Below are 57,671 nucleotides of genomic sequence, written 5' to 3' on the forward strand. Positions count from 1 at the left end.
TAGAATTAAACGTTGACGCTTGTATTATGTTTAGTTTTCAAAGAACTTGTCTATCGCCCCGAAGCGACTTTATTAATATATCACATTATCATTATTAAAGTCAATTACTTTTTTAAAATAATAATGTTGAATGGATAAGACTTTTAAAAGTATATATGCAAAAGTCCTTTTAATCAAGTGTTTAATTAAAAAATGTTTTTCTACTTCACTTTTAGCAAAAAAATAAACCTCCAAATTCGGAGGTGATCAGATAATCTCTTCAATGTAGACTTCACGGTCAGCTTTTAAATCCAAGAATTCATTTTCATTCATTTTTAGCAATGGCCTAGTGGGCTGTGATTTATCAATAAACACAATTTCTCCAGATTGCCCATTTGAGAGTTTTACTCTTGTTCCAATGGATATAATTCCAACACTATTTGTTAAGGCTTCGACTACTTTTATATCGAGTTTTCCGAACGATTCGCTCCTAATCTCTTCAAGGACTTCGAAGGGAGACTGGCGGTTACTGTATGGTCTTTCTGAGGTCATCGCCGAGTACACGTCGGCTACTGCAACAATCTTTCCAAATGGATGCAGTCTCTCCCCGGTAACCCCGAGTAGGTAACCTGTTCCATCAATTCGTTCATGATGCTGGAGAACTGCTAATTTTACACTGTCCTTTATAAGGGGAATCTTTTCAATGATTCGGTAGCTGTATAATGGGTGTTTTTTTACTTCTTTATACTCTCCATAGGTAAGTGATGTATCCTTTGTTAGAATTTTTGGGTCTATTTTAGACATTCCACAGTCACTAAGTAATCCAGCTATGGCTAGATGATTGCAATCTCCCTCGTTGAACTCCAGCTTTTTTCCTAGGAATCCTGAAAGTAACCCTACTGTGACAGAATGATGGTACATATAGTCATCTCGGTTTATATATTTATATAATGAGAATATTTCCTTTGGTTGTTCTAGTATTCTTTTTAGGAGGGGAAGTATTATTTGGCGTACTTTAGTGATATCTAAGAGAGCTCCTGCTTGCCAGCTTTGGAACAGTTGTTTATATTCTCCTACAGATTTGAGATAAGCCTCCGCAATCGAGCTTTCTTCTTTTACAACTTCTACTTCCTCTACTATTTCAGTAGGAGTGAAAGACTCACCGTTGATTAAAAATGCTTCTACTTGTACATCTTGTACCAAAAATACGTGAAGAACTTGTATATGTTCCTTTGTTAATACTGTGTTTTTAGGAATAATTGGTGAATTTGTTAAGGAAAAGATGTCATCTGAGATAATGCATCCTTCTTGTAACTGGCTTGTCCTTACACGCATTTTTAATTCGCCCTCATCTTTCGTTAAATACTAGTACCATTTTACCAAAAAAAGAGAAATACTGCACTTGCAGCATTTCTCTTATCATAAAGTTTATTCAGTCTCTTCTTCGTTATTTGGTTGTTCATCAGTGACTGTCTCTTCTACAGCCTCTACTGATTCATCCTCAAGTTCCTCTACTTCTTCCTTTTCTACAACTGCAACTGTTGCTACATGCTCATTTTCGTCTAGTCGAATGAGCTTAACACCTTGGGTTGTACGGCCAATTTGTGAAATATCATTAATTGACATTCTAATTAAGACACCTGCAGCTGTAATAAGCATAAGGTCATTTTCTTCTGTTACAGCTTTAACTGCAATTACTTTACCGTTCTTTTCGGTAATATTAACAGTTTTGAGTCCCTTACCACCACGGCTTTGAATGCGGTACTCACCTGCTGGGGTACGCTTGCCATAACCATGTTCAGTAACAATTAAGACATCTAGATTGTCTTCGAGTATTTCCATTCCTACTACATCGTCACCTTCAGAAAGGTTAATGCCTTTAACTCCCGCAGCCGTACGACCCATAGATCTTACATCTGACTCAGGGAAGCGAATAAGCATACCGTCCTTTGTTCCAATGATAATGTCTTTCGATCCGTCGGTTAGTCGAACAGAAATAAGTTCGTCACCTTCATGCAATCCAACAGCTATTAATCCACCTTTACGAATATTCGCAAATGATGATAACGGAGTTCGTTTTGAAATACCCTTTCTTGTTGTGAAGAACAAGAACCAATCATCAACTAGTTCAGATACAGGAATAATGGCATTGATCCATTCTTCTTTATCAATTTCTAGTAGGTTAATAATTGGGATTCCTTTTGCTGTCCTACTGAATTCAGGGATTTCATAGCCTTTTAAACGATAGACCTTTCCTTTATTTGTGAAGAAAAGGATTGTATCATGGGTTGAGGTTGATAGAAGATGTTCGACGAAGTCATCTTCATTTGTTCCCATTCCTTGAATGCCTCGGCCACCACGTTTTTGGCTACGGTATGTTGAAACTGGAAGACGCTTAATATACCCTTTGTTTGTGAGAGTAATGATGATATTCTCTCTAGGAATTAAATCTTCATCTTCAATCATTTCAAGCCCACCTGCTAGAATTTCAGTACGTCTTGTATCATTAAAACGTTCTTTAACTTCTAATAGCTCTTCACGAATAATTTCTAGAACTTTTTCCTCATCTGCTAAAATTGCCTTTAATTCTGCAATTAATGCAACAAGCTCTTGATATTCCGCTTCAATTTTATCACGTTCTAGACCTGTTAAACGCTGTAAACGCATATCTAAAATCGCTTGTGCTTGTTTTTCAGATAAGTTGAATCTTGTCATTAAGCCTTCGCGAGCGATATCCGTATTTTGTGAGCCACGAATTAACGTAATAATTTCATCAATATGATCCAACGCAATACGTAAACCTTCTAAAATATGAGCTCTTGCTTCAGCTTTTCGAAGCTCGAATGCTGTTCTGCGTTTAATTACAACAACTTGATGATCTAAGTAATATTGTAAGCATTGCTTTAAATTTAGGACTCTTGGATGCCCATTTACTAGAGCTAGCATGTTGATTCCAAAAGTTGTTTGCAATGCAGTATGTTTATATAAATTGTTTAAAAGAACATTCGCGTTTGCATCTCTTCTTACTTCCATCACGATTCTCATACCATTTCGGTCTGATTCATCACGAAGGTCTGTTATGCCGTCAATCTTTTTATCACGAACTAATTCTGCAATTTTTTCAATTAATTTAGCTTTATTTACTTGGTAAGGAAGTTCTGTTACAAGGATAACTTCCTTGCCATTTTTCATCTCTTCTATTTCTACTTTTGCACGTAGGGTAATGGAGCCCTTTCCAGTTTCATAAGCTTTTCTAATTCCACTTCTACCAAGAATATGTCCAGATGTAGGGAAGTCTGGTCCAGGTATGATATCCATTAACTCAGCAATGGTTATCTCAGGATCCTTACTTACTGCTAGTACGCCATCAATAACCTCACCTAATTGATGCGGTGGAACATTCGTTGCCATACCTACTGCGATTCCCGCTGCACCATTTACTAAAAGATTAGGGAAACGAGCAGGGAGAACAGCCGGTTCTTTTTCCGAACCATCGTAGTTATCTTGGTAATCAATTGTATCCTTGTTAATATCACGCAGAAGTTCCATTGATATTTTGGACATACGCGCTTCCGTGTAACGCATGGCTGCTGCCGCATCACCATCTACTGAACCAAAGTTTCCGTGGCCATCAATAAGCATATAGCGGTAGTTAAAGTCCTGTGCCATACGAACCATCGTATCGTAAACTGCAGAGTCACCGTGTGGGTGGTATTTACCAATTACTTCACCTACGATACGAGCAGATTTCTTATAGGCTTTATCAGATGTCATCCCTAAGTCGTTCATAGCATATAAAATCCTGCGGTGAACTGGCTTTAGACCATCACGAACATCTGGTAGGGCACGTGACACAATAACACTCATCGCATAATCTAGAAATGATGTTCTCATTTCATGGCTAATATTTATCTCGTGAATATGCGAGTTTTGATTTTCAGACATAAAAAGAAACCTCCCTTTATCAGGGGTATAAAATAAATGTGGATTCTTATTTTAACCCATTCAAATATATAACTAAAACACAGGATAGTAACGAAAGGCGCAAGGCACCCACTTATCGAAAACAAGCATAAGCAATGGGCTTAAGACTCGGAACGATAACGCCTAGAGCTAGATTTCAAAACTATCCTGTAAAATATCGTTAGACATCCAAGTTTTTCACGTACTGTGCATTCTCTTCAATGAAATTACGTCTAGGTTCAACCTTATCACCCATCAGCATTTCGAATGTTTCGTCTGCCTCAATTGCATCCTGAAGGGTAACCTGGAGCATTGTTCGGTTGTTAGGATCCATTGTGGTTTCCCAAAGCTGTTCTGGATTCATTTCACCAAGACCTTTATATCGTTGAATACCAGGCTTTGGATTACTTGGCATTTCCGCTAAGTATTTCTCTAGTTCGCGGTCATTATATGCGTATTCAACACGTTTACCTTGTTGAATTTTATATAATGGCGGTTGTGCTATATAGATAAATCCATGTTCGATAATCTTGCGCATAAATCGATAAAAGAACGTTAATAATAAAGTCCGAATATGTGCACCGTCAACATCAGCATCTGTCATGATGACGATTTTATGATAACGCGCCTTTGCGATATCAAAATCTTCTCCAATACCCGTTCCTAATGCAGTAATCATAGAACGTACCTCATTATTGGATAAAATTCGATCAAGTCTTGCTTTCTCAACGTTTAGGATTTTTCCCCTAAGTGGCAGAATCGCTTGGAAATGACGATCGCGACCTTGTTTTGCAGAACCACCCGCTGAATCACCCTCAACAATATAAAGCTCACTAATGGAAGGGTCCTTTGATGAACAATCAGCAAGCTTTCCTGGTAAGCTTGAAACCTCTAATGCACTTTTTCTTCTTGTTAATTCACGTGCTTTTTTCGCAGCCATTCGTGCTCTAGCTGCCATTGTTCCTTTTTCAACAACTTTACGAGCAACTGACGGATTTTCTAATAGAAAAGCCTCAAATTTCTCTGAGAAGACAGATTCAGTTACTGTCCTTGCTTCACTATTTCCGAGCTTTGTTTTTGTTTGTCCCTCAAATTGTGGATCTGGATGCTTAACAGAGATGATTGCAGTTAGTCCTTCACGAACATCATCACCAGTTAAATTTGCATCATTATCTTTGAATATATTATTTTTACGTGCATAATCATTGATAATCCGTGTTAATGCTGTTTTAAATCCAGATTCATGTGTTCCACCTTCATATGTGTGGATATTATTTGCGAAAGAATAAATATTACTTGTATAGCTATCATTGTATTGAAGGGCAATTTCTATTGAAATTCCTTCTTTTTCACCTTCGACGAAAACTGGCTCTTCATGAATCACTTCTTTAGTACGGTTGAGGTGCTCAACGTATGACTTGATTCCACCCTCATAATGATATTCTTTACGTTTGTTTTCTTCCCGTTTGTCTTCGATTGTGATTTTAACGCCTCTAGTTAAGAACGCAAGCTCACGAAGTCGAGTCGCAAGTATATCAAATTCATACTCAAGGGTCTCCGTGAAGATTTCACCATCCGGCTTAAAATGTGTAATCGTACCAGTATGATCAGTTTCACCAATCACTTTTAGTTCAGAAGCGACGTGACCACGTTCAAATGCAATATGATGAACCTTACCATCACGATGTACATACACCTCTAATTTTGTAGAAAGTGCGTTAACAACAGAAGCACCAACGCCATGCAATCCGCCAGAAACCTTGTAGCCACCACCGTCAAATTTCCCACCTGCGTGGAGAACAGTCATGATTACTTCAACGGCTGGACGACCCATTTTTTCATGGATACCAACCGGAATTCCACGTCCGTTGTCTTTTACAGTGATACTATTATCTTCTTCGATGACGACATTAATCTCGTCACAATAACCCGCTAATGCTTCATCAATACTATTGTCGACAATTTCCCATACTAGATGGTGCAGACCTTTTCCAGAAGTTGAACCAATATACATACCAGGACGCTTTCTTACTGCTTCTAAACCTTCTAAGACCTGTATTTGATTCTCATCATATTCTTGTTGTTGCAATTCTTTTTCTTCCATTGCCACCAATATCACCTACACTTTATATTAACGAAAAAAAGAACAAGTTTTGAGTTTCTTTCATGCTTATATTTCATCTAAAATTGTTTCAAAATCGGAAACATGTTGCGAACGTTTTTTTAATGTACTAGAGGATAAAGGTGAATAATAAACTTTATCAACAGTAACTACCACTGATTTTGTATTTCCATTAGACAATTCTACCACTCTGTCTTTTTGTACATCTAGAAATTCATTAACGATAGAGGAGGATTTTAAAAGCTGTCGATCTAATATCGTAATCACATCTGATGAACGAACCATTACATTGTCTCCCAAATGTATGAACAAACTCATCACCTCATTTAAGCTTTTTTATGAGTCCTGCAGACACCTCATAGGTTGCGGCCTGCTCTAACGTTTCATGATTGATCCCCTCAACGCTCGTTGTTGTAACAAAGGTTTGTACCTTACCTTGAATTGTATTTAATAAATGGGACTGTCTAAAATCATCCAGTTCCGATAGAACATCATCTAATAATAGAATTGGGTATTCCCCAATCTCTGAATGAATTAATTCTATTTCTGCTAGCTTTAAGGATAGGGCGGTCGTACGTTGCTGGCCCTGGGATCCGAATGTTTGAACATCCTTTCCATTCACAAAAAATGCAAGGTCATCCCGATGTGGCCCCGCTAATGTAACACCTCTTTCAATTTCCCTCTCTCTTATTTTAGCAAATTTTTCGTCATATACATCTACCATTTTCGACAAATCCGTTGTTTCTAATACCTCAATTGAAGGTTTATATTCAATTTGAAGCCTTTCTAGACCTCTACTAATTCCATGATGAATTGGTTCAGCCCATTTTTGTAATAAAACAAGGAATTCAAATCGTTTTTTAACAATTTTAACGGCCGCTTGAATTAATTGTGAAGTTAGTACATCAAGCATGGTTTGATCATGTTGTCTTTTAGTTTGAAGCTGCTTTAAATAGTGGTTCCGCTGGTGGAGGATTTTTTGATATTGACTTAGGTCATGTAAATATACTGCAGATACTTGCCCAATTTCCATATCAATAAATCGTCTTCTTATCTGTGGGCTACCCTTTACAAGATTTAAATCTTCTGGGGCAAACATAACCACGTTCATATTTCCTACATATTGGCTCAGCTTTTGCTGTTCCAAATGATTACTTTTTGCTTTTTTACCCTTTTTAGAGATAACGAGCTGCAAGGATAAGGGGCCGTTCCGTTTTTGAACCCTACCCTCTATTTTAGCATATTCTTCATCCCAGCGAATCAATTCTTTATCATTTGAGGTCCGATGTGACTTTGCCATGGCTAAAACATAGATAGATTCCATCACATTTGTCTTTCCCTGTGCATTTTCACCTAAAATGACATTCACTTTATCTTCAAAAAATATGGATAATTTTTCATAATTACGATAATTCGTCAGTTCTATTTCTTCTATGAACAAATGGCTTCACCCTTTGCGCACAAGCGCGAGGGGCAGTCCCCCGCAGCTTAAGCATTTGATATGACAAACGTTCCAAAGCCAGGAATGTCTACTACATCCTTATTTACTAGCTTTTTACCGCGGCGATTCTCTAGCTCTCCATTTACATAGACTTCATGTTCACCAAGAAACCATTTTGCCATTCCACCTGATTGGATGATATCGGCTAGCTTTAAAAACTGTCCCAATGTAATAAAGTCTGTCGAAATTTGTATTTCTTTCGCCATTTTTTCGCCTTCTTTCTATTTATTTTACTAAAGAAAATCCAACTAGAAAAGAAAACTACTAGGTTTTTACGACCTAGTAGTTCATTCTTTGTCTTAATAAGTGCGCACTGGAAGAATCAAATGAAAGACAGTATCGTCATCAAGTGCTTTGATATAGAACGGTCTCATGGCGCCTGTAAAGCTAATACGAATTTCAGAACTTTCCAATGCTTTTAATGCATCCATCATATATTTTGCACTAAAAGAAATCTTTAATTCTTCACCTTCAATGGATTTACTTTGGATTTCTTCATTTACTTTCCCAATTTCAGGAGAAATGGACGAAATTTCGACCACTCCATCAGGTAAAGTTGTAAATTTAACAACATTATTATTTGCTTCTCTTGCAAGTAGAGAGGCACGATCAATCGATTGTAAAAATTCCTTCGTTGCTAATACTACCTCAGTTTTACTATCAGTTGGGATAAGTCTAGTCGTATCTGGATAGCTACCATCTAATAAACGAGAGAAGAATAAAAGATGTTTTGTTTTAAAGAGAACTTGGTTTTCGGTAATGACAATATCAACTAAATCTGTTGTATCATCAAGAATTTTACTTAATTCATTTAAGCTTTTACCTGGAATTACTGCACTATAGGATCCATCATTTTCTGTTTCGATATGTGCCGTTCTCATCGCAAGACGGTGACTATCTGTGGCAATACAATTGAGTGTACTATTTTCAACCTTCCAATTTACACCTGTTAATATAGGGCGAGTTTCAGAAGTGGAAACAGCAAATACCGTTTGTCGAATCATATTTTTTAGTAAATCAGCTGGAATTTTAAATCCTTGGTTTCCTTCAATTTGAGGCAACTGTGGATATTCTTCAGCATCAAGTCCATTTAAGTTAAATTCAGCTTTTCCGGAACGAATTATAGTTAATAAATTGGAATGAACTTCAATTTCTACCGTATCCTTAGGAAGTTTCTTAACAATTTCACTAAAAAAACGAGCTTGTAAAACAATACTTCCAGTTTCTTTAATTTCAACAATTTCATCTCCAGCTTCTTCATTAGGAATAAATGATTCTATGGAGACATCGGAATCACTACCTGTAAGTGTTACTCCTTCATCTGTGGCAACTATTTTAATCCCTGTTAAGATCGGAATGGTTGTTCGTGAAGATACAGCTTTCATTACATCTTGAACACTTTGAACAAGATGGTCTCTTTGAATAATAAATTTCATCAAAAATCCTCCTAAAGATAGTTCTATTTTTGATTTCGTGTGAATACACTTTTAGTTTATATATATTTATTTTTTTAAAAGAAAAATCGTAGAAGTACTAGTAGGGCCTGTGAATATGTGGATAACCGCAACGAAACAAATGAAAACAGTCTATCCACATGTGGACAGACTGTGCGCAACAACAAAGAAGTTATTCACAGTATTCACGTTACAAGTACTTGTCCAAATTAAAAAGATGAAACCATCTATGGGGTTTAACCCTTTAATTGTGTAATGATTTCATTTATTTGTTTTTGTAATTGAGTGTCTGTATTTAATAGTTTTGTGATTTTTTCATGAGCATGAATGACCGTTGTATGGTCACGGCCTCCAAACTCTTCTCCAATTTTAGGCAGTGAGGAATCTGTTAGTTCCCTTGATAAATACATTGCAATTTGACGAGGGAATGCAATGGATTTTGTTCGCTTTTTCGCCTTGAAATCCTCAAGTTTTATACTATAGTGCTGACCAACGACCTTTTGAATCTCAAAAATTGTAATTACTTTTGGTCTAGAACTTGGAATGATATCTTTTAAAGCCTCTGCGGCAAGGTCCGCATTTATATCTTTATTAATTAAAGAAGAATATGCAACGATACGAATAAGCGCACCTTCAAGCTCACGAATGTTCGTGTTGATTTGGTTCGCAATATATAGCATAACTTCATTTGGAATATCAAGTCCTTCTGCCTTGGCTTTTTTGCGTAAAATCGCAATTCTTGTTTCAAGGTCTGGAGGGGTAATATCGGTAATCAATCCCCATTCAAAGCGGGAGCGAAGACGATCCTCTAAAGTAGGAATCTCCTTAGGTGGTCTATCACTAGAAATGACAATTTGCTTACTTTCCTCATGCAAGGTATTGAACGTATGGAAAAATTCTTCTTGAGTTGATTCTTTTCCAGCTAAAAACTGAATATCATCTATAAGTAAGATATCGACATTTCTGTATTTATTTCTAAATTCAACCGCTTTGTTATCCCGTATGGAGTTAATGAATTCATTTGTAAATTTCTCAGATGATAAGTAGACAACCTTTGCATTTGGATTATGCTCTTGAACATAATGACCAATGGAATGCATTAAATGAGTCTTACCTAATCCAACACCACCATATAAAAAGAGTGGGTTATAGGCTTTTGCTGGTGCTTCTGCAACTGCTAAGGATGCAGCATGTGCAAAGCGATTCCCAGAGCCAATTACAAATGTATCAAATGTGTATTTTTGATTGAGCATATTTTGAGAGTTTTCAGCTGGCTCATCGTTTTTCGTAGCCTTTTTCTCAGGTGTTTTCAATTCGAATTCTTCATCTAGCTGATTTTGAGGAATAATAAATTTGATTCCGAGCTCTGCACCGGTTAGATCATATATTGTTTCAGCAATTAGATGCAGATATCTAGATTCTAGCCAATCTCTAGCAAACTCATTGGGAGCAGTAATAATAAGTGTATCGTTCTGTAGTGCATGGGCCTTTGTTGATTTTAGCCAAGTCTCAAAGCTCGGCTTGCTTAATTTTTTCTCTATCTCTTGGAGCGCTTTTGCCCATAAATCTGCAATATTCTCCAACAATCTCCCTCCTTTGTTAGCTATTTTGTACTTACCAAGGTAAGTAGACGATGTTACGTCTGAAATTTCTTCTACTAATTATGATTAATCAAATGTATAAAAATAAGTCTTTATGCAGCTATTTTTCAGTAAATGAATATAAGTTTATAAATATACATACTTGGCAATTTGTGAATAACTATATAATATAGTAGAAAAACATCTTTTCGACATAATCCACTGATTGTGGACAAGTTGTAATTCACAGTGTGCAAAAATCTGTCCACATGATATCCACATTCTGTGGATAAAAGAAAATTGTTAATAACTTATAACGAGTGAAAACAAAACTATAATATCAAATAATGACTAGATAATCAATGGTTTTTGAAAACTTATCCACAATATCTATACCTTGTGGAAAATGTTTATCCACAACACAAGATGATGTGTAAAAGTTGTCGATAAATGTTGTGGATTAAAAAAAGTGTCGAAAAAAGTTGTCCACAATTAGAAAAGTGGAAGTGGCTTGCCCAGAAACGAAAAAATTGGAGGCTCTGACTCAGTGGTGTTTTTTACCTCTGAAGGAGGAGGTGAAGCTTCCCGAATTTCTAGGCGTTTTAGCTGGACAATTAGAATAGGAGAAAAAATTTAACGAGTGAGGAAATTTGCAAGCAGCAGTACAAGATCATAATTCCCTTTTTCTAAACAAAAAATCCTTATCCAAAATATAGTATTTCAAATAAGGTTGACATTTTTTATAGGTTTTCAATATAATTAGTAAGACTGTCTGATGTATAAGATGAGAGTTAATTCCTCAGGGAGGTGTCATATAAATGAAAAGAACATATCAACCAAGCAAACGTAAGCACAGCAAAGTTCACGGTTTCCGTAGTCGCATGAGTTCTAAAAACGGACGTAAAATTCTTGCTCGTCGTCGTCAAAAAGGAAGAAAAGTATTATCAGCATAGGCCACTGAAAGCTCAGTGGTCTTTTTTTCAATAAAAAGGTTTATTTCAATTTTTCTATTGCCCATACTAGGAAAAGTGGAACAAAGGGTAGTAGATCATAGAAATTGAACGTTGTTTCGTCATACGGGAGTTGTAAAGGATGAAAAAAGAATACCGTATAAAAAAAAATCAAGATTTTCAAACGGTGTTTAAGTCAGGAAAATCTTCAGCTAATCGGCAATTTATTGTTTATGTTTATGAACGGGATGAGCTCGAACATTTTCGCATTGGCTTATCTGTGAGCAAAAAAATTGGAAACGCTGTTACTAGAAACAGAATCAAAAGGCTAATTCGCCAATTCTTTCTTGAACACAAAGATCAAGTCCAAATCAAGGATTATGTGATCATTGCCAGGAAGCCGGTTGCCGAGATGACCTATGCTGAAGTGGAGAAAAGCCTACTTCATGTTTTAAAGGTGGCAAAAGTGTTAAAAAAAGTGCAAAAGTAGAAGATTTTTTCGAAGGAAAGAAAGAAATTTTCATACAAAGATGGTAGAATACAAGGGGACATATTGATTTTTTCTTGGATGAGTATGTTTTTTTAATAAATGGATAAATATTTACCTTTAGGATATTTAGAACTAGGAGGAAATGTAGTTGAAAAGGCGAATATTATTAATAAGTGCGCTAATTGGGTTAACGCTACTATTATCAGGGTGTACTGAAATCAATGATCCGATTACCGCAGAAAGTGAAGGATTTTGGAACAAATATTTTGTATATCCATTATCTTGGTTGATTACATATTTTGCTGAACTTACAAGTAATAGCTATGGGTTAGCCATTATTATTGTAACACTTTTAATTCGTTTTGCATTATTACCATTAATGATTAAACAAACGAAAAGTTCGAAGGCAATGCAGGCCATACAACCTGAGCTTAAAGAACTTCGTGAAAAGTACAGCTCAAAGGACCAAGCTACTCAACAAAAGCTACAACAGGAAACAATGCAGTTATTCCAAAAGCATGGTGTCAATCCATTAGCTGGATGTTTCCCATTATTGATTCAAATGCCAATTTTAATTGGTTTTTACCATGCGATCATGAGAACGAGAGAAATTGCTGAACATAATTTCTTATGGTTTGATCTTGGAGAATCAGATCCATATTATATTCTTCCTTTAGTTGCTGGTGTAACGACATTTATCCAGCAAAAGATTACAATGATGGGGATGGAAAACAATCCGCAAATGGCGATGATGTTATGGTTGATGCCAATCATGATTGTTGTCTTTGCAATTAGCTTCCCAGCTGCCTTATCATTATACTGGGTTGTAGGTAATATCTTTATGATTGTTCAAACGATTTTAATAAAAGGTCCAGATATTAGAGCTGCTAAATCTGGAAATGCGGGAGGAGCCAAAAAGTGAAACAAGTAACTGCTACAGGGCAAACCGTCGATGAAGCAGTAGAATCAGCTTTAGCTCAACTTAACACAACAAGAGACCGCACCGATATACAAATCATCGATGAGGGTAAAAAAGGGATATTTGGGATTTTTGGAACGAAGCCAGCTGTTGTTAAAGTAACAGTAAAAGTTGATCCAGTAGAAAAGACACAGGAGTTTTTAGAAAATGTCATTTTAACTATGGGGATACCGGCAAAATTGGATGTTACGCGGAATGGAAAGAATGTTACATTCCAACTATCGGGTGAAAAGATGGCCGTTCTTATCGGAAAAAGGGGACAAACCTTAAATTCGCTTCAATATTTAACACAATTGGTAGCAAATCGATATTCCGATCAATACTTAAATATTATGGTGGATGCTGAGAACTATCGAGGCCGTCGTGAAGAAACCTTGATTCAATTAGCGGAGAGACTTGCCGATAAAGTTAGCCGGACGAAGCAAGATGTAAAGTTGGAACCAATGCCTTCTTATGAGAGAAAAGTCATTCACACAACTCTTGCAACTCATAAAAAGGTTAAAACATCATCAAGTGGATCTGATCCAAATCGACATATCGTTATTTCACCAGCAGATTAAAATAAAAGAAGCCTAGGCGATTGCCTAGGTTTTTTTGTGCATTTTTTAAGAGGAAGTAGAAAATCAAAATGTTATATACAGGCTGTTATATAACAATAATGATGGTAATTTATTGCGTTTATGAGCATTCTCTATTATTGTTATTCACATGTGGATAAGATAAAATGGAGTATAGTTTTTGTTTTGGGAAAACTAGGAGTTGTTATCCTTGTGGATAATTAGGTAATACTAGTAAAAAATGAATGTTAATAGTTATTCACAGGTTTTAAAAAGCCAAATTACAAAGAAACATTTGGAATGTTGATATAAAGAAGGTGAAGAAATGGAGTTTGATACAATAGCAGCAATTTCAACTCCAATGGGAGAAGGAGCAATTGCAATTGTTCGGTTAAGCGGGGATGAAGCAATTGAAATTGCAAATCAAGTATTTAAAGGGAAGAATTTAAAAGAGGTTGACTCACATACCATCCATTATGGACATATCGTTGATCCAGATACAGACCAGGTCGTTGAGGAAGTAATGCTAACCTTGATGAGGGAACCAAAGACTTTCACAAGAGAGGATGTAATTGAAATCAACTGCCATGGGGGACTTGTATCGGTTAATCGGGTCCTGCAGCTTGTACTTACGAATGGAGCAAGACTAGCTGAACCAGGAGAGTTCACAAAGCGTGCGTTTTTAAATGGACGTATTGACCTCTCTCAAGCAGAGGCAGTCATGGATTTAATCCGAGCAAAGACTGACCGAGCAATGAGTGTTGCGATTGGTCAAATGGAAGGGAGATTATCGACCCTCATTAACCAATTACGTCAGGAATTACTTGAAACATTAGCCCATATTGAAGTAAATATTGATTACCCCGAATATGATGATGTCGAGGAAATGACGCATCATGTATTGCTTGAGAAAGCGAGACATGTACGCGATGAGATAATAAAGTTATTAGAAACTTCTAACCAAGGAAAAATTTTACGAGAAGGCTTATCTACTGTTATTATAGGTAGGCCGAATGTGGGGAAATCATCATTATTAAATAGCCTTGTTCATGAAAATAAGGCCATTGTTACCGACATTCCCGGTACAACTCGTGATGTAATTGAGGAATACGTAAATGTACGAGGTGTTCCATTACGTCTTGTTGATACAGCAGGAATCCGTGAAACAGAGGATATTGTTGAACGGATTGGAGTAGAACGTTCCCGAGAAGTTTTGAAAAAAGCGGATCTAATTTTATTGGTTTTAAACTATGGAGATGAGCTAACAGAAGAGGACGAGCGCTTATTTGAAGCTATTTCAGGTATGGAAACAATTGTGATTATCAATAAAACAGATCTTATGCAAAGAATTAATATGGAGAAGGTTAAGGAACTTGCTAAAGACAGTCCAGTCGTTACAACCTCTTTACTCGAAGAAAAAGGGGTAGATGCTTTAGAAAAAGCTATTTCATCATTGTTTTTTACTGGAACTGTTGAAGCAAATGATTTAACATATGTATCTAACTCTCGCCATATTGCTTTGTTAACACAAGCGAAAAAGTCAATTGAGGATGCCATATCAGGCACAGAATCGGACCTACCAATTGATATGGTTCAAATTGATTTAACAAGAACCTGGGAGCTATTAGGGGAAATTATCGGAGATGCTGTTCATGAAAGTTTAATTAATCAGCTATTCTCTCAATTTTGTTTAGGTAAATAGAAAGAATTAATTAGATGAGGAGGAAGTTAAATTGAGCTATGATGCCGGATATTACGATGTAGTCGTCATCGGTGCTGGGCATGCAGGCTGTGAAGCGGGCTTAGCCTCAGCGCGACTAGGTGCAAAAACACTCGTTTTAACAATCAACCTAGATATGGTGGCGTTTATGCCATGTAACCCATCAGTAGGTGGACCTGCAAAAGGCACAGTCGTTCGTGAAATTGATGCCTTGGGCGGAGAAATGGCAAAAAATATTGATAAAACTCATATTCAAATGCGAATGCTTAACACAGGAAAAGGTCCTGCAGTACGTGCGTTACGAGCTCAGGCAGACAAGTTTTCCTATCAGCATGAAATGAAGAAAACATTAGAAAATGAACAGAATTTAACCCTCGTTCAAGGGATGGTTGAGCGCTTAATTGTTGAGGATGACGTGTGTAAAGGTGTCATTACAAATACGGGTGCAGAATATCGTGCAAATACAGTTGTCATTACAACAGGTACTTTTTTACGCGGTGAAATCATTCTTGGTGAATTAAAGTACTCAAGTGGACCAAATAACCAGCAACCGTCTATTAAGTTATCAGAGCATCTCGAGGAGTTAGGTTTTAATCTAGTTCGTTTTAAAACTGGAACACCTCCACGGGTGAATAGTCATACGATTGACTATAGTAAAACAGAAATTCAACCTGGTGATGAAACACCGAGAGCATTTTCGTATGAAACGACAAAATACATTACCGATCAGCTTCCATGCTGGTTAACATATACAAGCGAAGAAACACATCAAATTATTGATGCAAACCTACATCGTTCACCGATGTATTCTGGCATGATTAAAGGGACTGGACCACGTTACTGTCCTTCTATTGAGGATAAAGTTGTTCGTTTCCATGATAAGCCTAGACATCAAATCTTCCTTGAACCAGAAGGTAGAAATACTCAGGAGGTATATGTACAGGGACTTTCTACAAGCTTACCTGAGGATGTTCAACATCGATTGATTGCATCTGTCCCAGGACTTGAAAATGCACAAATGATGAGACCAGGATATGCAATTGAATACGATGCAATTGTACCTACACAGCTTTGGCCAACACTTGAAACAAAAAAAATAAAAAACCTCTATACAGCGGGACAAATCAATGGAACGTCTGGGTATGAGGAAGCTGCAGCGCAAGGGATTATGGCAGGTATTAATGCAGGACGCCGTGCCCTTGATAAAGAAGAAGTTATTTTGAGTCGTTCAGATGCATATATTGGCGTACTTATTGATGACTTAGTAACAAAAGGTACAGCTGAGCCTTATCGTTTATTAACATCTCGAGCTGAATATCGTTTACTCCTTCGTCATGACAATGCAGATTTACGTTTAACAGAGCTTGGTCATGAAATTGGCTTAATTCCAGAAGAAAGATACCAAATGTTCCTGAATAAAAAGACAGCCATTCAACAAGAAATGGAGCGTCTCCAAGGGACTAGAATCAAACCAACCAACGAAGTACAAGAATTAATCCGCTCTGTTGGTGGAAGTGAGCTGAAGGATGGAATTTTAGCAAGTGATCTGCTGAAACGCCCAGAAATGACATATGATCATATACGGCAATTGGCTCCAAGCGAGCAAGAGGTCCACCCTGATGTTGCGGAACAAATTGAAATTCAAATCAAGTATGAAGGGTATATTCAAAAATCCTTGCAGCAAGTTGACAAACTAAAACGAATGGAAGATAAGAAAATCCCAGAAAACATTGATTATGATGCAATCTCTGGCTTGGCTAATGAAGCGAGAGCGAATTTAAAGGAAGTACATCCTCTATCTATTGCTCAAGCTTCAAGGATTTCAGGGGTAAATCCAGCTGATATTTCCATTTTACTCGTATATCTAGAGCAAGGAAAAATTGCTCGCGTAAATTAACTAGGAGAGAATGAAATGGACACTTCATTATTTAAAACTATGTTGGAAGAGAAGGGGATTTCCCTTTCTCCAACCCAACTTAATCAGTTTGAAACGTATTACAAATTATTAGTGGAATGGAATGAAAAAATGAACCTTACGGCGATTACAGAAAAGCCAGAGGTATATTTAAAACACTTTTTTGATTCTGTTTCGGCTGCATTCTATTTTGATTTTTCCAAAGAAGCCTCAATTTGTGATGTCGGAGCAGGTGCTGGATTTCCAAGTATCCCACTTAAAATTTGCTTTCCTCATTTAAAAATCTCGATAGTGGACTCACTACAAAAGCGAATTACGTTTCTTGAGGAGCTTTCAAGCGCATTACAGCTGGAGAATATGACATTCTATCACGATCGTGCTGAAACCTTTGGTCAAAAGGTAGATATTAGAGAGTCTTTTGATATTGTGATGGCAAGAGCTGTAGCTAGAATGTCTGTGTTAAGTGAATTATGCCTGCCTCTTGTTAAAGTAGATGGAGCATTTATTGCGATGAAGGCAGCTTCTGTTGCAGAGGAACTTGAGGATGGCAAGAAAGCCATCACAACACTAGGTGGTCAAGTGAGAGCTGTACATCACTTTTTATTACCGATTGAAAAAAGTGACCGAAATATCGTGATAATCGACAAGATAAAACCAACACCAAAAAAATACCCACGTAAACCGGGAACACCAAATCGTTCACCAATTAAATAATCTATTGGTGAACCTTTTTTTACATTGTACATTTGATTCATCATGAATTAGTAGAAAGATAGTAAGATTTTTATGAAATCCGTGTTATAATAGAAGGAATGAGAGAGAAAATAGAGAATTATTAACTTTATTCAGCAGAATTTTCTACTTATCTAAGTAGTGGGATGTATGTACGGTGTAACGATTTACGTGAGGCGTTCAATCGTTGGCTAAATAAAGTTAAGCCTCCGGCGGATGCCACGATTTTTCAATGGAAATTTTTCGAGCAGGCTCGAAAAAAATCGGGCGCAAATACGCCAAGGCGCATTTGATTAGTGGGAGTTCTAAGGGGTGGTGGAATTATGAGGCATCCATTTTCACGATTATTTAGTATCGGTGAAAAAGATGACAAACAACAAACGAATCAAGAACAGGTGGTAGAAACACAATTACAAGATTCAATAGAAGATGAAGAAACACACCTGAATGAAGAAGTTCGACAAATTCCGATAAATGAGATTGTTCCAAACCGATATCAACCAAGAACTGTTTTTGCAGAGGATAAGATTAGAGAACTAGCATTAACCATACGTACTCATGGAATTATTCAACCAATTGTTGTTCGACAATTCGCTGATAACCAGTATGAAATAATAGCTGGTGAACGACGTTGGAGAGCCGTTCAAACTCTTGAATGGGAGACAATTCCAGCCATTATAAAAGAATTCAATGATGCAGAAACTGCATCTGTTGCATTGATCGAGAACCTGCAACGTGAGGAACTGTCAGCCATTGAAGAAGCGTATGCTTATGCTAGATTACTAGAATTACATAGTCTTACACAGGAAGCGCTAGCTCAACGATTGGGTAAAGGTCAATCAACAATCGCTAATAAGTTACGTTTATTAAAGTTGCCTGAAGAAATTCAACAAGTACTCATGCAGAAAAAGCTTACAGAGCGACATGCGAGAGCTTTAATCCCTCTCAAGGATCCAGAGAAGCAAATTAAGCTTATGCATGACATTATTGAAAAAGAGCTGAATGTAAAGCAAACGGAGGATCGCGTTGTTAAAATCCTTGAACTAGAAAAGGAGAAAAAACGGCCAAAACCTAAATTTAAAGCAGTTAGCCGCGATATGAGAATTGCGATGAACACGATTCGTCAATCATTAACCATGGTTGAAGAAAGTGGTGTCTCTTTAAATACTGAAGAAGAAGAATTCGATGAGTTTTATCAATTTACAATCCGAATTCCCAAAAATAAATAGATTGAATTCCTTCCTTACCTAATTAGGGTGAGGAATTTTTTTAGTTCAATAATACTATTTAAAGTGGAAACTAGTAAAATTCATTCTATTTGTCATAGGAAATGTTTCACGTGAAACATTTTTGCCTGTTAATTTAGTAAAAAAAGATAAACCATATCATTTTTTCATGATAGAATAGAAAAAGTGATAGAATTAACTTATTCAATCGGGCTCACAAACCCCGTTTGAAAAGTTAAAGCCTCCGGCGGATGCCACAGATTTTCAAAGGTAATTTTTCGATCAAGCTCGAAAAAATCTGGGCGCAAATACGCCAAGGCGCATTTGATAAGGACCTCACTTTGTAAAAAATAAGTAGGAATAGTAGAAAGTAGGTGACATCGTGGGGAAAATCATCTCAATTGCTAATCAAAAGGGTGGAGTAGGTAAAACGACTACTTCTGTTAACCTTAGTGCTTGCTTAGCCTATGTTGGTAAGCGGGTTCTACTTGTTGATATTGACCCTCAAGGGAATGCAACAAGCGGCTGCGGCATAGAAAAGGCGAATATAGATCAGTGCATTTATGATGTGCTTGTTGATGATGTAGAGGCGAAAAACGTAACCGTTCCAACGACAGTTGAAAACTTATATATGATTCCAGCAACGATCCAATTGGCTGGTGCTGAAATTGAGCTAGTGCCAACGATTTCTCGCGAAGTTCGTCTAAAAAGGGCTTTAGAAGAAGTACAAGATCAATACGACTATATTATTATAGACTGTCCGCCATCATTAGGGTTGTTAACATTAAATGCATTAACAGCTTCTGATACTGTGATCATTCCAGTTCAATGTGAGTATTACGCACTTGAAGGACTTAGTCAGCTATTAAATACGATCCGCTTGGTTCAGAAACACCTCAATAAAGAGTTAATGATTGATGGGGTTCTTTTGACCATGCTAGATGCAAGAACAAACTTAGGTATTCAGGTCATTGAAGAAGTGAAAAAATATTTTCAAGATAAAGTATATAAAACGATTATTCCTAGAAATATCCGTTTAAGTGAAGCTCCGAGTCATGGGGAACCAATTATCATCTATGATCCAAAATCTAGAGGTGCCGAAGTATACTTAGAACTTGCAAAGGAAGTGATTGTGAATGGCTAAAGGGTTAGGTAAAGGTATCAATGCTTTATTTTCCACATCGATGGAAGTGGGGAATGAAGAGGTTGTACAAGAAGTTAAAGTAACTCAATTACGTACGAATCCATATCAACCAAGAAAAACATTTGCGCCAGAGGCAATTACTGAACTAAAAGAGTCAATTCTTACACATGGAATTTTACAACCTATTATTGTTCGAAAAACAATTAAAGGGTTTGAAATTGTGGCAGGTGAAAGACGTTTTCGTGCTGCAAAAGAAGCAAAGTTTAGTACAGTTCCAGTTGTTGTTCGTGAACTAAATGAGCAACAAATGATGGAGATTGCATTACTTGAAAATTTACAGCGTGAGGATTTAACACCAATTGAAGAGGCTTTTGCTTACCAATCCTTACTTGACCATTTAAAAATCACCCAAGAGCAGCTTGCGAAAAGATTAGGAAAAAGTAGACCGCATATTGCGAATCACCTTCGTCTTCTATCTCTTCCAAAACATGTCCAAGATTTAATCTCCGAAGGGAAACTATCTATGGGACATGGACGTACATTATTAGGACTGAAAAAGAAAGAAAAGCTAAATGCAGTTGTTGAAAAGGTAATTGCTGAGGAGCTTAATGTACGTCAATTAGAAGCCTTGATTAGCCAAATCAATCAGAATGTTCCACGTGAAACATCGAAACCGCCAAAAAAGGAAAAAGATATCTTTATTAAAGAACAAGAATCATTCCTTCGTGAACGATTTGGTACATCTGTTTCGATTAAACAAAACAAGAAAAAAGGCAAAATTGAAATCGAATTCTTTTCCAATGATGATCTTGAAAGAATTCTTGAACTGCTAGATTCACCAAAAATCTCATAATGCTCTTAGCAAACCTGCACGTCTTGTTTTATTGATAATATAACTGGACTGTGCAGCGTTTTTTATTACATAAAAAAGGGAAATAGGGGAAATGAAAATTGGTTCTATTAGGGACGATAGTAAACGGACTGTGTATAGTAGCTGGAACCTTATTAGGAAAGGTATTACACCGGATTCCAGATAAAATAAAAACAACTGTAATGCAAGCGATCGGACTTGCTGTTTGTTTGTTAGGTATCCAAATGGGACTAAAAAGTGAACAATTTCTAATTGTAATCTTTAGTTTAGTGTTTGGCGGCATTCTTGGCGAATGGTGGGGCCTAGAAGATAAATTAAATCAATTAGGAGCTTGGATTGAAAAGAAGGTAGGTTCATCATCAGACGAAGGTACGATTGCAAAAGGTTTTGTAACAGCTACCTTAATATTTGTCATTGGTGCAATGGCCATCATTGGCGCACTAGATAGTGGATTGCGCCATGACCATCGTGTCCTTTATACAAAGTCGATCATAGATGGATTTACTAGTTTAATATTATCAACAACTTTAGGTATTGGTGTATTATTCTCTGCAGTTCCTGTTATTCTCTATCAAGGTGCAATTGCACTATTTGCTACACAAATTGATAAATTTATTCCGACCGAAGTGATGGACGCGTTTATTGTCGAAATGACGGGTGCGGGTGGCTTGATGATTGTCGCAATTGGTACAAATCTGATCGGAATAACTAATATACGTGTAGCAAATCTGTTACCTGGGATCCTTGTTGTAGCTATCCTCGTAACAGTGGTGTATTATTGGAATTCAATTTTGTTCTTTGCACAAGGTCTTTTTTAAAACCTCTTCATAACAGAAGAGGTTTTTTTATAAGGAAATACGATCTTTTTCAACATTCGCCAGCTCCATTTTTCTCAGAAACTGAAACTCAGCCTTGCAAATACCACTTGTGATGGTATTTGCGATTTTCATTACTAAACTTAATCTTGTGTTTTGAAGGACAAAAAACTCCATAAATCCACTAACATTTACAATCCCAGTAATATGCATGTCGCCAATTGGGGTTAATTCCTTATTTACACCTGCCCCTGGCTTAATAGGACCGTCCCCGATGGTTATGGCCCCGACATTCTTTAATCTGCCTAAACAGGCGTCTATGCCTATAATAAATGGGTTTGAATACTTCATTTTGATTTCCTCAATTTTTTCTTGAAGATTAACTGCATGAATAGGTTCGTCCAATGTGCCATATACATGAAAGTGGGACAATCTTTTTTCGGTAATTTTAGTACCAATCAAAGGTCCAAGGCAGTCGCCAGTAGAACGGTCTGTACCGATGCAAAAAATAATAATTGGTTGATTAGTAGTATGTGGGAGCATAGAAGTGATTTTTAAGGCAATTTGATGGTCAGCTGAGTCTTGATCATGTGGAATTCGAAAAGGTTCATTTTTTAGATGATCGAATAATTTATATCTAAGATTCATAGGCTTTTCACCCCTTTTTAACGGTAGTAACAGTATACGGTGAAATCTAACATTCTATACATCTTGATAAAAAAGAATCTTAGAAATAGCTTTAGGTGCGTTCTTAGTAGAAGAGGAATTATGAGGTGTGGAGGGATTATATGTTTAAGGCGGGGTTTCGGTGGATGTTTCTCATTTTGGGAACTGCAATAGGTGCAGGTTATGCATCGGGAAGGGAGATTTGGCAGTTTTATGGAGAACAAAGTGCCTTAGCTATCATTTTTTTTACGTTTATTTTTATTATTTGCTGCTATATCATTATGAAGATTAGTTATGAAAAAAAAGCCGAGCATTTTGTTCCTGTATTAAAAGAATTAGTAGGAGAAAAAATTTCACATGTGTACGATGTGATTACGATTTTATACTTATTTTCTACTACGGTTGTGATGTTAGCGGGTGGAGGAGCTACTTTAGAGTTATTTGCAATTCCTTTTTGGTGGGGAATTCTGATTTTTGGTTTCCTTCTGGTTCTAGTCTTTTTGTGGAATATTAATGGCTTGATCTCAATAAATATGGCAATTATTCCTGCCCTAATCATCTTTTTGATCACGGTTTTATTCATTTTCTTATCATCCAGTGGGACAGTAATTACCTTTATTATTCAAGAACAGAGTAATTGGCCAGCGGCATTTACATTTACAGCATTAAACATATTACCGCTTGTTGCTGTGTTAGGTGCAATTGGGAAAGAAATGAAGTCAAAAGGAGAAGCCTGGGTTGCAAGCATCGGAAGTGGTTTGTTTTTAGGTGTTATTACCTTTATTTATAATGAGGCACTTATCGAAGTGGCTCAAGAGATTATGCTCTATGAAATTCCGTTATTTATAATTTTAAAGAATTTTCCTTATGTAGCGGTGTTTATCATGTCCATTCTTTTATTTGGAGCAATATTCACTACTGCCGCGTCGGGATTGCTAGGATTATCCACACGTTTTAAAGAAAAGTTAAAAATGCCCTTGTGGATGATTTCCATTCTATTGATTTTGCTGATGGTACCTTTTACGACTTTTGGTTTTTCAAGGCTTGTTTCAATTTTATACCCATTATATGGAATTGCAAATTTATACTTATTGGCCGTCATTTTGTTATATCCAATTGTAAATCGCTACAATTTAAAATGATTTCCTGATACAATACAACATATAAAGATTTCATATAAAAGGAAAAAGGGTGGGTGTCATGGTAGATAAAGACTATGGATTACATGATATTGTAGAAATGAAGAAACCTCATCCATGTGGAACAAATAAATGGAAAATTATTCGATTAGGGATGGATATTCGAATCAAATGTGAAGGCTGCGAACATAGTGTACTCATACCGCGCAAAGAGTTTGGTCGAAAACTAAAAAAGATTCTTGTGAAGCATGAGGATTAAGCCTCGTGCTTTATTTTTTCGGTTTCACACTTAAGCGGAAATATTTTCTATAGAATGTTAGTTGCTGTGAATTATAATAGAGGATACGAAGTTTTGGTAGGTTTTCTACATGTGTAGGGAGATGAGAAGTATGGCCACATTTAAATCTGCATGTCCTTTAAATTGTTGGGACAGTTGTGGTTTTGTTGTTGAAGTGGAAAACGGTAAAGTTGTAAAAATAGATGGAGATAAAGATCATCCAATCACGAAGGGCAAAATTTGTGGCAGAGGACGTATGCTGGAAGCACGAACAAACTCTGATGATCGAATTCTTTACCCATTGAAAAGGGTAGATGGAGAGTTTCAAAGAATTACATGGGAACAAGCATTAACAGAAATCTCAGAGAAGCTTTTAGTGGTAAGACAAAAATATGGTTCTACAGCAGTTTTGCACAGTCATGACTATGCAAACGGTGGACTATTAACTAAAATACCTGATCGATTTTTCAATTGTTATGGTGGTGTCACTGATCTAATCGGTAGCATTTGCTGGGGCTCAGGTATTGAAGCACAAAATTGGGATTTTGGGAATTCAGCCAGTCATGCACCTGATGATATTTATAATAGTAAAAATGTAATCATCTGGGGAAGAAATGTGGCACGCACGAATATGCATCTCTTTGGTTATTTACAGGAGGTAAAGAAGAAGGGTACTAACATCATTGTCATTGATCCCATTTACAATGGAACGGCAAAGATTGCAAATTCCTATATCTCAATTACTCCAGGTATGGATGGTTTTTTAGCGATTGGAATTATGAAAGAATTACTTCGTTTAGATTTACAGGATAAAGAATTCATTGAAAAATATACGGTGGGTTTTAGTGATTTATTGGATGTAATAGAGTCAATTACATTGGAGGAAATTGAGAAAGTAACCAATGTTCCACGTGAAACAATTACAAATTTAGCTCACGTATATAGTGATGGGCCAACAGCAACCTATATGGGATTAGGGATGCAGCGATACGCAAATGGTGGAAATACGATTCGTCTAATTGATGCCTTAGTTGCAGTCAGTGGTAATGTTGGTGTCTCAGGCGGTGGTGCTAATTTTGGAAATACACAAGTTGGCCAAAGTTTTGATAGTGCGGCTTTAACACTTCCAGCTAGAAAGAAACAATCGAGATCTTTCGTTATGAGTGAACAAGCGGAAAAGATTCTAACTGCTTCAGAACCTCCAATAAAAATGATTATAGTATCAAGTGGGAACCCGTTAACTCAGGTTCCAAACACAAATAGAGTGCAGGAAGCCTTTCAGTCCGTAGATACATTAGTTGTACTAGAACAGTTTATGACTGATACTGCGAGGTTAGCTGATTATGTACTTCCTTCAGCTACTGTGTTTGAGGAAGAGGATATTTATTATTCATCCATGTACCATCATTTTGTCAATTATGGACCTAAATTAGTTAAGGCTCGTGGAGAGGCAAAATCAGATGTTTGGATTTGGACTGAATTAGCCAAAAGGTTAGGGTTTGGTGAAGACTTTAATTATTCAAGAGAAGAATTTATAAAAATGGGAGTAGGTTCATTAGAAGACAAGGGTATATCCTTTGAGGAGATTAAAGAAAAAAGTCACGTGCCATTGCCTGTAAAGCTTGTACCGTGGACTGATTTTCACTTTTTAACTCCATCTGGGAAATTTGAATTCACATCATCTTTAGGAGAGATGAGAGGGTATGATGGACGAATAAAAATATCATATCCAAGAGAATCAATATTTTCTAATCAAGGGTTAGGTGAAAAGTATCCATACTCACTATTAACGATTCATCCTTTACGTTCAAACCATTCACAAAACTATCATTTGATTGAAGGCCTACAAACAGTAAAAGTTGAGGTTTCTAAGGATATTGCTGAACAAAAAGGTCTTGAGCCGAATGATAAGGTAAGGGTATTTAATGATCGTGGTGAAATTACAGGGAAAGTACAAATATTAAAAGAGTCATCTCCAAAGATTATTTGTATTGATGAAGGACAATGGCAAATCTTTGGTGGTAGTGTCAATAATCTCACATCACATGAAGTTTCCGATAACGGACTTGGCAGTACTTTATATGATTGCCTTGTTGGAATTGAAAAACTTTAGAATGGTGGATTTATACAAAAGCCGTTTCCAGCCGAAACGGCTTGTATTTTTTATAAGGAAAACCTATAATTGTTGAAGGCTAGTATGTTTCGGATAAGAGGAGTGGAAAAATCAATGGCGTTAACAGCAGGTATCGTTGGTCTTCCTAACGTTGGAAAATCAACTCTTTTTAATGCAATTACACAAGCAGGTGCGGAATCAGCGAACTATCCGTTCTGTACAATTGACCCAAATGTGGGGATTGTAGAGGTTCCAGATGAGCGTTTAAATAAATTAACTGAATTAGTACAACCTAAAAAAACTGTACCAACAACCTTTGAATTTACTGATATTGCAGGTATCGTAAAAGGTGCCAGCAAAGGGGAAGGTCTTGGTAATAAATTTTTATCACATATTCGCCAGGTAGATGCGATTTGTCATGTGGTACGCTGTTTTGCAGATGATAATATCACTCACGTAGCAGGTAAGGTAGATCCAATTGCTGATATTGAAACAATTAATTTAGAGTTGATTTTAGCTGACCTTGAATCAGTAGATAAGCGAATTGACCGTGTTGCAAAGCTTGCTAAGCAAAAGGACAAGGATGCAGTTGCTGAGCATGAGGTGCTTGTACAGTTAAAAGAAGCATTTGAAAATGAGCAGCCAGCTCGTGCAGTTGAATTTACTGAAGAGCAACTGAAATATGTAAAGGGAATGCACTTACTAACAAGTAAACCAGTTTTATATGTTGCGAATGTTAGTGAAGATGAAGTAGCAGATCCTTCTTCGAATGAATATGTTCAATTAGTACGTGAGTTTGCACAAAAGGAAAATGCTGAAGTCATTGTTGTTTGTGCAAAGATTGAGTCTGAAATTGCAGAGCTTGAAGGGGAAGAAAAGGCGATGTTCCTTGAAGAGCTAGAAATAGAAGAGTCTGGTCTTGATCAATTGATTCGTGCTGCGTATCACTTATTAGGACTTGCTACGTATTTTACTGCGGGTGTACAAGAGGTAAGAGCGTGGACGTTTAGAAAAGGCATGAAGGCTCCACAGTGTGCTGGTATAATTCACTCTGATTTTGAGAGAGGATTTATCCGCGCTGAGACGGTATCGTATGAAGACCTTCTTGCAGGCGGTTCTATGAATGCTGCTCGTGAGGCAGGAAAGGTTCGCCTTGAAGGTAAAGAGTATGTTGTACAAGATGGGGATGTCATTCATTTCCGATTTAATGTGTAAGGTAAGTCAAATGTAACCACAGAACGAGTTTCGTTTTGTGGTTTTTAAATTCAAACATTTCTTGCCTAGTAATTATTCATGTGATATAATATTTTTCTGTGAGTAATTGAAATAATTGCTCCTTGCCCTTTTTAGGTAAAAGGGCCGTTAGTCCAAAAGGAGGTGTAACGTGATGAGAAAATACGAAGTAATGTATATCATCCGTCCAAACATTGATGATGAAGCGAAAAAGGCTTTAGTTGAGCGTTTTAGTGGCATTCTAACAGACAATGGTGCGGAGATTACAAACGTAAAAGAGTGGGGTAAGCGCCGTTTAGCTTATGAAATCAATGATTTCCGCGATGGTTATTACATGATTCTTAACGTAATGTCTAATGCTGAAGCAGTTAACGAATTCGATCGTTTAGCGAAGATCAGCGAAGATATTATCCGTCATATCGTTGTTAAAGTAGAAGAATAAGAATTTTTTTAGAGTATAGGCTCTGTTTGAATATCCTGTTAGGAGATGGTTCTGATGATGAATCGCGTAGTTCTTGTAGGGAGACTTACAAAAGACCCTGAATTACGATACACCCCAAGTGGAGTTGCGGTGGCAACCTTCACGCTCGCAGTGAATCGAGCATTTACGAATCAGTCAGGTGAACGTGAAGCTGACTTCATTAATTGCGTTGTATGGCGCCGACCAGCTGAGAATGTTGCAAACTTCTTAAAGAAGGGCAGCTTAGCAGGCGTTGATGGTCGTCTTCAAACAAGAAATTATGAAGGCCAGGATGGCAAACGCGTATATGTTACTGAGGTTGTAGCAGAAAGTGTTCAATTCCTTGAACCAAGAAATGCGAATGACCAACAGCGTAGCGGTGGCGGTAACTTTGGTGGCGGCTATGGCGGCGGTAATCAAGGTAGCTATGGTGGCAATCAAGGTGGTTTTGGCGGTAACCAGGGTGGAAACCAAGGTAACCAAGGCCAAGGCGGCTATTCTCCATTTGGACAGAGTCAGAACCCAAATCAAAACCAAGGACCTACAAGAGTAGACCAAGATCCATTTGCAAATGATGGACAACCTATTGATATTTCAGATGATGATCTTCCATTCTAACTTGTAAGTCAGTCATATAATAAAAACTTAAAAGGAGGGAAAATCAATGGCAGGCGGACGTAAAGGTGGACGTGCAAAGCGTCGTAAAGTGTGTTACTTCACAGCTAATGGAATTACACACATCGATTATAAAGAAGTAGATTTACTTAAAAAATTCGTTTCTGAGCGTGGTAAAATTTTACCTCGTCGTGTAACAGGTACAAGCGCAAAATACCAACGTAAATTAACAGTTGCTATTAAACGTGCTCGTCAAATGGCATTATTACCATATGTATCTGGTGAATAATAAAGTAAAGCGATGATCGCCTAATGCGGTCATCGCTTTTTTGTTATTTATTTGGTTAACTATTAGAGTCGCTTCTGTACTTCCTGTTTTAGTACGAAGAAACGTGGTGAAGAAAGAATTAATAAGGTCATGATAATGGAACAAAAGATGAATGCACCTAAAAAAGTAATGCCGTTAGCTGTCAGTGAAAACCATACTGCTTCAAAGCCTTTTAGTTGTTCAGCGAAGAAGACAAAACCTGATACGAAATGCCAAAAGTAGCGAGCAAGGCTTCCGATAAAAATGGCACTAATGATTAAAGCTAATGACTTACCTTTGTTACCAGTTCTTAAGCTTTCCTGAACGCCATTTTTAAATAAACCAGCAAATCCAATGAAAGAAAAAGCTAAGAAATAGTCGATGGCTCCTTGAACTGGATGGATAATCCAAGGATCAAAAATCACCTGTAGAAGTCCCCATAAAAAACCGGAAAGGAAACCAATTTTAAATCCCCATCTTAATGCGACAATAAATATAGGTATCATTGCGAATGATATAGAGATGGAAGGACCAATTTTTATTGATGGCACAAACATGTCTAATGCTAGCGCTAATACGGCAAAAATCGCCGCTTCAATCATGGCCTGTAACCTAGTATTTCTCATAAAAAAAACCCCCTTGAAGTGTGTAATGAACAAAACGCACCCCAAAGGAGAACAACTTTAATATAAAGTATAAGTTCTCAAAAATCTCCACATTCCTACGCTAGCATTAACTAACAGGTTCGAAGGGTCTGAACTCTTAATGTTCACTCTCAGCAAATTGCTCCCCTTGTGGTTACGTTTATTAATTAATTACTATCATAATAGAAAATAGGGAAAAGTAAAACAAAAAGTTTCGTCACAGTGGAGACTCAACTAAAGACTGACATGTCCCATCTCAAACGCAGAAGTCACCATATCCTATAGAAGTCCAAAAGTTGAAGACTTCCTTGTAAATCTTTAAAATAGAAAGTGGTTGTAAAACAGGCTCCTGTTTTTTGATGTGTTGCAATATAAATTGAGGTGAAAAGGTGAAAAATACAAAATTATTAACAGAAGGTGCCATGCTTTTAGCAGTATACAGTGTACTGTTACTTGTCAGTCTATATCTCCCACTACTTGGAACGGTACTTTCATTCCTTTTGCCCATTCCATTTATTCTGTTTACAGTGAAGTATAAAGTAAAGCAGTCTTTGTTGTTTTTATTCATCGCTTTTTTCCTATCAGGACTATTAGGTTCTGTAATGGGGATTATGCTTACGATCATGTTTGGAGTTACAGGGATTTTATTAGGTGAAATGATCAATAGGGGAAAAAGTGGAATTGAACTTTTCTTAGGTGCATGTTTGTCCTATTTGTTTTCGATTGTGCTACTGTTTGTCACGGTTAACCTCGTTCTACAAGTTAACGTCAATGAAGTATTAAAAGAAAGCACCGAAGAATCTTTTGCATTGACTGAGAGTATAATGAGGGCAACAGGGGGAGAAATGAATACCGAAGCCATTACACGGCTAAAGGAATCGGTTGAAATTATGCAATACATGATGCCAAGTATGTTTGTCTTCCTTGCGATGGTATTGGCTTTCATAACCGTTGTGGCTATTAAGCCTATACTAGTAAGGCTTCAGGTGAAAATGGATCCGTTCCCGCCATTTCGTGAGATTAATTTTCCAAAGAGTATCTTATGGTATTATTTATTGATTTTACTTTTGAGCTTTGTTGAGATGGAAAAGGGTACATTTGGATATACAGCCTTTTTAAATTTCTTTTTTATTTTGCAGTTGTTAATGGTCATTCAAGGTTTGTCATTTATTTATTATTACTGTCATCAAAAAAGAATACCAAAGGCTGTACCGATTGTTCTAACGGTCTTAACACCATTTCTCCTTTATATTATTCGAATCTTAGGTATAATTGACTTAGGATTCCAACTGCGAAATCGAATTAGTAAAAAGAAGTAAAACAAAGCTTTAGGAGCTGAAAATTACATGCCAGACTTTTACAAAAGAAAGTTGTTTCGCTATCCCTTATATGCATTACTTGTTATCACAAGTATTTTTAGTGCAATTCTCGTTTATTTTCAGTGGATGATTGGGTTAGCAAGTTTTCTGCTCCTTGGATTAATTACGTACTATTTGTACAAAGCAAACTCACTTCTTAAAAAAGAAATGGAGCATTATATCTCAACGCTATCCTATCGCTTAAAGAAGGTTGGCGAAGAAGCGTTAATGGAAATGCCGATTGGGATTTTGCTATATAATGATGAGTTTCAAGTTGAATGGGCAAATGCTTACTTATCAAATTGCCTTGACGCTGATACGTTAGTGGGGAGATCTCTATATGATGTTGAGGAATTAATTGTTCCTTTAATTCAGCAAGAGGTCGAAAGTGAGACAATTACGTTAAATGAGCAGAAATTCAAGGTAATTATTAAGCGGGAAGAAAGATTACTTTATTTCTTTGATGTCACTGAACAAATGGAAATTGTGCAATTGTATGAAGCAGAGCGTACAGTGCTAGGGATTATCTTTTTAGACAACTATGATGAAGTTACTCAAGGAATGGATGACCAGCGGAAGAGTTCATTAAATAGTCAGGTTACATCTATCCTCAATGAATGGGCGAATGAACATGGTGTGTTTTTAAAGCGAACCTCATCTGAACGTTTCATTGCAGTGTTAAACGAAGAAATATTATCCAATCTTGAAAAAACAAAGTTTACGATTCTTGATGATGTTAGGGAAACGACAGCAAGGGATAGTGTAGCACTAACCTTAAGTATTGGGATTGGAATTGGAGTCCCAACCCTACCAGAGCTAGGAGTTTCAGCTCAATCGAGCTTGGACCTTGCACTGGGACGTGGTGGAGACCAAGTTGCGATTAAGCTTCCAAATGGTAAGGTTAAGTTCTATGGGGGCAAAACAAACCCAATGGAAAAACGCACTAGAGTCCGCGCACGCGTTATTTCACATGCCCTAAAGGAAATTGTCTCAGATAGCGATAAAGTCATCATTATGGGCCATAAATACCCTGATATGGATGCCGTAGGTGCTTCTATTGGGTTATTAAAAGTAGCACAAATGAATCACAAAGAAGGATATATCGTATTAAATCCGAATGAAATTGATTCAGGTGTTGGGCGATTACTTGAAGAAGTAAAGGAAAATACGGAGCTATGGTCATATTTTATTACACCAGAGCAGGCTCTTGAAATCGCTTCAAACGACACACTACTTGTTGTAGTAGATACCCATAAGCCATCACTTGTGATTGAGGAAAAGCTTGTATCAAAAATCGATAAAGTGGTAGTTATTGACCATCATCGCCGTGGAGAGGAGTTTATTCAATCTCCATTACTCGTTTATATGGAACCATATGCATCTTCAACAGCTGAGTTGGTGACTGAACTTCTTGAATATCAACCTAAGAAGAAAAAAATAAATATGCTTGAGGCGACAGCTTTACTAGCTGGAATCATAGTTGATACAAAGAGTTTTACGCTTCGTACTGGTTCAAGAACATTTGATGCGGCGTCATATCTACGTGCACAAGGGGCCGACACCATTCTTGTGCAGAAATTCCTGAAGGAAAATATGGAGCATTTTAAAAAGCGATCAAGGTTAATTGAATCAGCATTTATTTATAAAAATGGAATTGCGATCGCAAAAGGAAAACAAAATGAGACCTATGACCAGGTGATGATTGCGCAAGCTGCCGATACATTACTTACAATGAATGATGTCGTTGCCTCATTCGTAATCTCTGTCCGACATGACTCAAGAGTGGGAATCAGTGCACGTTCATTGGGTGATGTTAATGTTCAGCTAATTATGGAAGGTTTAGGTGGTGGCGGTCATCTTACAAATGCGGCAACACAGATAGAGGACATAACAATAGAAGAAGCAGAAGAACAGCTACTTTTAGTAATAGATGAGTATTTAGAGGGAGGAACCAAGAAATGAAGGTTATTTTCTTAAAGGATGTAAAAGGTAAAGGGAAAAAAGGGGAAGTGAAAAACGTATCTGATGGATATGCTCACAATTTCTTATTCAAGCAAAATCTTGCAATTGAAGCAACACCAGCAAATATGAAATCGTTAGAAGCGAAGAAAAATAAAGAATCAAAAGAAGCGGCTGAGGAACTTGCTCAGTCAAAACAGCTAAAGGAAAAGATTGAAGCATTGACCGTTGAACTGCAAGCAAAAGCGGGTGATGGTGGTCGTTTATTTGGTTCTGTAACAAGTAAGCAAATTGCAGATGAGCTCGCGAAAAAGCACGGCATTAAAATTGATAAGCGTAAATTTGATCTTCCTGATGGAATAAGAGCATTAGGTTATACGAATGTTTCTGTAAAATTACATCAAGAAGTAACAGCAACTGTTAAGGTACATGTCAAAGAACAGTAATTTCCATTGAAACTGAATAGGGAAAACAGATAGAATGAAGAATGTGGTTTTGTTTAATACAAGATCACATTTTTTATTTACATGATTATTAATAAAGCTTTTACCATTGGAATTAAATAAAAGAGAAGTATAATAGATAGATAGACATAAAAAAAGTATGTAAAGGGAGTGGAGAATAGTTGAGTGACATTTTTGCTGATCGTATTCCTCCGCAAAATATAGAGGCTGAGCAAGCTGTTTTGGGTGCCATTTTTTTAGAACCAAGCTCATTAACGCTTGCTTCAGAAGTATTGATTCCAGAGGACTTTTATCGGACAGCTCACCAGAAGATTTTTGACGCGATGCTTAATCTCTCAGATAAAGGTGAACCAGTTGACCTAGTAACGGTTACTTCCGAGTTAGCGGATGCGAAAATTTTAGATGAAATAGGTGGCGTTTCGTACTTAAGTGAATTGGCGAGTTCCGTCCCAACCGCTGGGAATATTGAATACTACGCGAAGATTATTGAAGAAAAATCAATACTACGCCGCTTGATTCGCACAGCAACAACGATTGCTACGGATGGTTATTCACGAGAAGACGAGGTCGATGCACTTTTAGGTGAGGCCGAAAAAAATATTATGGAAGTCGCGAACCGTAAAAATGCGGGTGCTTTCCAAAATATTAAGGATGTTCTCGTTCAGACCTATGATAATATTGAAACCCTTCATAATCGTGTAGGAGATATTACAGGAATACCTACCGGATTTACAGAGCTTGACAAGATGACTGCCGGATTCCAGCGAAATGATTTAATTATCGTAGCAGCCCGTCCATCTGTTGGTAAAACAGCATTTGCTCTTAATATTGCGCAAAACGTAGCAACTAAGACAGATGAGAATGTCGCTATCTTTAGTCTAGAGATGGGTGCTGAGCAGTTAGTAATGAGGATGCTTTGTGCGGAGGGAAACATTAATGCACAAAATCTACGTACAGGTTCCTTAACACCTGAAGATTGGAGTAAGCTAACAATGGCAATGGGTAGCTTATCCAACTCCGGAATTTATATTGATGATACCCCTGGTATTCGTGTGAATGATATTCGTTCAAAATGCCGTAGACTTAAGCAGGAAAGTGGATTAGGAATGATCCTTATCGATTACCTTCAGTTGATCCAAGGTAATGGAAGAAGCGGCGAAAACCGCCAACAAGAGGTATCTGAAATCTCGCGTTCTTTAAAAGCATTAGCCCGTGAATTAAAGGTTCCTGTTATTGCCTTATCACAGTTATCCCGTGGGGTAGAGCAAAGACAAGACAAGCGTCCAATGATGTCTGATATTCGTGAATCAGGGAGTATTGAGCAGGATGCCGATATTGTTGCGTTCTTATACCGTGATGATTACTATGATAAAGAGTCAGAGAACAAGAATATTATTGAGATTATTATTGCTAAACAACGTAACGGTCCGGTTGGAACTGTTTCGTTGGCATTCGTTAAAGAATATAATAAATTCGTCAATCTGGAACGAAGGTTTGATGATGCCAATATGCCACCAGGTGCGTAAGAAGAATGTTAAAGCGTACCTGAATACAGGAAAAAGACGTATCAAAGTGTGATGATACGTCTTTTTTTGTTTTTCTTACATATTATTGGAGATTAAATCAAATAATAAAGACGAATGTTTATTTTTTATCATAATATAATGTTCGTATTTTGTTGTAATAGAGTAAGAAAACTGTTAAAATATTGACTGGAAATGAACAATATCTTTATATTAACCCTGGGGGTGCATAGTAATGTCAGCAGTCGTAGTTGTAGGAACACAGTGGGGAGATGAAGGAAAGGGTAAAATTACCGACTTTCTTTCTGAAAAGGCTGAAGTAGTAGCAAGATATCAGGGTGGAAACAATGCGGGACATACAATCGTATTTAATGGAGAAACGTACAAACTTCATTTGATTCCATCAGGCATTTTTTATCCAGAGAAAATCTGTGTCATCGGCAATGGTATGGTAGTAGACCCAAAGGCATTAGTCAAAGAACTAGCCTATTTGCATGACAAGGGTGTTCATACAGATAATTTACGTATAAGCAATCGTGCCCATGTGATTCTTCCTTATCATATTAAGTTGGATGAATTAGAAGAAGAATACAAAGGGATAAACAAAATAGGGACTACAAAAAAGGGAATTGGGCCTGCCTATATGGATAAGGCTTCTAGAGTGGGAATTCGTATTGCAGACTTACTTGACCGAGAGGTATTTGAAGAAAAACTTTCTCATAACCTTACTGAGAAGAATCGTCTATTCGAAAAGGTTTATGAAACACAAGGGTTTTCGCTAGAGGATATCGTAGATGAGTATTATGAATATGGACAGCAAATCATTAAATATGTATGTGATACATCCGTTGTGTTAAATGATGCGCTAGATGATGGACGTCGTGTTCTATTTGAAGGTGCCCAAGGTGTTATGTTAGATATTGATCAGGGAACGTATCCATTTGTTACATCCTCAAATCCAGTAGCAGGTGGGGTTACAATTGGTTCTGGAGTTGGTCCTACTAAAATAAATCGTGTAGTAGGGGTTTCAAAAGCCTATACAACACGTGTAGGAGATGGACCTTTTCCAACGGAGTTAAACGATGAGATTGGTCATCAAATTCGAGAGGTTGGTCGCGAGTATGGAACGACTACTGGACGTCCTCGAAGAGTAGGCTGGTTTGATAGTGTAGTCGTACGTCATGCAAGACGGGTAAGCGGAGTTACGGATTTATCTCTTAATTCCATTGATGTTCTAACAGGAATTGAAACGGTAAAAATTTGCGTGGCCTATCGATACAAAGGAGAACTAATTGAGGAATACCCAGCTAGTTTAAAAATTCTCGCAGATTGTGAGCCAGTCTATGAAGAGTTTCCGGGCTGGTCTGAGGATATTACAGGGGTGAAAAAGTTAGAAGAACTACCAGAAAATGCTCGAAACTATGTTGAGCGTATATCCCAGTTAACTGGGATCCCATTATCTGTATTCTCAGTTGGACCGGATCGAACACAAACAAACGTAGTGCGAAATATATATAGCTAATAAAATGAAAAACATAGTTGGAAACAGCTATGTTTTTTTCATGCCAAATTTGTCGAAAATTAACCCCACTCCACTGAAAGCCTAAGTAAACTCTAATACCCTTACTTATGACAATCTCACTATGTAATATTTTGCTAAGGTGTCTTTTGTCGTGCAAAAACGACATAAATCTTAAGAAAATATACGATTTAATGAGAAGAAAGGCTCATTTCAATGTCAAAATCCTACATATTTTGTGTAAAAATTTGTCAGTAATACTACAATTATATTACATATTGGAAACTATTATACTTTTTTTCAAATTCTATGGTAAATTAATAAAGTGTAAATTTGAGAGAATTGTCGAACGATATAATACGTCTTGGCGTATTTTGTAAGACGACGCTTTTCAACTCACAAGGTGAGATGAACGAAAATTTCGGACAAGCAACCTTTGTTCAGGGAGGAAAGACCGTGTCAAACCAAAATAATACAAATAAAACACCAAGAAAATATATGACTTTATTTAAACGAGTTGCAATAACATCAGTTGCGCTTTCAACATTAATGTTTGGAACAGTATCAGCTGATACAAAAATCCAAACAGTGTATCATGTATACATAGATGGCAATAGAGTTGGAACAGTTGATTCTAAGAATGTAGTAGAAAAGGTAGTCGATCAAAAAGTAGATTCCTTACAAGATCAATATAAAGAGCTTTCTTTAGTTGCTGATAATGTTTCAATTATTGAAGAACAGGCTTTTCATCCTACTTTCAATAATGAAAATACTGTAAAGGTGCTAGAATCTGAGATTGAAATTGCTGCACAAGCTAAGGCAATTACGATTGATGGAGAACCAGTTGCCTATCTAAAAGATGAAGAAGAAGCGAATGAGGCTCTTAAACAATTAAAATTACAATATGTAAAAGAAGAGCAATTGCAAGAGCTTGAAGCGAGAGAAAACGCAGAACAACCTTTGCCTACATTGGCTGAAGGACAATCTCGTTTATTAGACGTTTCGTTTGAGGAAAAGGTTTCAATTTCCGATGGAAAAATTTCACCAGAGCAAATCCATAATCCTGCTGATACCGTTACATTGCTTCAAAAGGGTACATTAGAAGAGAAAAAGTACCAAGTTAAAGAAGGAGATGTACTAGGTTCTATCGCGGTAGATCATGATTTAGCAACAGCTGAATTATTAGCGTTAAACCCGGGAATTACAGAGGATACACTCATAAAAGTTGGACAAGAATTAAACGTAACAGCGTATAAGCCATTTTTAACAGTTGTGGTAAAGATGGAGCAAAATATAAAAGAAACGATCAATTTTGAAACAAAGGTTAATGAAAACTCAAATATGTATAAAGGGGACAGAAAGGTCACTCAAGAAGGTAAAGAGGGTGAAAAAGCTGTTCACTATGAATATAAAATGGTTAATGGCGTGAATGTTGAAACAAAGAAACTTAATGAAACAATCGTCAAAGAGCCTGTAACAGAGATTATTGAAAAAGGGACGAAGGTTGTTCCGTCAAGAGGATCAGGTCAGCTAGCATGGCCAGCAGTTGGCGGTTATATCTCAAGTCACGTTGGATATAGATGGGGACAACTCCATAAAGGTATTGATATTGCAAGACCAAGTAATTATGCGATTAAAGCAGCTGACAATGGGACAGTTGTAGAGGCTGGATATTCTGGTGGCTTTGGTAATAAAATTGTGATTAACCATAACAATGGAATGAAAACCATTTATGCTCATATGTCATCCCTTAATGTTCGTGTTGGACAAACTGTAACGAAGGGCCAACAAATTGGTGTAATGGGTTCAACTGGTAACTCAACAGGAACTCACTTGCATTTCGAATTATATATTAATGGAGCTTTGAAAAACCCATTAGATTACTTATAATAATTTCCAATATACGCCTTCAGCATGATGCTGAAGGCTTTTTTCATAAGTATAAAGAACGATAAAATGATAGTAGAGATTGGACGGACGACCTATATCACTGGTTTTTTTTACACTTCTGATGATATACCTCCCTTTTTCTGCTAAAGTTAGAAGTAAAGGAACAAAATAAAAGGAACAATTCGAACTATATAATATGAAAACTGTATTACGTGGTAAAGGTTTTAATTTCATTGTGAAGGAGAAAAAGTGAATGGAAAAAGTAATTCTTGTAGTTGATGATGAGAAACCAATTGCGGATATATTACAATTTAATCTTGAAAAGGAAGGTTATAAAGTCGTTTGTGCCTATGATGGTAATGAGGCTTTAGAAAAAGTTGAGGAAGTAAGTCCTGACCTCATTCTACTTGATATCATGCTTCCACATAAAGATGGCATGGAGGTTTGTCGAGAGGTACGAAAAAAGTATGATATGCCGATTGTTATGCTAACAGCAAAAGACTCTGAAATTGATAAAGTATTAGGGCTTGAGCTAGGAGCTGACGACTATGTTACAAAGCCTTTTAGTACGAGAGAACTGCTCGCAAGGGTAAAGGCAAACCTTCGAAGACACCAGCAAATTTCTGAGGCAGTTAGCCAGGAAACAACAAATGAGATTGCTGTGGGTTCCCTTGTAATCCATCCAGATGCCTATGTGGTGAGTAAACGAGGAGAGACAATAGAATTAACACATCGTGAATTTGAACTTTTACACTATTTAGCCAAGCACCTAGGTCAAGTAATGACACGAGAGCATTTATTACAAACGGTATGGGGATATGATTATTTTGGGGATGTACGTACAGTTGATGTAACCGTACGCCGCTTACGTGAAAAAATTGAAGATAGTCCGAGTCATCCAACTTGGATTGTCACAAGACGCGGAGTGGGCTACTATTTACGAAACCCTGATCAGGAGTAAATCCAAAAATGAAAAGACTAGGTTTTTTTCAATCCATTCATTTTAAATTTGCACTCATCTATTTGCTTTTAATTTTAATTGCGATGCAAATTATTGGTGTTTATTTTATAGGCAAATTGGAGTTGCGGTTGGTAGAAAATTTTAAAGTGTCCTTAAATGAGCGGGTCAATATACTTGCCTTTAGTATTGAGCAGGAAATGAATAAAGAGAGGGAAGATCCTTCTACATTAGAAAAAGATATCCGAAATATTTTGCAGGACTATGAGTCTGAAGATATCCAGGAGATTCGGGTTATCGATAATAAAAGTCGTGTAGTTGGAAGCTCAAACCCGTACAGTCAAGGAATTGTTGGACGGAAAACGAATGAGGATTTAGTGAAACGTACCTTGTTACTTGGGGATAATCCTGATGATGTAAAACTAGCTAGAAATACGTTTGATCGCATGTATGTCTCCTCAACACCAATTCGTTCAAATGGGGATATAATTGGAGCAATTTTACTAACTGCAAGGATGGAAAATGTGTATGATGATATTAAGGAAATCAATGATATCTTTGTGACAGGGACGGGAATTGCGATGGCGATTACGGCAGTCCTTGGAATCTTTGTCGCTCAAACGATTACAAGACCAATTTCAGCAATGAGAAAGCATGTTTTAGAATTAGGAAGAGGTAATTTTTCAAAGAAGGTAAAAGTATTCGGCCATGACGAGATTGGTCAACTTGCTATGACCTTCAATAATTTATCAAAAAAAATACAAGATGCACAAGCGACAACAGAGGGGGAACGCCGCAAGCTCTCTTCTGTACTTGCACATATGACAGATGGGGTAATTGCAACCGATAAAAAGGGACGGATTATCTTAATCAATACGCCTGCAATCGACATGCTAGATGTTTCACGTGAAACAGTCCTTGAACAGTCAATTGTTTCGATCTTAGGATTAGATGAACAATATACATTTGAGCAGCTTGTTCACGATATTGATACCGAAATTCTTGATTTTAGTACACATAAAAAGCAATACATTATAAAGGTTAGTTTCTCAGTTATTAAAAAGGAATCAGGCATCATCAATGGTTTAATTGCTGTCCTATATGATGTAACTGAGCAAGAAAAGATTGAAAGTGAGAGACGAGAGTTTGTAGCGAATGTCTCACATGAACTACGAACACCATTAACGACAATGCGGAGCTATCTTGAAGCACTGGCAGATGGTGCTTGGCAGGATGAAAAGATTGCGCCTCAATTTTTACATGTAACGCAAACTGAAACAGAACGGATGATTAGGTTGGTCAATGACTTGCTGAAGTTATCAAAACTAGATAGTAAGGATTACCGTTTATCCAAGGATTTAATTGATTTTACAAAGTACTTCCACCGAATCATTGACCGTTTTGAAATGACAAGGAAGCAGCATATCTCCTTTATTCGAAACTTACCTGAGAAGCCAATATATCTGGAAATCGATCAAGATAAGATGACACAGGTTCTCGATAATATTATTTCAAATGCTTTGAAATATTCCCCTGAGGGAGGAACGGTTACCTTCCAAGTGGCTGAATCAAACGGTGAAATCATCGTAAGGGTAGGTGACCAGGGTGTTGGAATACCGAAGGATAACATCAATCGAATTTTTGAGCGATTTTACCGAGTGGATAAAGCACGTACCCGTAAATTAGGAGGAACAGGGTTAGGGCTTGCTATTGCCAAAGAGATGGTCGTTGCTCATGGAGGTAGGATTTGGGCTGAAAGTGAAGAAGGGGTTGGTACAACTATTTTCTTTACCCTACCAATCAATGTGAATCAAGATGGTTTAGAGGATGATTGGGATGAAGTATGAATCAATAAAAACAACAATTTTAATTCTCTTAGTGCTTTCAAGCATTGTTCTTACATGGTCTTTGTGGACGTATCAGCCCCAATACGATCACTTAGGAGAAAATGATGACTTAGTAGCGGAAGTAACGACAAATATTACGAAAGGCGCCTCCGAAATTATAAAACCTACTAAAATTTTATATCATATTGATGGTCAGCATTTTGGGACCTATAACGAGACAGAATTGAACCGAGTCATGAAAAGGCTTAGGTCTTGGGAGATTCATGAGGTCCATAACATCACACATACTGTTCAGGATCAAGGTTTAGCAGACTTCTTAAATCAAAATGGACGAGTTGAAATATACTTTCCTGATCCTTTTCCTCTGGAGCTTTATAAATCGTTTATCAAAATTAATGATAAGGACCATTCCTTCATCTCGTTTGACAGATTTGTAATTGAAGTCAATTCAGAAGACAATGGCGAAGGGACTGTGTACTTTGTGTCCACTGGTGACAACTTAGTGTATGAGGGACGAGTGAGTAGTAGACTCACAAGGGAATTTCGAAAAGACTTCTTTACAACGGCGGCGACGAGATATCCCGAGCAAATTGAATATAAACTATCAGATACGAATTCTGTCTACTTACCGAAGGACACAACGCTTGTAGAACGTGTTGACTATTATATTGATGCGATTGAAATTGATACCTTTAAAGATCGCTTATTCACAAATTCAAGTCTTGTTAAGCGGGATGTACTTACTACAGGTGAAGTTCATACCGATGGAACAAGGTTACTAAGAGTCTATAATAATCAAAAATATATTGAGTTCAATAATCCAACAAGAATTAGTGGGGAACCAGCACAGACAACAGATTTAATTCAAACAAGCATTGATTTTGTTAATGAACATGTTGGTTGGACAGATAATTATCGCTTTTTTAGCTGGAGTAAAGAGAGTCAAACGACCGTTTTTAAACTCTATGTAAAAAATATTCCTGTTTTTAGTAGTCGAAAGGGACTAACAGATATTATCCAAGAATGGGATAACAATGATATTGCGAGATATTTTCATCCATCCATAAACTTACGAATCGATTTGGACTCAATTGATATAAGACTACAAAAGGGTGAAAAGGTGATGGAGGAAATCACAAGTAAGCCGAATTTTAATCCTGAATTGCTCGAGTCTGTAACAGTTGCTTATGACCTTGTAGAGAATGAAGATAATTCCCAGTTTGTTTCACTTCAACCGGTTTGGACTTACAGGTATAATGGAAGTTGGAACAAGGTTGAGATAAAGAATGAGGATTTAGGAGGACATAAAGATGGATTGGAGTAAAACCAAGTCTTTATTTATCATTACCTTCTTGATTCTCAACATCTTTTTAGGATATCAGCTTATTCAAAAAAGGGATAGCAGTCAACTCGATTTGTTAAAAGAATTAAGTATTGATGAGAAACTAGCGGAAGAGGACATCACGTATGAGGTTTTGCCAAAGGAACCCGAAGAATTAAGTTATATTAGTGGGAAGGTCAAAGTTTTTACTGAAGAGGATGTTAAAACTCTTAAAAATCAAACCGTAGACATTGATACTGCTGGCATACTAAAGGGTACGTTTACTGATCCTATTAAGCTCTCTTTAACAGATCAAATGAAAATCGGACAATTTGCGAAGGACCATATCCTATCGGGTGACAAATATACCGTTTGGGATGTGGATGAAGAAGCTGGAACGATTGTTTTAATTCAACAATATAAAAATTACAAGGTCTTTGGACAATCAGCGAATATAAGTGGTGTCATCTATTTGTATCTGAATAAGGACCATGAGGTAACGTCCTATGAGCAAACATTAATTCCTGAATTTGAAGAGCATGAGCTGGAGGAGTTAATTAAGCCAATGGAAACTCTAGAAAACCTTTTTAATAATTTCCATCTAAAATCAGGTAGCCATGTATCTAAGGTGGAAATTGGGTATTACCCACTTGTCCCATATTCAGAATCGCAGCTATTGGCTCCGGCTTGGCATGTTATTATAGACGATGAAACACATATATATGTCAATGCCATCGAAGGACAAATTTTAAATAAGACGGAGTGAACGACTATGGGGTTGCATTTTAGTGTGCTTGCAAGCGGGAGTACAGGAAATGCGTTCTATGTTGGAACAGACAAGCATTCCTTGCTTGTAGATGCCGGGTTAAGTGGTAAACAACTAGAACTGTTATTTAAAGAAATCAACAAAGAAATTAAGCATCTTTCCGGGATTCTTGTGACACATGAGCATAGTGACCATATTAAGGGGCTTGGTGTACTGGCGAGAAAGTACAAGCTTCCCATCTATGCGAATGAAAAAACATGGAATGCGATGGAGCGTAATATAGGCGAAATTCCGACAGAACAGAAGTTTATTTTTCAAATGGGGGCAGTAAAGACATTTGGAAATATAGATGTTGAATCATTCGGTGTTTCACATGATGCGGCTGAACCAATGTTTTATGTGTTCCACAACGAAGGGAAAAAGGTTGTTTTAATTACGGATACAGGCTATGTCAGTGATCGGATGAAGGGCACCATAGAAAATGCGGATGCGTATGTATTTGAAAGCAACCATGATGTGTCTATGCTTCAAATGGGACATTATCCGTGGAGTATAAAACGGCGTATTTTAAGTGATGTTGGACATGTTTCGAATGAGGATGCAGCGTTAGCAATGTCAGATGTAATTGGTGACAACACGAAACGAATCTACTTAGCGCACCTAAGTAAAGATAATAATTTAAAGGATTTAGCACGTATGTCGGTTAAGCAGACTTTAGAAAGTAAGGGGTATGTTGTCGGCGAACAATTCGATTTGTATGATACAGATCCTAAGCTACCTACGAAACTAGCCTATGTATAAGAAAAAGCTCATTTGACTTTAATCAGATGGGCTTTTTTGTTTGCAAAAACACTTGCCGCACCCATAATTTTCTAGTAACTTGAAGTTAGAATGAAAGTAGGGATGCTATGAAAACCTTTATGTTGCGAACGGCAGGTTTAATGGTTCTTTGGGTGTTGTTTTTCATTTTTGAAAAGCCGGTACCAACCGCGTATTCAATTATGATTTGTGCTGTTGGCATGACCTTATATTTTTTCTTAAAAATCACACCAAGGCCGATCTATCTATATGTTGCGATAACCATACTTTTACTGACGCAAGGAGTTATTGAATCAGGCAATCCATTTACACTATTATTACTAATGTACGTTGTTTTATTAGCTGCAATCCACCTAGGAAGTCAACTATTTAAAGGACTTGTTGCTTTTACGGCAGCCTGTTTAGTGGTCTTCTTTATGTGGATGAAAAGTGATTTATCCGTTTATGTCTATTTTCTCTTATTCTACCTCCTTGCCCTTCAGGTGAATGAACTTTGGACGAAGCGAGAGGAGCAACGCAACCTCTATGACGAATTGCTTGGGGAATATCGAAAGTTAAAGAGAGTTGCCCTAGTGGCAGAGGAGGAAGCGCGATATCAAGAGAGGACTATGATTGCAAGAGACATTCATGATTCCGTTGGGCATAAGTTGACAGCACTGTTAATGCAGTTGGAGATCCTTTCAATTAAACAAGGTCCAGAACATTATCATGATTTAAAGGAATTGGCTAAAGAGAGCTTAGAAGAGACACGCTTTGCAGTCCGAACTTTAAAGGACCGAGAGCATGAAGGAATTGCAACCATCTTACAGCTAATCAAAAAACTTGAGGCTGAAAGCCATATTATGGTTCAACTGACGACAAAACAAGGTATTTTGTCCGAACAGCTCACAAATGAACAGAGTGTGGTTCTATATAGAGTAATCCAGGAAGGACTTACAAATGCAATGCGCCATGCCCACTCACGTGAAGTGCAGGTGCTACTTGGAAAAACAGCAGACGGAAATATTGAACTTATTATGAAAAATCGAATCTATAAGAATGAACCGTTCAAGGAGGGTTTCGGCCTTTCAAATATGCGAAAGCGAGTTGAGGAATTGGGGGGAATGCTAACGGTCTATCAAACGGATGAGGAGTTTGTCATTAAAGGAATACTACCGTTAGCAAAAACGTAAGGGAGGGAAACGGACATGTGGAATGTGTTAATTGTAGAAGACCAGTCGATCGTTAGGCAAGGCTTGAAACTCATGCTGGAGCAAGACGAGAAAATCCGTGTTGTGGCTGAGGCCGAAAATGGGGAAGAAGCAATTAAGAAAATGGAGGCACATGTTATTGATGTGGTGTTAATGGACATCCGAATGCCAGTTATGAATGGACTTGAGGCAACTAGAAAGATCAAGGAAGGTTGGCCTAATGCAAAGATTTTAATCCTCACAACCTTTAATGATGATGAATATGCAATCCAGGCATTAAAATACGGGGCAAATGCTTTTTTACTGAAAACATCAGACCAGAATACACTAATCCATGCGGTTTATAGTTGTTTTCAAGGGGGTCTAACGATTCATGAAGAGGTTGCAGCCAAAGTTATGCCGCGGTTATTACACAAGGTTGAGAAGAAACTTGAATTGCCTTTATCTACACGAGAATTAGATATCACAAGATTAGTAGGTGAAGGAAAAACAAATAAGGAAATTGCGGATGAATTATTCCTATCTGTCGGTACAGTAAAAAACCACATCACGCAAGTCTTACATAAATTAGGGCTTCGTGATCGTACTCAGTTAGCAATTTTTGCAGTGAAAAATGATATTACATAACATACAAGGGTTGTCCAAACATCAGTGGATGGCCCTTTTTTGATGGGGAAATGACTCAGGTCATGTTTTTTACATAAACAAGTGACGCTAGATAGTGCTGTAAGAGGGCTTGAAAGTCTATGATAAAACTATAAAGGAGGCGACGGTTATGTTAGAAGTAATTGATTTATCAAAGAAATATAAACAAAAGTACGCTGCACAGGGAATTAATATGTTCTTGGAAAAAGGAGAGATTGTGGGTCTGCTTGGTCCAAATGGAGCGGGAAAATCAACGACCATCTCTATGCTTTCATCTTTGGTTGTTCCAACATCTGGTGATGTGCGGCTATTAAATGAAAGTACGATTAAAAATCCACAGAATATCCGTAAGATTTTAGGAGTGGTTCCTCAAGAGATTGCATTGTACACGGATTTATCAGCTGAAGAGAATTTACGATTTTTTGGAGAGATTTATAGGTTAAAAGGTGCTGAATTAAAAAAGCGGATTGAAGAAGTTTTAGAGCAAATCGGTTTAACTGACAGAAGAAAGGATTTAGTTAAAACATTTTCCGGTGGTATGAAAAGAAGGTTAAATATTGGCGTGGCTTTACTTCATAATCCGGAAATTATTATTATGGATGAGCCAACGGTAGGGATTGACCCACAATCTCGAAATTATATTTTAGAAACGGTAAAACGTCTCAATAAGGAACGTGGAATGACCGTATTATATACAAGTCATTACATGGAAGAGGTCGAGTTCCTATGTGACCGTATTTATATTATGGATAAAGGTCATATTATCGCGTCAGGTACAAAGGAAGAGTTAAAAAATATTCTTTCCTCTGAAAATACAATTTCGATTCAGGTTGAGCGGGTAAAAGAAGAATTTATGCAATTACTTGAAGCTGATTCAGCCGTACGTCAAGTAAAGGTTCAGGACCGTGTTGTAACAGTTATTGTTCCAAAGGAGTACAATTTGTTTCAAAAAATCTCCCAGATAGCTGAGGAAACAATTACAACGTTGATATCAGTTGAAGTAAAAGCGCCGACACTTGAAGACGTATTTCTTCATCTGACAGGTAGAGCGTTAAGAGATTAGGAGGTGAGAGAATGATTATTCCATTTATAAAAAAGGACTTACTGGTGTTGCTACGGAACCCCCAGGAGTTACTTGTTTTAGTTCTAATGCCGCTTGTCCTTATTGCGATCCTAGGCTTTGCCTTAGGTGGGGTCATGGGGGGAGACGCTGAACCGATTTCGGCTAGAGTGGCTTTTATTAATCATAGCAACGAACAAGGGGATGTTGAAGCGTTTATCCAAAAGGTCAAAGCGAAGGAATTGCCAGAGGAAGCAGAAACAGCATTAATCCAAAGCGCAAATCAACTTCGTCCAATTCAGACGTTAGTAGATGATATGTTTGGTAGTAAGGAACTAAAAGAAATTGTGGAACTTGAGGTAGTTAAGCAGGAAAAATTGAATGAAATAAAAAATGACGATCGTTACGCTGCTGTTATTGAGATACCAGAACATTACACATATGATATTTTATCGTCTGCCTTACTAGATGAACCTTCAACTGCCACGATTACCCTTTATAAAAATGAAGGAAAACAGATTTCTCCAAAAATAGTGGAGGATATCCTTATGAATTTCCAAAAACAGCTTACTTCCATGACTGTAATAGGGAAAGCTGGAATTCAGTTAGAAGATATGAATAGTGTGAAACTTGGAAAGACAGAGACTGTTACCGAGCGCGAACCGATTAATTCATTGCAATATTATTCCGTCGGTATGAGCGTTATGTTTATTATGTTTATTGCTTCTCATATTGGCTCATCTGCCTATCGTGAAAAGCAGTTACAGGTGTTCAATCGAATTATTTTATCGAATACGTCAAGATGGTCGTATCTGGGTGGTATCTTTTTCTCTGTAATCCTGATTGCGATTATACAGCAAGCAGTTTTATACGGAGTTACTTCTCTCATATTTGATGTCGTTTGGAAAGATCTTTTCGGGTTTCTCTTAGTGAACCTATCACTATCCTTTGCCATAGGTGGAGTTGGAGCATTGTTGACCGCATTAAACTTCCGAATCGACTCAGAAGGTGTGTCAAACTTTTTTGGGAATGTGATGGTTTCGATTTTCGCCTTTTTAGGAGGAAGTTTTACTCCGATTGCTGAAACTTCATCTGTCATCGGTATGTTGGGTAATTTTACGCCAAATGGTGCAGGAATGACCGCATTATTACAATTGCTTCAAGGTGTGGAGCTTTCCGCTATTGCACATCATATTTTTTATTTAGTGGGCTTTGGTTTGGTGATGTTGACCGCAGCTGTTTTTAGCTTCCCGAAAAGAGGTGATGCCATATGATAAGTATTTTACAGGCAAAATTTAAATTATTTCTAAGAAAGCCAATGCTTATGATTGGCATGACCATAATGAGTATTGTGTTTGCCTTGTTATTAGGTGCCGCAAATTATACAAATATTATAGTACCCATTTATACAGATATTGAAAATATTGAAGAAACGGTACTTTGGAAAGAACTAAATAAGACGCAAGCCTTTGAATTTAAACTAGTGACAGAAGATGAGGCAAAGAAAATGGTTAGTGAAGGTGATGCAGAGGCTGCTGTGCAGCTAGAAAAGGAATCTTATACAATTGTCATAGTTGCAGAGACGTCTAACCTTCATATAATAGAAAGCTATCTTCAGACCTTTTATGGAGATCTTTTAATGGAAGAGAAGATTAAAGAGGCAACAGCCACAAGTAGCCTTATCGACTCAGATGCCATTATTAAAGAATATAATGAAAAGAAAGAGAACCCGTTATTCAAAATTCACGCTGCTTCTTTTCGTAGCGACGATGCTGTGATTATTGATAACCAACTTCAGACGATTTTTGGATTCACCTTGTTTTTTGTCATTTACACCATCTCTTATAATGTTCACAACATATTACAAGAGAGAACATGGGGAGTTTGGGACCGCATGATTTTATCCCCTTTAAAAAAATGGGAGATGTACGCAGGCAATTTAATTTATAGTTTCCTAATGGGGTATTTTCAGGTTGCACTCATCTTCATAGTGTTCCGTTATGCCGTCGGGGTAGACTTTTATGGGGGATTTGGAAAAACGTTAATTGTGTTAATCCCATACGTGTTCTCAATTGTCGCGCTTTCGTTGTTTTTAGTCAGCGTTGTTAAAAGTACTCAACAATTCAATGCGATTATTTCACTTATATCGGTCTGCTTGTCGATGCTCGGTGGTGCCTATTGGCCATTAGAAATTGTAAGCTCAAACTTCTTGTTAAGAGTTTCGGATTTTGTGCCAATTAAACATGCAATGGAAGGCTTAAAAGCCGCTACCATTTATGAAGCACCGATGAGTGAATTACTATATCCAATTAGCATTCTGACGTTAATGGGAGTCGTATTAATCGGGATCGGTATCAATTTAATGGAACGGAAAAACGCTTAAAGAAAAAGGCAGGGGCTAGTGGCTCCTGTCTTTTGTCGTTGTGGGACAAGGTCATGATTTGCATAAAATATGGGTAAAATTAATAGAAAGAGTGTAAAAGGAGAAATCATTTAATGGGGTATTATGATCAGGATTATATAAACCAAAGGCAGCAAAGAAAGCAAGGGAACCGAGGCAGTTGGTTTCTTTCAGCATTAGTCGGTGCTGTTATTGGGGCACTTCTTGTAATAGCTCTATTACCGGCCTTATCCAAGTATCATTTACTTCCAAATGACGAAAATGCAACTCCTGAAGAGGTTAATGGACTTGATGAGGTAGAGGAAAAAGCACCAGCAACAGGAGAAAGTGTTCAACAAAATATCAACGTGAACGTGACTACTGAGATTACCAGTGCGGTCAATAAGGTAAGTGAGGCTGTTGTAGGAATTGTCAATTTACAACAAACTAATTTCTGGACAGAGGAATCAATGACAGCGGGAACAGGCTCTGGGGTAATCTATAAAAAAGGAGACGGTAAGGCCTTTATCGTCACAAACCATCATGTAATTGAAGGCGCTTCGGATATAGAGGTGAGTCTTAGTGATGGGACAAGGGTGAAGGGAAGAGTACTCGGAAGTGATATTTGGACGGACTTAGCAGTAATTGAGATTGACGGAAACCATATCAAAAAGATAGCTCAATTTGGAAACTCCGATAACATTAACCTTGGTGAACCTGTTATTGCTATTGGAAACCCGTTGGGACTTGAGTTTTCGGGGTCGGTCACACAAGGAATTATCTCAGGCTTAAATCGAACAATTCCAGTCGATATTAATCAGGATGGAGTCCCTGATTGGAATGCCGATGTCATGCAAACAGATGCTGCAATTAATCCAGGAAATAGTGGAGGAGCTCTGGTTAACATTAAAGGAGAAGTAATTGGTATTAATTCAATGAAAATCGCACAGGAAGCCGTTGAAGGGATTGGTCTTTCGATTCCGATTACGAGTGCAAAGCCGATTATTGAGGACCTTGAAGTGTGTGGTGAGGTTAATCGTCCTTTTTTAGGAGTAGGGCAATTAAAGAGTTTAAGTGAAATTTCCTCCTATCATCGCATGCAGACCTTGCATTTACCAAATGACGTAACAGAGGGAGTAGCAGTTTTAGAAGTGCTACGAAATACACCAGCATCTCAAGCGGGATTAAGGGAGCTTGATGTGATCGTAGAACTAGATGGTGAAAAAATCACCTCACTAATAGATTTGCGAAAACATTTATATAATGAAAAATCAGTGGGTGACACAATGGAGGTCACATTTTACCGCGGCGGTGAAAAACAAAAGGCGACAGTACGATTGGCAAGAGAAACAATGTAGGCTCTAGAAAACAGGGGAATGAAACTTCCCCTGTTTTTTGTGGATAAGATTATATGCTAAAATGGGTAAGATAAAACATGTGGATAAGAAAAAATAAGATAAAGTTATACCCATAATCCGCAGGCGGATGTGGGTAAGTTTGATGGAGGAAGAAAAAATGATTAAATGTTGTGGAGAACATATTGAATTAGCATTGGACATAGTGGTTGATGAACATGAGGTAGCGCCGATTATGACGAAAATTGAAGACGAAAACTTATCAACATCCTGTGAATTTTGTCAAAATAAGGCGGTATATGTTGTAGGGAACTAATATTCCCATACAAGATGTGGATAGAAAATGTGGATATGTGGATAACTTCTGTGGATAGTGTGTTTGTAAAATGTGAACGAAGTGGGGATAAGTGTGAACATCACAATCGTAACAATTGGAAAGTTAAAAGAGAAATATTTGATCCAGGGGATCAACGAATACTTAAAACGATTAACAGCCTATGCCAAGGTTGATATGATTGAACTTGCGGATGAAAAGGCACCGGAAAATTTGAGTGAATCTGAAATGGTGCAGGTGAAACAAAAAGAGGGAGAGCGAATACTTTCAAAAATATCGGATGACACACATGTCATTGCATTAGCAATTGAAGGAAAGATGAAATCATCCGAACAGCTGGCTGCCGATCTTGAAAACCTAGCAACATATGGAAAAAGCAAAATTGCCTTTGTTATCGGTGGCTCTCTAGGCTTAAGCAAAGACGTAATGAAGCGAGCAAATGATACATTGTCTTTTTCAAAGATGACCTTCCCGCATCAATTAATGAGATTGATATTAGTAGAGCAGGTGTATCGGGCATTTCGGATTATTAGGAATGAACCGTATCATAAGTAAATGAGGTACTTAAAAGCTATAGGGGATTAATTGGATAGTATTATTTTTTCAGTAAGGGAAGAGAGTGAAGGGCATGTCTATTTAGAGATGCATAGCCCTCCTATCTGCAAATCAATTTATAATTCTATATAAGTTAATAGATACCATCCAAGGAAACTGATTTTATTAAAATTTATAACTTTACTCATTTCTTCAAAAGCTTATTTCTCCAGCTAATATGGAATCAATAAGTTTAGAGTGATGTGGTTCTTTTTCAAGATAAAGGCAAACCCGAGCTAATGCTATGGGTAGATACTCTTTTTCTTTTGTTTCTAATGGTCCATAACCTTTTAGAAAATGTCTGGAGAGTTTTTCTATTTCTTCAATAGGGCCCAATTTATAGATATAATAGAGCGCAGTAGCAACATCATGGATTCTTTCCCCGCGCTGAATTTTATCTAAGTCTATTACACCGATGATTTCACCATTTTTTGTATATAGCTGATTCCAAAAGTGCCAATCACAATGGATAATGGAATGTGGTAATTCCTTCAGATTTCTGGCGTTTAACCGTTTTAACACTGCATCAAATTTTTTAGTAATCATGGCTTTTTGCTCTAGAGTCATAATATTAGTGATATCCGTTATTCTTCTTAATAGAGATTCTAATGAAGGGTAAGTAGAGTAGCTGGACGGAGGCCCATCATTATTGTTTTGTAATGTATCATGAAATTTTCTTAAAATGGTACCGCTATGAAAAATCTGTTCTTTCATAAATTTAAAGGGGAATGAATTGATAAATGGAGTAACTTGTACAATCCGTTGCTTGATTTGGCTGTAGCATTGGCCAGTTGTTTTATTTATGATAGGTGCAGGAACTTTAATACCAGCATTATTTAAACTATAAATTGTGTCTTGAATAAAGTTTATCCGCTTATCCGTAAATGGGTTATAAAATTGTTTTATTACATAACTCCCCTTGGTTGTAGTAATTTTTCTTGTTAAGTTCCAAGTTGAGCTAAGCATCGCAGGAGCATTTACTAACTTACCAATATCATGATCCTGACAAAGCTGCTTTAAATCACTTACAGTTATATCTTCAAATAGAATCTTATCTTTCTTGTTGCTACCTGACATCCTCATATCTCCTCACTTTTTTTGGCGAATAATAATGACCTGGTAACCAATCTAAAAATAAAATCATAAGAAAGAACCTCCTTGTTTTGGATTCAGTACATTACCATTAAATATAATATTTATCTAAACGTGTAATAGTAACGGTTTTTGAACTATTAATAAATGAATATAATAATTATTTAATGCATTCCGCTTCAACTCTAAATAAACCATTATGACTATAGAAAACCTAAACCAGTTTAACCCTAAATCTGAAATGTAAAGGATAAAATTCAAGAGATAAACCCTCATTTAGATGCAGAAGGGAGAACCGTATCATAAGTAGTCGTAAAGTTAGAGAGTTCCCTCAATTTACCACTAAAACTTTTATCATAAAGAAAACACATTGAATGGGGGTATTCAATGTGTTTTTTAGTAGCTTCTGAAATTTTTTATTTAGGCTTAACAGCTATAAATTCATCAATCGTTTCAGGGGTGTGCTTACCATCTTTTCCTTGGAAAAGGTCGATATTAACGGTTACATCCATACATCCAAGATACATTCCGTTTTCATCACGTACTGCCATGAACTTTTGGTAAACTTGGCCGGTTTCTTCACCAGATCGTTTTGGAAACCAAAATTCCCATTCGTCACGTGCTCCTGAACGGAAATCATTCAGCAACTTTTCAACGTGATGGGCCATTCTTGGATGTAGTTCAAGTACATGACGACCAATTGCTTCTTTACGACGGCCATGGACACGGTTGGGATTATTTGAATACCAGCGGAAAATATCGTTAGCATCGCAAAAACCCATTTCAAATGGTAACAGATTAATAATTGAATCCAAGGTGCTTGCTTTAATTGCACCAGTTTCAAAATTAATGACAGCTTCAGGACTAATTAATTCAGCCAATTTTTCAGCAGACATTTAAAAACCTCCTATATATAATCTCCGTTTATGAGAAGAATAAAATAGTATAAAAGTTAGTGAGAAAAAATCGGCCATTTCTGGGTGGCTGATTATTATCTAATTTCATTAATAATGATAGCATTAAAAATGAGAACGAATTGTGATTTATCTCACAAGATTGTTATTGATGATTATTTGCATTTGAGGGACTGACCATTTTCATTAAGAAAAGGATTTGGCCAAGGAAAACAACTACCTTGACGTTGATCATTTTTTTAAATCGTTAGTGAAAGTTGGATGTGTCAGGATAAAGGGAAGAAATGAGGACTTTCCATAATACTCAAGGAGAGCACAACTGTATGTATAGTGAGGTCAGAAATATGTTGCTCCCTACGTATATCTCCCTTAGTACATCTTTCTTGGAAAGAGCACTAGGGGGTTCATTTAATATGAGAATGTCCATTTAGTAAAAGGATTAATCTACTGATCATTCTACTTAAACTGGACATTCCATAGTTTTACCATTCTTTTGGCTCATAGTTTAATTCTCTAAATAACTGAGTTCGTTCTTTCTTAGATAAATCTCGCCATTGTCCAGGAGGAAGGTTACCTAAGTGAATATTCATGATTCGGGTTCTTTGCAATCGGTAAACATCGTATCCTAATTCCGCGCACATGCGCCGTATTTGACGGTTTAGCCCCTGTGTTAAAATAATCTGAAAATCAAACTTTGATAATTGAACAACTTCACAAGGAAGTGTTTTTGTATCCAATATTTTGACACCCTCAGACATCTTCTTCAAGAATTCAGGAGTAATTGGCTTGTCTACTGAAACGATATATTCCTTTTCATGTTTATTTTCAGAACGCAGAATTTCGTTAACAATGTCGCCATCGTTCGTAAGAAGTATTAAGCCCTCTGAATCTTTATCCAACCGTCCAATGTTAAATATTCTTAATGGATGGTTGACTAAATCAACGATATTACCCTTAACTCCCTTTTCTGTTGTGCTAGTAATGCCTACAGGTTTATTTAAGGCGATATAGACATTATTCCTTGCTACTCGAATGGGGTTTCCATCCACTCGAACGTCATCCCCAGGCTCAACCTGGCTACCTATAGTTGCACGCTTACCATTAATGGTAACTCTCCCATCGGTAATTAATTTATCAGCACCTCTTCTAGACGCTTTTCCAGATTCACTTATATATTTATTAATACGCATGTTAACACAACCTTATCAGAGGATTGTTTTATTAGATACTAACTATACTTTATTTTAAGGGTGAATGACAAACTCTTATTTGGGTCTAAAGTAATTGTTTTAAAATACTTTATTTTTTGAAAAATCAGTATTTACACATCTCTTTTTAATCAATAAAATAAAATAGATTGAGGGCCATTAATTGATTATAGAATGGGAGATGTCGGATGAAGAAATTCTTTAAAATTATTTTAATTAGCTTGATTTCGATTTTATTTATTGCAACTGTACTGCTTTTATTACTAGGACGTGATAGTCATAAGGACCTAAGTGGAACTCTGCCTGAACAGTTAGACCAATATCTTTTAAAACAAGATTTCCAGGGAGTTGTTTTAGTTTCAAAAGAAAATGAGGAAGTATTCAAAAAGGGATACGGAATGGCAGCGCCAGATATTCCTAATACCCCAAGTACTCACTATCAAATTGCATCTTTATCTAAAACGTTTACCGCTATTGCAATTATGCAATTAGTTGAGAAGCAATTGTTATTAATTGATGAACCAATTCGTACATATTTCCCAGAATACCCTAAAGCAGATCTAATCACAGTTGGTCAACTGCTTAGTCATAGTTCAGGAATTCCAGATTACCTTAGACCAGAGTTTGAATTTGACTATAGTAAAGAATGGAAACCAGAGGACATTGTAAAAGTTACAGAAGATGCTGAGTTACTATTTCCCCCAGGAGAAAGTTTTCATTATAGTAATACAGGTTATGTGATGTTAGGGATGATTATTGAGAAGGTCAGCGGATTAACCTATGCAGATTATATTGAAGAGCATATCTTTAAACCAAGTGGAATGGTGAATTCCATGTTTTCTTTAAAAGAAGGCATCCCAGCAGCAGTGGGGCATGTTGAGGGTGAAGAAGGACCATTAATGAATAACACAGCTGCATTTGCGGCGGGCGATATTATCTCAACAGTTGAGGACCTAGCTCTTTTTGATCAGGCTATCCGAAATCACGTGCTTATTTCTGCTGAATCAGATGATTTGATGGGAACTACTCAATCTAAGAAGTTTCCATATCAATATGGTTACGGCTGGTATACTCAGAATGTAATGGGCCTTGATGCTGTAGGACACTCTGGTGGATATCCAAGTGGTTTCCGTCACTACGTTACCCGTTTAATAGACGAGGGGATTACGGTTATTGTGTTAAGCAATGAAATGACCATTAATTCAAAAACAATTAATCGGAACCTTACTTCGATTATGTTGCAGGAACCAATTTGGATATGGGAAAAAATATTTTAAAGTAATCTACCTTTAAAACATAAAATTTGCCCCTTCTTACTGAGAAGGGGCATTCTCCTTCTTTACATGCCACCATTACCATAGTTTAGTTGCCAGTGGATTCCGAATCTATCGGTTACTTGACCATAGAGCTTGCTCCAGAATGTTTCTTGGAGTTCCATGCCAACTGTCCCACCATCTTTTAATTGTTCATACCAAGATTTCAAATCATCCATATTTTCACTAAGTAATGCAAGTGTAACGTTATTCCCTTCAACAAAGGGTTGTCCGGGGAAGTTATCTGAAAACATAACGTTGCTTCCAGCGATGTTGAGTCGTGTATGCATCACTAAGTTTTTTGCTTCTTCTGGTAATGGGTAGTCTGGACTTTGTGGTGTTTCACCAAATGTCATAATTTGTGGTGTTTCTGTTTTAAACACTTTCGTGTAAAACTCGACTGCTTCTCGACAATTGCCATTAAAAATAAGATAAACATCTACCGCCATTTTCTCACTTCTCCTTATGCTGATAATATATACAATTTCTAGTCTATCCGGTTAGTTCAAGAATAGCCAACCCTTAATAAAATCTTTACCAAAATTAAATTAAGAGTTTAGACAAATGAACAAAATCTAATATAAAAACAGTTCTACTAAAAAGACGGAAAAACAGGCCAATAGGGCGACGTTCACTAGGCTTGCCCCTCTGTAGGCGAAGAGAATTGCTACAATAAAACCAATTAGGGCAGACCATGGTGATGCTGTGGCATCTAAAATAGCCGGAAAAATCATCACGGCCAATGTTACAAAAGGGACATAGTATAAAAACGATCGGATAAAAATATTTTTAATTTCTTTTCTGATAATTGTAAGTGGCAGTACCCGAATGAGATATGTTACAGCTGCCATCACCAAGATATAAAAAATAACATTATCCATTCTCATCCTCCTTTACCGGAAAGCAAAAAGCTGCGATACCTGCAATCAAAATTGTTAAGATAATAATTTTCAAACCAGAGGAGATAGACTCCAACAATGGCAACTTAGCAAATATCAGACTGAATACCATCGAAATGACAATTAACCCAGATAGGATTTTATTCCCTTTTGCAGCAGGGATAATGACAGCAAGTAACATTCCGAATAGGGCAATACTTAATGCACTAATCAATCTTGGTGGTAAAATGTTTCCAGAAATAACTCCAAACAGTGTACCTAGTGCCCATCCTGGCACAGCAGCACTCATCACACCATAAGCATAATACGGACTTAACTTTCCAGGAACCGCAACGGAGACTCCAAATACTTCATCCGTAATTCCATATGACATAATGAATCGGTGGAAAAGGGACATATTTGAATCAATCTTTTGGGATAAAGCAAAGGACATTAAAAAATATCGGGAGTTGATAATTAATTGTGTGACAGCAATTTCGATGACTGTTGCGGCACTAGCAATAAGAGTAAGCCCCGCGAACTGTCCAGCCGATGTTAAATTAGTCACGGACATCAATAATGCTTCAAATGGATTTAGCCCGGCTTGTTTGGCGAGAATGCCAAAGGTAAACGAAACCGCAAAGTAACCCATTGCAATGGGAAACCCGTTCTTTAGTCCACTTCTCCATTCGCCTATATTTGTTTTCATTTGTTCTTTTTCTCTCCTCCAATTCTACCGCGGAGAAAGATAATTTTAATTGAAACATGATTTTCTTCGTTTATCGTTTGTTTTTTTGATGTTTTCCGTTTAATTCGGTTATGCAACTATTTC

General features: G+C 37.1%; 54 protein-coding genes and 1 riboswitch. Of the genes, 38 read left to right on the forward strand and 16 right to left on the reverse strand.

Annotated elements, in window-relative coordinates:
- Nucleotides 1-246 precede the first annotated feature (246 nt).
- From CKJ95_RS00005 to dnaA, 8 genes are all read right to left on the reverse strand, one after another.
- Nucleotides 247-1,314, reverse strand: coding sequence for an HD-GYP domain-containing protein (locus CKJ95_RS00005; RefSeq protein WP_099351361.1), 1,068 nt, complete (start codon nt 1,312-1,314; stop codon nt 247-249).
- A 93-nt stretch (nt 1,315-1,407) separates the two neighbouring features.
- Nucleotides 1,408-3,924: a DNA gyrase subunit A gene (gene gyrA / locus CKJ95_RS00010; protein WP_099351362.1), complete on the reverse strand. Its 2,517-nt coding sequence runs from the start codon at nt 3,922-3,924 to the stop codon at nt 1,408-1,410.
- Nucleotides 3,925-4,123: 199 nt separating this feature from the next.
- Nucleotides 4,124-6,046 carry a DNA topoisomerase (ATP-hydrolyzing) subunit B gene (gene gyrB, locus CKJ95_RS00015; RefSeq protein ID WP_099351513.1) on the reverse strand — a complete coding sequence of 641 codons (1,923 nt, stop codon included), beginning with the start codon at nt 6,044-6,046 and terminating at the stop codon, nt 4,124-4,126.
- A gap of 66 nt (nt 6,047-6,112) precedes the next feature.
- On the reverse strand, nt 6,113-6,376 hold the full coding sequence (gene remB, locus CKJ95_RS00020; protein ID WP_165918236.1) for an extracellular matrix regulator RemB: 264 nt from the start codon (nt 6,374-6,376) through the stop codon (nt 6,113-6,115).
- A 10-nt stretch (nt 6,377-6,386) separates the two neighbouring features.
- On the reverse strand, nt 6,387-7,505 hold the full coding sequence (recF, locus tag CKJ95_RS00025; protein WP_099351364.1) for a DNA replication/repair protein RecF: 1,119 nt from the start codon (nt 7,503-7,505) through the stop codon (nt 6,387-6,389).
- 47 nt (nt 7,506-7,552) lie between these two features.
- Complete coding sequence (gene yaaA, locus CKJ95_RS00030; protein WP_099351365.1) at nt 7,553-7,771, reverse strand: S4 domain-containing protein YaaA; 219 nt, start codon at nt 7,769-7,771, stop codon at nt 7,553-7,555.
- Nucleotides 7,772-7,864: 93 nt separating this feature from the next.
- Nucleotides 7,865-9,001: a DNA polymerase III subunit beta gene (gene dnaN / locus CKJ95_RS00035; protein ID WP_099351366.1), complete on the reverse strand. Its 1,137-nt coding sequence runs from the start codon at nt 8,999-9,001 to the stop codon at nt 7,865-7,867.
- A gap of 254 nt (nt 9,002-9,255) precedes the next feature.
- Nucleotides 9,256-10,602 (reverse strand): chromosomal replication initiator protein DnaA, encoded by a 1,347-nt coding sequence (gene dnaA, locus CKJ95_RS00040; RefSeq protein ID WP_099351367.1) that lies wholly within the window; start codon nt 10,600-10,602, stop codon nt 9,256-9,258.
- An 815-nt stretch (nt 10,603-11,417) separates the two neighbouring features.
- Between dnaA and rpmH the strand changes: the two genes are divergently transcribed.
- The 11 genes from rpmH to CKJ95_RS00095 all read left to right on the forward strand — a co-directional run bounded on the left by rpmH (nt 11,418) and on the right by CKJ95_RS00095 (nt 22,001).
- Nucleotides 11,418-11,552 carry a 50S ribosomal protein L34 gene (gene rpmH / locus CKJ95_RS00045; RefSeq protein WP_099351368.1) on the forward strand — a complete coding sequence of 45 codons (135 nt, stop codon included), beginning with the start codon at nt 11,418-11,420 and terminating at the stop codon, nt 11,550-11,552.
- Nucleotides 11,553-11,691: 139 nt separating this feature from the next.
- Nucleotides 11,692-12,039 carry a ribonuclease P protein component gene (gene rnpA, locus CKJ95_RS00050; protein ID WP_099351369.1) on the forward strand — a complete coding sequence of 116 codons (348 nt, stop codon included), beginning with the start codon at nt 11,692-11,694 and terminating at the stop codon, nt 12,037-12,039.
- A 148-nt stretch (nt 12,040-12,187) separates the two neighbouring features.
- Entirely contained in the window at nt 12,188-12,961 is a 774-nt protein-coding gene (gene spoIIIJ / locus CKJ95_RS00055) for a YidC family membrane integrase SpoIIIJ (protein WP_099351370.1), read from the forward strand.
- Nucleotides 12,958-13,578, forward strand: a complete 621-nt coding sequence (jag, locus tag CKJ95_RS00060; RefSeq protein ID WP_099351371.1) for an RNA-binding cell elongation regulator Jag/EloR — start codon at nt 12,958-12,960, stop codon at nt 13,576-13,578. Before spoIIIJ ends, jag begins: the two co-directional genes overlap by 4 nt.
- 322 nt (nt 13,579-13,900) lie before the next feature.
- Nucleotides 13,901-15,277 (forward strand): tRNA uridine-5-carboxymethylaminomethyl(34) synthesis GTPase MnmE, encoded by a 1,377-nt coding sequence (gene mnmE / locus CKJ95_RS00065; protein WP_099351372.1) that lies wholly within the window; start codon nt 13,901-13,903, stop codon nt 15,275-15,277.
- Nucleotides 15,278-15,308: 31 nt separating this feature from the next.
- Nucleotides 15,309-17,192, forward strand: a complete 1,884-nt coding sequence (gene mnmG, locus CKJ95_RS00070) for a tRNA uridine-5-carboxymethylaminomethyl(34) synthesis enzyme MnmG (protein WP_099351373.1) — start codon at nt 15,309-15,311, stop codon at nt 17,190-17,192.
- Nucleotides 17,193-17,207: 15 nt separating this feature from the next.
- Entirely contained in the window at nt 17,208-17,924 is a 717-nt protein-coding gene (gene rsmG / locus CKJ95_RS00075; RefSeq protein WP_099351374.1) for a 16S rRNA (guanine(527)-N(7))-methyltransferase RsmG, read from the forward strand.
- Between the two features lie 341 nt (nt 17,925-18,265).
- Nucleotides 18,266-19,171 (forward strand): nucleoid occlusion protein, encoded by a 906-nt coding sequence (gene noc, locus CKJ95_RS00080; protein WP_099351375.1) that lies wholly within the window; start codon nt 18,266-18,268, stop codon nt 19,169-19,171.
- 379 nt (nt 19,172-19,550) lie between these two features.
- On the forward strand, nt 19,551-20,312 hold the full coding sequence (locus tag CKJ95_RS00085; protein ID WP_099351376.1) for a ParA family protein: 762 nt from the start codon (nt 19,551-19,553) through the stop codon (nt 20,310-20,312).
- The gene (locus CKJ95_RS00090; protein ID WP_099351377.1) at nt 20,305-21,165 is read left to right on the forward strand and encodes a ParB/RepB/Spo0J family partition protein; all 861 of its coding nucleotides are present in this window, start codon (nt 20,305-20,307) and stop codon (nt 21,163-21,165) included. Before CKJ95_RS00085 ends, CKJ95_RS00090 begins: the two co-directional genes overlap by 8 nt.
- 98 nt (nt 21,166-21,263) lie before the next feature.
- On the forward strand, nt 21,264-22,001 hold the full coding sequence (locus tag CKJ95_RS00095; protein WP_099351378.1) for a DUF554 domain-containing protein: 738 nt from the start codon (nt 21,264-21,266) through the stop codon (nt 21,999-22,001).
- Between the two features lie 27 nt (nt 22,002-22,028).
- Here the strand turns inward: CKJ95_RS00095 and yyaC are convergent, their stop codons facing one another.
- Complete coding sequence (gene yyaC, locus CKJ95_RS00100; protein ID WP_099351379.1) at nt 22,029-22,646, reverse strand: spore protease YyaC; 618 nt, start codon at nt 22,644-22,646, stop codon at nt 22,029-22,031.
- 140 nt (nt 22,647-22,786) lie between these two features.
- On the opposite strand from yyaC, the gene CKJ95_RS00105 reads away from it, so the two are divergent.
- From CKJ95_RS00105 to rpsR, 7 genes are all read left to right on the forward strand, one after another.
- Nucleotides 22,787-23,806, forward strand: a complete 1,020-nt coding sequence (locus tag CKJ95_RS00105; RefSeq protein WP_099351380.1) for a YkvI family membrane protein — start codon at nt 22,787-22,789, stop codon at nt 23,804-23,806.
- Nucleotides 23,807-23,864: 58 nt separating this feature from the next.
- Nucleotides 23,865-24,062 carry a DUF951 domain-containing protein gene (locus CKJ95_RS00110; RefSeq protein WP_099351381.1) on the forward strand — a complete coding sequence of 66 codons (198 nt, stop codon included), beginning with the start codon at nt 23,865-23,867 and terminating at the stop codon, nt 24,060-24,062.
- Nucleotides 24,063-24,192: 130 nt separating this feature from the next.
- Nucleotides 24,193-26,193 (forward strand): molybdopterin-dependent oxidoreductase, encoded by a 2,001-nt coding sequence (locus tag CKJ95_RS00115; RefSeq protein ID WP_099351382.1) that lies wholly within the window; start codon nt 24,193-24,195, stop codon nt 26,191-26,193.
- Between the two features lie 114 nt (nt 26,194-26,307).
- Nucleotides 26,308-27,408: a redox-regulated ATPase YchF gene (gene ychF / locus CKJ95_RS00120; protein WP_099351383.1), complete on the forward strand. Its 1,101-nt coding sequence runs from the start codon at nt 26,308-26,310 to the stop codon at nt 27,406-27,408.
- Nucleotides 27,409-27,580: 172 nt separating this feature from the next.
- Nucleotides 27,581-27,868 (forward strand): 30S ribosomal protein S6, encoded by a 288-nt coding sequence (rpsF, locus tag CKJ95_RS00125; RefSeq protein ID WP_099351384.1) that lies wholly within the window; start codon nt 27,581-27,583, stop codon nt 27,866-27,868.
- A gap of 54 nt (nt 27,869-27,922) precedes the next feature.
- Entirely contained in the window at nt 27,923-28,504 is a 582-nt protein-coding gene (gene ssb, locus CKJ95_RS00130; protein WP_099351385.1) for a single-stranded DNA-binding protein, read from the forward strand.
- A gap of 46 nt (nt 28,505-28,550) precedes the next feature.
- Nucleotides 28,551-28,790, forward strand: a complete 240-nt coding sequence (rpsR, locus tag CKJ95_RS00135) for a 30S ribosomal protein S18 (protein ID WP_010677416.1) — start codon at nt 28,551-28,553, stop codon at nt 28,788-28,790.
- A gap of 62 nt (nt 28,791-28,852) precedes the next feature.
- Here rpsR and thiT read toward each other — a convergent pair whose 3' ends face one another.
- Nucleotides 28,853-29,434: an energy-coupled thiamine transporter ThiT gene (thiT, locus tag CKJ95_RS00140; protein ID WP_099351386.1), complete on the reverse strand. Its 582-nt coding sequence runs from the start codon at nt 29,432-29,434 to the stop codon at nt 28,853-28,855.
- Between the two features lie 75 nt (nt 29,435-29,509).
- Nucleotides 29,510-29,611, reverse strand: a riboswitch (TPP riboswitch).
- A 230-nt stretch (nt 29,612-29,841) separates the two neighbouring features.
- Here thiT and CKJ95_RS00145 point away from each other — a divergent pair.
- From CKJ95_RS00145 to rlmH, 19 genes are all read left to right on the forward strand, one after another.
- Entirely contained in the window at nt 29,842-30,771 is a 930-nt protein-coding gene (locus CKJ95_RS00145) for a YybS family protein (protein WP_099351387.1), read from the forward strand.
- Between the two features lie 27 nt (nt 30,772-30,798).
- Complete coding sequence (locus CKJ95_RS00150; RefSeq protein WP_099351388.1) at nt 30,799-32,772, forward strand: DHH family phosphoesterase; 1,974 nt, start codon at nt 30,799-30,801, stop codon at nt 32,770-32,772.
- Nucleotides 32,769-33,215: a 50S ribosomal protein L9 gene (rplI, locus tag CKJ95_RS00155; protein WP_099351389.1), complete on the forward strand. Its 447-nt coding sequence runs from the start codon at nt 32,769-32,771 to the stop codon at nt 33,213-33,215. The genes CKJ95_RS00150 and rplI overlap by 4 nt, the downstream gene beginning before the upstream one ends.
- A 179-nt stretch (nt 33,216-33,394) precedes the next feature.
- The gene (gene dnaB / locus CKJ95_RS00160) at nt 33,395-34,759 is read left to right on the forward strand and encodes a replicative DNA helicase (protein ID WP_099351390.1); all 1,365 of its coding nucleotides are present in this window, start codon (nt 33,395-33,397) and stop codon (nt 34,757-34,759) included.
- Nucleotides 34,760-34,991: 232 nt separating this feature from the next.
- A complete protein-coding gene (locus CKJ95_RS00165) occupies nt 34,992-36,278 on the forward strand; it encodes an adenylosuccinate synthase (RefSeq protein WP_099351391.1) in 1,287 nt (428 codons plus the stop codon).
- Nucleotides 36,279-36,731: 453 nt separating this feature from the next.
- Nucleotides 36,732-38,165: a peptidoglycan DD-metalloendopeptidase family protein gene (locus CKJ95_RS00170; RefSeq protein WP_099351392.1), complete on the forward strand. Its 1,434-nt coding sequence runs from the start codon at nt 36,732-36,734 to the stop codon at nt 38,163-38,165.
- Between the two features lie 253 nt (nt 38,166-38,418).
- Nucleotides 38,419-39,126, forward strand: a complete 708-nt coding sequence (gene yycF, locus CKJ95_RS00175; protein WP_099351393.1) for a response regulator YycF — start codon at nt 38,419-38,421, stop codon at nt 39,124-39,126.
- Between the two features lie 8 nt (nt 39,127-39,134).
- Nucleotides 39,135-40,970, forward strand: coding sequence for a cell wall metabolism sensor histidine kinase WalK (walK, locus tag CKJ95_RS00180; protein WP_099351394.1), 1,836 nt, complete (start codon nt 39,135-39,137; stop codon nt 40,968-40,970).
- The gene (locus tag CKJ95_RS00185) at nt 40,960-42,294 is read left to right on the forward strand and encodes a YycH family regulatory protein (protein ID WP_180271373.1); all 1,335 of its coding nucleotides are present in this window, start codon (nt 40,960-40,962) and stop codon (nt 42,292-42,294) included. Before walK ends, CKJ95_RS00185 begins: the two co-directional genes overlap by 11 nt.
- Nucleotides 42,281-43,057 carry a two-component system regulatory protein YycI gene (locus CKJ95_RS00190; protein ID WP_099351396.1) on the forward strand — a complete coding sequence of 259 codons (777 nt, stop codon included), beginning with the start codon at nt 42,281-42,283 and terminating at the stop codon, nt 43,055-43,057. Before CKJ95_RS00185 ends, CKJ95_RS00190 begins: the two co-directional genes overlap by 14 nt.
- A 6-nt stretch (nt 43,058-43,063) precedes the next feature.
- Nucleotides 43,064-43,858, forward strand: a complete 795-nt coding sequence (locus CKJ95_RS00195; RefSeq protein ID WP_099351397.1) for an MBL fold metallo-hydrolase — start codon at nt 43,064-43,066, stop codon at nt 43,856-43,858.
- A gap of 107 nt (nt 43,859-43,965) precedes the next feature.
- Entirely contained in the window at nt 43,966-45,048 is a 1,083-nt protein-coding gene (locus CKJ95_RS00200) for a sensor histidine kinase (RefSeq protein WP_099351398.1), read from the forward strand.
- 15 nt (nt 45,049-45,063) lie between these two features.
- Nucleotides 45,064-45,693, forward strand: a complete 630-nt coding sequence (locus CKJ95_RS00205; protein ID WP_099351399.1) for a response regulator transcription factor — start codon at nt 45,064-45,066, stop codon at nt 45,691-45,693.
- A gap of 148 nt (nt 45,694-45,841) precedes the next feature.
- Complete coding sequence (locus CKJ95_RS00210; protein WP_099351400.1) at nt 45,842-46,774, forward strand: ABC transporter ATP-binding protein; 933 nt, start codon at nt 45,842-45,844, stop codon at nt 46,772-46,774.
- An 11-nt stretch (nt 46,775-46,785) separates the two neighbouring features.
- Nucleotides 46,786-48,045 carry an ABC transporter permease gene (locus CKJ95_RS00215; protein ID WP_099351401.1) on the forward strand — a complete coding sequence of 420 codons (1,260 nt, stop codon included), beginning with the start codon at nt 46,786-46,788 and terminating at the stop codon, nt 48,043-48,045.
- A complete protein-coding gene (locus CKJ95_RS00220; RefSeq protein WP_099351402.1) occupies nt 48,042-49,154 on the forward strand; it encodes an ABC transporter permease in 1,113 nt (370 codons plus the stop codon). The genes CKJ95_RS00215 and CKJ95_RS00220 overlap by 4 nt, the downstream gene beginning before the upstream one ends.
- 113 nt (nt 49,155-49,267) lie before the next feature.
- Nucleotides 49,268-50,509 (forward strand): S1C family serine protease, encoded by a 1,242-nt coding sequence (locus CKJ95_RS00225; RefSeq protein ID WP_099351403.1) that lies wholly within the window; start codon nt 49,268-49,270, stop codon nt 50,507-50,509.
- A 157-nt stretch (nt 50,510-50,666) separates the two neighbouring features.
- The gene (locus CKJ95_RS00230; RefSeq protein ID WP_099351404.1) at nt 50,667-50,822 is read left to right on the forward strand and encodes a CxxH/CxxC protein; all 156 of its coding nucleotides are present in this window, start codon (nt 50,667-50,669) and stop codon (nt 50,820-50,822) included.
- A 93-nt stretch (nt 50,823-50,915) separates the two neighbouring features.
- Nucleotides 50,916-51,395 carry a 23S rRNA (pseudouridine(1915)-N(3))-methyltransferase RlmH gene (rlmH, locus tag CKJ95_RS00235; RefSeq protein ID WP_099351405.1) on the forward strand — a complete coding sequence of 160 codons (480 nt, stop codon included), beginning with the start codon at nt 50,916-50,918 and terminating at the stop codon, nt 51,393-51,395.
- Between the two features lie 192 nt (nt 51,396-51,587).
- On the opposite strand, the gene CKJ95_RS00240 is transcribed toward rlmH, so the two are convergent.
- The 3 genes from CKJ95_RS00240 to rluF form a co-directional block, all read right to left on the reverse strand.
- Nucleotides 51,588-52,511 (reverse strand): phosphotransferase, encoded by a 924-nt coding sequence (locus CKJ95_RS00240; protein ID WP_180271374.1) that lies wholly within the window; start codon nt 52,509-52,511, stop codon nt 51,588-51,590.
- Between the two features lie 431 nt (nt 52,512-52,942).
- Nucleotides 52,943-53,422, reverse strand: a complete 480-nt coding sequence (locus CKJ95_RS00245; RefSeq protein WP_099351407.1) for a PAS domain-containing protein — start codon at nt 53,420-53,422, stop codon at nt 52,943-52,945.
- A gap of 500 nt (nt 53,423-53,922) precedes the next feature.
- Nucleotides 53,923-54,630, reverse strand: a complete 708-nt coding sequence (gene rluF, locus CKJ95_RS00250) for a 23S rRNA pseudouridine(2604) synthase RluF (RefSeq protein WP_099351408.1) — start codon at nt 54,628-54,630, stop codon at nt 53,923-53,925.
- Between the two features lie 206 nt (nt 54,631-54,836).
- Between rluF and CKJ95_RS00255 the strand changes: the two genes are divergently transcribed.
- Nucleotides 54,837-55,925, forward strand: coding sequence for a serine hydrolase domain-containing protein (locus CKJ95_RS00255; protein WP_099351409.1), 1,089 nt, complete (start codon nt 54,837-54,839; stop codon nt 55,923-55,925).
- 62 nt (nt 55,926-55,987) lie between these two features.
- Here CKJ95_RS00255 and CKJ95_RS00260 read toward each other — a convergent pair whose 3' ends face one another.
- From CKJ95_RS00260 to CKJ95_RS00270, 3 genes are all read right to left on the reverse strand, one after another.
- On the reverse strand, nt 55,988-56,410 hold the full coding sequence (locus tag CKJ95_RS00260; RefSeq protein ID WP_099351410.1) for a VOC family protein: 423 nt from the start codon (nt 56,408-56,410) through the stop codon (nt 55,988-55,990).
- 126 nt (nt 56,411-56,536) lie between these two features.
- Nucleotides 56,537-56,842, reverse strand: a complete 306-nt coding sequence (locus CKJ95_RS00265; protein WP_257215689.1) for an AzlD domain-containing protein — start codon at nt 56,840-56,842, stop codon at nt 56,537-56,539.
- Nucleotides 56,835-57,548 carry an AzlC family ABC transporter permease gene (locus tag CKJ95_RS00270; RefSeq protein ID WP_099351412.1) on the reverse strand — a complete coding sequence of 238 codons (714 nt, stop codon included), beginning with the start codon at nt 57,546-57,548 and terminating at the stop codon, nt 56,835-56,837. The genes CKJ95_RS00265 and CKJ95_RS00270 overlap by 8 nt, the downstream gene beginning before the upstream one ends.
- Nucleotides 57,549-57,671: the final 123 nt, after the last annotated feature.

Source organism: Fredinandcohnia onubensis, assembly GCF_002734285.1.
GTDB lineage: Bacteria > Bacillota > Bacilli > Bacillales > Bacillaceae_L > Ferdinandcohnia > Ferdinandcohnia onubensis_A.

What these genes read in the sequence shown, in the direction of transcription:
- CKJ95_RS00005 (WP_099351361.1), bottom strand. Translation starts at nt 1,314, where the DNA reads ATGCGTGTAAGGACAAGCCAGTTACAAGAAGGATGCATTATCTCAGAT.
- gyrA (WP_099351362.1), bottom strand. Translation starts at nt 3,924, where the DNA reads ATGTCTGAAAATCAAAACTCGCATATTCACGAGATAAATATTAGCCAT.
- gyrB (WP_099351513.1), bottom strand. Translation starts at nt 6,046, where the DNA reads ATGGAAGAAAAAGAATTGCAACAACAAGAATATGATGAGAATCAAATA.
- yaaA (WP_099351365.1), bottom strand. Translation starts at nt 7,771, where the DNA reads ATGGCGAAAGAAATACAAATTTCGACAGACTTTATTACATTGGGACAG.
- dnaN (WP_099351366.1), bottom strand. Translation starts at nt 9,001, where the DNA reads ATGAAATTTATTATTCAAAGAGACCATCTTGTTCAAAGTGTTCAAGAT.
- rpmH (WP_099351368.1), top strand. Translation starts at nt 11,418, where the DNA reads ATGAAAAGAACATATCAACCAAGCAAACGTAAGCACAGCAAAGTTCAC.
- rnpA (WP_099351369.1), top strand. Translation starts at nt 11,692, where the DNA reads ATGAAAAAAGAATACCGTATAAAAAAAAATCAAGATTTTCAAACGGTG.
- mnmE (WP_099351372.1), top strand. Translation starts at nt 13,901, where the DNA reads ATGGAGTTTGATACAATAGCAGCAATTTCAACTCCAATGGGAGAAGGA.
- rsmG (WP_099351374.1), top strand. Translation starts at nt 17,208, where the DNA reads ATGGACACTTCATTATTTAAAACTATGTTGGAAGAGAAGGGGATTTCC.
- noc (WP_099351375.1), top strand. Translation starts at nt 18,266, where the DNA reads ATGAGGCATCCATTTTCACGATTATTTAGTATCGGTGAAAAAGATGAC.
- CKJ95_RS00090 (WP_099351377.1), top strand. Translation starts at nt 20,305, where the DNA reads ATGGCTAAAGGGTTAGGTAAAGGTATCAATGCTTTATTTTCCACATCG.
- yyaC (WP_099351379.1), bottom strand. Translation starts at nt 22,646, where the DNA reads ATGAATCTTAGATATAAATTATTCGATCATCTAAAAAATGAACCTTTT.
- CKJ95_RS00105 (WP_099351380.1), top strand. Translation starts at nt 22,787, where the DNA reads ATGTTTAAGGCGGGGTTTCGGTGGATGTTTCTCATTTTGGGAACTGCA.
- CKJ95_RS00110 (WP_099351381.1), top strand. Translation starts at nt 23,865, where the DNA reads ATGGTAGATAAAGACTATGGATTACATGATATTGTAGAAATGAAGAAA.
- CKJ95_RS00115 (WP_099351382.1), top strand. Translation starts at nt 24,193, where the DNA reads ATGGCCACATTTAAATCTGCATGTCCTTTAAATTGTTGGGACAGTTGT.
- ychF (WP_099351383.1), top strand. Translation starts at nt 26,308, where the DNA reads ATGGCGTTAACAGCAGGTATCGTTGGTCTTCCTAACGTTGGAAAATCA.
- rpsF (WP_099351384.1), top strand. Translation starts at nt 27,581, where the DNA reads ATGAGAAAATACGAAGTAATGTATATCATCCGTCCAAACATTGATGAT.
- ssb (WP_099351385.1), top strand. Translation starts at nt 27,923, where the DNA reads ATGATGAATCGCGTAGTTCTTGTAGGGAGACTTACAAAAGACCCTGAA.
- rpsR (WP_010677416.1), top strand. Translation starts at nt 28,551, where the DNA reads ATGGCAGGCGGACGTAAAGGTGGACGTGCAAAGCGTCGTAAAGTGTGT.
- thiT (WP_099351386.1), bottom strand. Translation starts at nt 29,434, where the DNA reads ATGAGAAATACTAGGTTACAGGCCATGATTGAAGCGGCGATTTTTGCC.
- CKJ95_RS00150 (WP_099351388.1), top strand. Translation starts at nt 30,799, where the DNA reads ATGCCAGACTTTTACAAAAGAAAGTTGTTTCGCTATCCCTTATATGCA.
- rplI (WP_099351389.1), top strand. Translation starts at nt 32,769, where the DNA reads ATGAAGGTTATTTTCTTAAAGGATGTAAAAGGTAAAGGGAAAAAAGGG.
- CKJ95_RS00165 (WP_099351391.1), top strand. Translation starts at nt 34,992, where the DNA reads ATGTCAGCAGTCGTAGTTGTAGGAACACAGTGGGGAGATGAAGGAAAG.
- yycF (WP_099351393.1), top strand. Translation starts at nt 38,419, where the DNA reads ATGGAAAAAGTAATTCTTGTAGTTGATGATGAGAAACCAATTGCGGAT.
- walK (WP_099351394.1), top strand. Translation starts at nt 39,135, where the DNA reads ATGAAAAGACTAGGTTTTTTTCAATCCATTCATTTTAAATTTGCACTC.
- CKJ95_RS00185 (WP_180271373.1), top strand. Translation starts at nt 40,960, where the DNA reads ATGAAGTATGAATCAATAAAAACAACAATTTTAATTCTCTTAGTGCTT.
- CKJ95_RS00190 (WP_099351396.1), top strand. Translation starts at nt 42,281, where the DNA reads ATGGATTGGAGTAAAACCAAGTCTTTATTTATCATTACCTTCTTGATT.
- CKJ95_RS00195 (WP_099351397.1), top strand. Translation starts at nt 43,064, where the DNA reads ATGGGGTTGCATTTTAGTGTGCTTGCAAGCGGGAGTACAGGAAATGCG.
- CKJ95_RS00200 (WP_099351398.1), top strand. Translation starts at nt 43,966, where the DNA reads ATGAAAACCTTTATGTTGCGAACGGCAGGTTTAATGGTTCTTTGGGTG.
- CKJ95_RS00205 (WP_099351399.1), top strand. Translation starts at nt 45,064, where the DNA reads ATGTGGAATGTGTTAATTGTAGAAGACCAGTCGATCGTTAGGCAAGGC.
- CKJ95_RS00210 (WP_099351400.1), top strand. Translation starts at nt 45,842, where the DNA reads ATGTTAGAAGTAATTGATTTATCAAAGAAATATAAACAAAAGTACGCT.
- CKJ95_RS00215 (WP_099351401.1), top strand. Translation starts at nt 46,786, where the DNA reads ATGATTATTCCATTTATAAAAAAGGACTTACTGGTGTTGCTACGGAAC.
- CKJ95_RS00220 (WP_099351402.1), top strand. Translation starts at nt 48,042, where the DNA reads ATGATAAGTATTTTACAGGCAAAATTTAAATTATTTCTAAGAAAGCCA.
- CKJ95_RS00225 (WP_099351403.1), top strand. Translation starts at nt 49,268, where the DNA reads ATGGGGTATTATGATCAGGATTATATAAACCAAAGGCAGCAAAGAAAG.
- CKJ95_RS00230 (WP_099351404.1), top strand. Translation starts at nt 50,667, where the DNA reads ATGATTAAATGTTGTGGAGAACATATTGAATTAGCATTGGACATAGTG.
- CKJ95_RS00240 (WP_180271374.1), bottom strand. Translation starts at nt 52,511, where the DNA reads ATGTCAGGTAGCAACAAGAAAGATAAGATTCTATTTGAAGATATAACT.
- CKJ95_RS00245 (WP_099351407.1), bottom strand. Translation starts at nt 53,422, where the DNA reads ATGTCTGCTGAAAAATTGGCTGAATTAATTAGTCCTGAAGCTGTCATT.
- rluF (WP_099351408.1), bottom strand. Translation starts at nt 54,630, where the DNA reads ATGCGTATTAATAAATATATAAGTGAATCTGGAAAAGCGTCTAGAAGA.
- CKJ95_RS00255 (WP_099351409.1), top strand. Translation starts at nt 54,837, where the DNA reads ATGAAGAAATTCTTTAAAATTATTTTAATTAGCTTGATTTCGATTTTA.
- CKJ95_RS00260 (WP_099351410.1), bottom strand. Translation starts at nt 56,410, where the DNA reads ATGGCGGTAGATGTTTATCTTATTTTTAATGGCAATTGTCGAGAAGCA.
- CKJ95_RS00265 (WP_257215689.1), bottom strand. Translation starts at nt 56,842, where the DNA reads ATGGATAATGTTATTTTTTATATCTTGGTGATGGCAGCTGTAACATAT.
- CKJ95_RS00270 (WP_099351412.1), bottom strand. Translation starts at nt 57,548, where the DNA reads ATGAAAACAAATATAGGCGAATGGAGAAGTGGACTAAAGAACGGGTTT.